This window comes from Marininema mesophilum, from assembly GCF_900106775.1.
In the GTDB taxonomy this organism is placed as follows: Bacteria; Bacillota; Bacilli; order Thermoactinomycetales; family DSM-45169; genus Marininema; species Marininema mesophilum.
In genome coordinates this window covers 230,686-288,356 of record NZ_FNNQ01000002.1, presented here as the reverse complement: position 1 = coordinate 288,356, position 57,671 = coordinate 230,686, and the positions used below count along the sequence as shown (strand labels likewise).

General features: G+C 45.4%; 52 protein-coding genes and 3 pseudogenes (1 of these 55 running past the window's edge). 15 read left to right on the top strand and 40 right to left on the bottom strand.

Annotation, left to right across the window (positions count from 1 at the left end; translation table 11 throughout):
• On the bottom strand, window positions 1–452 hold the 5' portion of the coding sequence (locus tag BLV90_RS03465) for an alpha-helical endospore appendage domain-containing protein (RefSeq protein ID WP_091736189.1). Its footprint begins 76 nt before the window's first position; only the first 452 of its 528 coding nucleotides appear in the window; the start codon lies at window positions 450–452; its stop codon lies off the left edge, out of view.
• A 174-nt stretch (window positions 453–626) separates the two neighbouring features.
• Entirely contained in the window at window positions 627–776 is a 150-nt protein-coding gene (locus tag BLV90_RS16800; protein ID WP_425433854.1) for a TetR family transcriptional regulator C-terminal domain-containing protein, read from the bottom strand.
• A gap of 132 nt (window positions 777–908) precedes the next feature.
• Here BLV90_RS16800 and BLV90_RS03455 point away from each other — a divergent pair, with 132 nt between their 5' ends.
• On the top strand, window positions 909–1,475 hold the full coding sequence (locus BLV90_RS03455; protein ID WP_091736184.1) for an SMI1/KNR4 family protein: 567 nt from the start codon (window positions 909–911) through the stop codon (window positions 1,473–1,475).
• A gap of 44 nt (window positions 1,476–1,519) precedes the next feature.
• On the opposite strand, the pseudogene BLV90_RS03450 reads toward BLV90_RS03455, so the two are convergent.
• Window positions 1,520–1,765, bottom strand: a pseudogene (locus BLV90_RS03450) (ATP-binding domain-containing protein); the annotation flags it as partial.
• Window positions 1,766–2,023: 258 nt separating this feature from the next.
• Window positions 2,024–2,980 (bottom strand): ETX/MTX2 family pore-forming toxin, encoded by a 957-nt coding sequence (locus tag BLV90_RS03445; RefSeq protein WP_091736181.1) that lies wholly within the window; start codon window positions 2,978–2,980, stop codon window positions 2,024–2,026.
• A gap of 516 nt (window positions 2,981–3,496) precedes the next feature.
• Here BLV90_RS03445 and BLV90_RS03440 point away from each other — a divergent pair.
• Window positions 3,497–3,676, top strand: a complete 180-nt coding sequence (locus BLV90_RS03440) for a hypothetical protein (protein WP_143034987.1) — start codon at window positions 3,497–3,499, stop codon at window positions 3,674–3,676.
• 148 nt (window positions 3,677–3,824) lie between these two features.
• Here the strand turns inward: BLV90_RS03440 and BLV90_RS03435 are convergent, their stop codons facing one another.
• The 24 genes from BLV90_RS03435 to BLV90_RS03320 form a co-directional block, all read right to left on the bottom strand.
• Window positions 3,825–5,501 (bottom strand): ribonuclease J, encoded by a 1,677-nt coding sequence (locus BLV90_RS03435; RefSeq protein WP_091736174.1) that lies wholly within the window; start codon window positions 5,499–5,501, stop codon window positions 3,825–3,827.
• A gap of 332 nt (window positions 5,502–5,833) precedes the next feature.
• Window positions 5,834–6,718: a 4-hydroxy-tetrahydrodipicolinate synthase gene (gene dapA, locus BLV90_RS03430; RefSeq protein ID WP_091736171.1), complete on the bottom strand. Its 885-nt coding sequence runs from the start codon at window positions 6,716–6,718 to the stop codon at window positions 5,834–5,836.
• A 58-nt stretch (window positions 6,719–6,776) separates the two neighbouring features.
• Window positions 6,777–8,003 carry an aspartate kinase gene (gene dapG / locus BLV90_RS03425; protein WP_091736168.1) on the bottom strand — a complete coding sequence of 409 codons (1,227 nt, stop codon included), beginning with the start codon at window positions 8,001–8,003 and terminating at the stop codon, window positions 6,777–6,779.
• A gap of 32 nt (window positions 8,004–8,035) precedes the next feature.
• On the bottom strand, window positions 8,036–9,061 hold the full coding sequence (locus tag BLV90_RS03420) for an aspartate-semialdehyde dehydrogenase (protein ID WP_091736165.1): 1,026 nt from the start codon (window positions 9,059–9,061) through the stop codon (window positions 8,036–8,038).
• 103 nt (window positions 9,062–9,164) lie between these two features.
• Window positions 9,165–9,767, bottom strand: a complete 603-nt coding sequence (locus BLV90_RS03415; RefSeq protein WP_091736161.1) for a dipicolinate synthase subunit B — start codon at window positions 9,765–9,767, stop codon at window positions 9,165–9,167.
• Window positions 9,764–10,663, bottom strand: a complete 900-nt coding sequence (gene dpsA / locus BLV90_RS03410; RefSeq protein ID WP_091736159.1) for a dipicolinate synthase subunit DpsA — start codon at window positions 10,661–10,663, stop codon at window positions 9,764–9,766. Before dpsA ends, BLV90_RS03415 begins: the two co-directional genes overlap by 4 nt.
• 118 nt (window positions 10,664–10,781) lie before the next feature.
• A complete protein-coding gene (locus tag BLV90_RS03405) occupies window positions 10,782–11,036 on the bottom strand; it encodes a YlmC/YmxH family sporulation protein (RefSeq protein WP_091736156.1) in 255 nt (84 codons plus the stop codon).
• Between the two features lie 154 nt (window positions 11,037–11,190).
• Entirely contained in the window at window positions 11,191–11,370 is a 180-nt protein-coding gene (locus tag BLV90_RS03400) for an aspartyl-phosphate phosphatase Spo0E family protein (RefSeq protein WP_091736153.1), read from the bottom strand.
• Between the two features lie 19 nt (window positions 11,371–11,389).
• Window positions 11,390–11,842, bottom strand: coding sequence for a dUTP diphosphatase (gene dut, locus BLV90_RS03395; RefSeq protein WP_091736150.1), 453 nt, complete (start codon window positions 11,840–11,842; stop codon window positions 11,390–11,392).
• Window positions 11,826–13,082, bottom strand: coding sequence for a M16 family metallopeptidase (locus tag BLV90_RS03390; RefSeq protein WP_091736146.1), 1,257 nt, complete (start codon window positions 13,080–13,082; stop codon window positions 11,826–11,828). The genes dut and BLV90_RS03390 overlap by 17 nt, the downstream gene beginning before the upstream one ends.
• An 86-nt stretch (window positions 13,083–13,168) precedes the next feature.
• On the bottom strand, window positions 13,169–14,149 hold the full coding sequence (locus tag BLV90_RS03385) for a polysaccharide deacetylase family protein (RefSeq protein WP_091736143.1): 981 nt from the start codon (window positions 14,147–14,149) through the stop codon (window positions 13,169–13,171).
• A 116-nt stretch (window positions 14,150–14,265) separates the two neighbouring features.
• A complete protein-coding gene (pnp, locus tag BLV90_RS03380; protein ID WP_091736140.1) occupies window positions 14,266–16,368 on the bottom strand; it encodes a polyribonucleotide nucleotidyltransferase in 2,103 nt (700 codons plus the stop codon).
• 127 nt (window positions 16,369–16,495) lie between these two features.
• Window positions 16,496–16,765: a 30S ribosomal protein S15 gene (gene rpsO, locus BLV90_RS03375; protein ID WP_091736305.1), complete on the bottom strand. Its 270-nt coding sequence runs from the start codon at window positions 16,763–16,765 to the stop codon at window positions 16,496–16,498.
• Between the two features lie 166 nt (window positions 16,766–16,931).
• Entirely contained in the window at window positions 16,932–17,876 is a 945-nt protein-coding gene (locus BLV90_RS03370; RefSeq protein WP_091736137.1) for a bifunctional riboflavin kinase/FAD synthetase, read from the bottom strand.
• 20 nt (window positions 17,877–17,896) lie between these two features.
• Window positions 17,897–18,802, bottom strand: a complete 906-nt coding sequence (gene truB, locus BLV90_RS03365; protein WP_245726238.1) for a tRNA pseudouridine(55) synthase TruB — start codon at window positions 18,800–18,802, stop codon at window positions 17,897–17,899.
• Window positions 18,802–19,791, bottom strand: a complete 990-nt coding sequence (locus BLV90_RS03360) for a DHH family phosphoesterase (RefSeq protein ID WP_091736131.1) — start codon at window positions 19,789–19,791, stop codon at window positions 18,802–18,804. The genes truB and BLV90_RS03360 overlap by 1 nt, the downstream gene beginning before the upstream one ends.
• Window positions 19,778–20,131 (bottom strand): 30S ribosome-binding factor RbfA, encoded by a 354-nt coding sequence (rbfA, locus tag BLV90_RS03355; RefSeq protein WP_091736128.1) that lies wholly within the window; start codon window positions 20,129–20,131, stop codon window positions 19,778–19,780. The genes BLV90_RS03360 and rbfA overlap by 14 nt, the downstream gene beginning before the upstream one ends.
• A 62-nt stretch (window positions 20,132–20,193) precedes the next feature.
• Window positions 20,194–20,460 (bottom strand): DUF503 domain-containing protein, encoded by a 267-nt coding sequence (locus tag BLV90_RS03350; protein WP_177167875.1) that lies wholly within the window; start codon window positions 20,458–20,460, stop codon window positions 20,194–20,196.
• A gap of 19 nt (window positions 20,461–20,479) precedes the next feature.
• A complete protein-coding gene (gene infB / locus BLV90_RS03345) occupies window positions 20,480–22,837 on the bottom strand; it encodes a translation initiation factor IF-2 (RefSeq protein ID WP_091736303.1) in 2,358 nt (785 codons plus the stop codon).
• A 43-nt stretch (window positions 22,838–22,880) separates the two neighbouring features.
• Window positions 22,881–23,195 (bottom strand): YlxQ family RNA-binding protein, encoded by a 315-nt coding sequence (locus BLV90_RS03340; RefSeq protein WP_091736122.1) that lies wholly within the window; start codon window positions 23,193–23,195, stop codon window positions 22,881–22,883.
• On the bottom strand, window positions 23,188–23,466 hold the full coding sequence (gene rnpM, locus BLV90_RS03335) for an RNase P modulator RnpM (protein WP_281241993.1): 279 nt from the start codon (window positions 23,464–23,466) through the stop codon (window positions 23,188–23,190). The genes BLV90_RS03340 and rnpM overlap by 8 nt, the downstream gene beginning before the upstream one ends.
• A 26-nt stretch (window positions 23,467–23,492) precedes the next feature.
• On the bottom strand, window positions 23,493–24,593 hold the full coding sequence (nusA, locus tag BLV90_RS03330) for a transcription termination factor NusA (RefSeq protein WP_091736119.1): 1,101 nt from the start codon (window positions 24,591–24,593) through the stop codon (window positions 23,493–23,495).
• A gap of 21 nt (window positions 24,594–24,614) precedes the next feature.
• Entirely contained in the window at window positions 24,615–25,085 is a 471-nt protein-coding gene (locus BLV90_RS03325) for a ribosome maturation factor RimP (RefSeq protein WP_091736116.1), read from the bottom strand.
• A 309-nt stretch (window positions 25,086–25,394) separates the two neighbouring features.
• A complete protein-coding gene (locus tag BLV90_RS03320; RefSeq protein WP_091736113.1) occupies window positions 25,395–29,687 on the bottom strand; it encodes a PolC-type DNA polymerase III in 4,293 nt (1,430 codons plus the stop codon).
• Window positions 29,688–29,831: 144 nt separating this feature from the next.
• On the opposite strand from BLV90_RS03320, the pseudogene BLV90_RS16795 reads away from it, so the two are divergent.
• From BLV90_RS16795 to BLV90_RS03295, 5 genes and pseudogenes are all read left to right on the top strand, one after another.
• Window positions 29,832–29,974, top strand: a pseudogene (locus BLV90_RS16795) (HNH endonuclease); the annotation flags it as partial.
• 367 nt (window positions 29,975–30,341) lie between these two features.
• Window positions 30,342–30,746, top strand: a complete 405-nt coding sequence (locus tag BLV90_RS03310; protein ID WP_091736110.1) for a hypothetical protein — start codon at window positions 30,342–30,344, stop codon at window positions 30,744–30,746.
• 284 nt (window positions 30,747–31,030) lie between these two features.
• On the top strand, window positions 31,031–31,441 hold the full coding sequence (locus BLV90_RS03305) for a hypothetical protein (RefSeq protein ID WP_091736107.1): 411 nt from the start codon (window positions 31,031–31,033) through the stop codon (window positions 31,439–31,441).
• A gap of 140 nt (window positions 31,442–31,581) precedes the next feature.
• Complete coding sequence (locus BLV90_RS03300; protein ID WP_091736104.1) at window positions 31,582–31,989, top strand: hypothetical protein; 408 nt, start codon at window positions 31,582–31,584, stop codon at window positions 31,987–31,989.
• A 152-nt stretch (window positions 31,990–32,141) separates the two neighbouring features.
• Window positions 32,142–32,594: pseudogene (locus BLV90_RS03295) on the top strand (Tn3 family transposase); the annotation flags it as partial.
• Window positions 32,595–33,440: 846 nt separating this feature from the next.
• On the opposite strand, the gene BLV90_RS16115 reads toward BLV90_RS03295, so the two are convergent.
• From BLV90_RS16115 to BLV90_RS03275, 4 genes are all read right to left on the bottom strand, one after another.
• Window positions 33,441–33,617 (bottom strand): hypothetical protein, encoded by a 177-nt coding sequence (locus BLV90_RS16115; protein ID WP_177167874.1) that lies wholly within the window; start codon window positions 33,615–33,617, stop codon window positions 33,441–33,443.
• A gap of 43 nt (window positions 33,618–33,660) precedes the next feature.
• On the bottom strand, window positions 33,661–34,575 hold the full coding sequence (locus tag BLV90_RS03285; RefSeq protein ID WP_245726237.1) for a tyrosine-type recombinase/integrase: 915 nt from the start codon (window positions 34,573–34,575) through the stop codon (window positions 33,661–33,663).
• A gap of 112 nt (window positions 34,576–34,687) precedes the next feature.
• A complete protein-coding gene (locus tag BLV90_RS03280) occupies window positions 34,688–35,086 on the bottom strand; it encodes a hypothetical protein (protein ID WP_091736098.1) in 399 nt (132 codons plus the stop codon).
• A 267-nt stretch (window positions 35,087–35,353) separates the two neighbouring features.
• Entirely contained in the window at window positions 35,354–35,677 is a 324-nt protein-coding gene (locus BLV90_RS03275; RefSeq protein ID WP_143034986.1) for a hypothetical protein, read from the bottom strand.
• A gap of 629 nt (window positions 35,678–36,306) precedes the next feature.
• Between BLV90_RS03275 and BLV90_RS03265 the strand changes: the two genes are divergently transcribed.
• From BLV90_RS03265 to hutH, 5 genes are all read left to right on the top strand, one after another.
• On the top strand, window positions 36,307–36,708 hold the full coding sequence (locus BLV90_RS03265; protein WP_091736089.1) for a hypothetical protein: 402 nt from the start codon (window positions 36,307–36,309) through the stop codon (window positions 36,706–36,708).
• A gap of 347 nt (window positions 36,709–37,055) precedes the next feature.
• On the top strand, window positions 37,056–37,460 hold the full coding sequence (locus BLV90_RS03260) for a hypothetical protein (protein WP_091736086.1): 405 nt from the start codon (window positions 37,056–37,058) through the stop codon (window positions 37,458–37,460).
• Between the two features lie 387 nt (window positions 37,461–37,847).
• A complete protein-coding gene (locus BLV90_RS03255; RefSeq protein ID WP_091736083.1) occupies window positions 37,848–38,246 on the top strand; it encodes a hypothetical protein in 399 nt (132 codons plus the stop codon).
• Between the two features lie 612 nt (window positions 38,247–38,858).
• Entirely contained in the window at window positions 38,859–39,254 is a 396-nt protein-coding gene (locus tag BLV90_RS03250) for a hypothetical protein (protein ID WP_091736080.1), read from the top strand.
• Window positions 39,255–39,819: 565 nt separating this feature from the next.
• Window positions 39,820–41,346 (top strand): histidine ammonia-lyase, encoded by a 1,527-nt coding sequence (hutH, locus tag BLV90_RS03245; RefSeq protein ID WP_091736296.1) that lies wholly within the window; start codon window positions 39,820–39,822, stop codon window positions 41,344–41,346.
• Between the two features lie 213 nt (window positions 41,347–41,559).
• Here hutH and dinB read toward each other — a convergent pair whose 3' ends face one another.
• Both dinB and BLV90_RS03235 read right to left on the bottom strand, forming a co-directional pair.
• Entirely contained in the window at window positions 41,560–42,786 is a 1,227-nt protein-coding gene (dinB, locus tag BLV90_RS03240) for a DNA polymerase IV (protein ID WP_091736077.1), read from the bottom strand.
• Window positions 42,776–43,120: a YolD-like family protein gene (locus BLV90_RS03235; RefSeq protein ID WP_091736074.1), complete on the bottom strand. Its 345-nt coding sequence runs from the start codon at window positions 43,118–43,120 to the stop codon at window positions 42,776–42,778. Before BLV90_RS03235 ends, dinB begins: the two co-directional genes overlap by 11 nt.
• Window positions 43,121–43,525: 405 nt before the next feature.
• Here BLV90_RS03235 and recQ point away from each other — a divergent pair, with 405 nt between their 5' ends.
• Window positions 43,526–45,667, top strand: a complete 2,142-nt coding sequence (gene recQ, locus BLV90_RS03225) for a DNA helicase RecQ (RefSeq protein WP_091736067.1) — start codon at window positions 43,526–43,528, stop codon at window positions 45,665–45,667.
• Between the two features lie 195 nt (window positions 45,668–45,862).
• Here recQ and BLV90_RS03220 read toward each other — a convergent pair whose 3' ends face one another.
• Window positions 45,863–46,594 carry a metallophosphoesterase gene (locus BLV90_RS03220; RefSeq protein ID WP_177167873.1) on the bottom strand — a complete coding sequence of 244 codons (732 nt, stop codon included), beginning with the start codon at window positions 46,592–46,594 and terminating at the stop codon, window positions 45,863–45,865.
• A gap of 156 nt (window positions 46,595–46,750) precedes the next feature.
• On the opposite strand from BLV90_RS03220, the gene BLV90_RS03215 reads away from it, so the two are divergent.
• A complete protein-coding gene (locus tag BLV90_RS03215; RefSeq protein WP_091736060.1) occupies window positions 46,751–47,434 on the top strand; it encodes a GDSL-type esterase/lipase family protein in 684 nt (227 codons plus the stop codon).
• Between the two features lie 31 nt (window positions 47,435–47,465).
• Here the strand turns inward: BLV90_RS03215 and BLV90_RS03210 are convergent, their stop codons facing one another.
• Window positions 47,466–50,843, bottom strand: a complete 3,378-nt coding sequence (locus tag BLV90_RS03210) for a vitamin B12-dependent ribonucleotide reductase (protein ID WP_091736057.1) — start codon at window positions 50,841–50,843, stop codon at window positions 47,466–47,468.
• Between the two features lie 207 nt (window positions 50,844–51,050).
• Between BLV90_RS03210 and dat the strand changes: the two genes are divergently transcribed.
• The gene (dat, locus tag BLV90_RS03205) at window positions 51,051–51,887 is read left to right on the top strand and encodes a D-amino-acid transaminase (protein ID WP_091736054.1); all 837 of its coding nucleotides are present in this window, start codon (window positions 51,051–51,053) and stop codon (window positions 51,885–51,887) included.
• 95 nt (window positions 51,888–51,982) lie between these two features.
• On the opposite strand, the gene BLV90_RS03200 is transcribed toward dat, so the two are convergent.
• The 4 genes from BLV90_RS03200 to proB form a co-directional block, all read right to left on the bottom strand.
• Entirely contained in the window at window positions 51,983–53,755 is a 1,773-nt protein-coding gene (locus BLV90_RS03200; protein WP_091736052.1) for a hypothetical protein, read from the bottom strand.
• 406 nt (window positions 53,756–54,161) lie between these two features.
• A complete protein-coding gene (locus BLV90_RS03195; protein ID WP_091736049.1) occupies window positions 54,162–54,962 on the bottom strand; it encodes a serine/threonine-protein kinase in 801 nt (266 codons plus the stop codon).
• A 220-nt stretch (window positions 54,963–55,182) separates the two neighbouring features.
• The gene (locus BLV90_RS03190; RefSeq protein ID WP_091736046.1) at window positions 55,183–56,436 is read right to left on the bottom strand and encodes a glutamate-5-semialdehyde dehydrogenase; all 1,254 of its coding nucleotides are present in this window, start codon (window positions 56,434–56,436) and stop codon (window positions 55,183–55,185) included.
• A gap of 44 nt (window positions 56,437–56,480) precedes the next feature.
• Window positions 56,481–57,617 carry a glutamate 5-kinase gene (proB, locus tag BLV90_RS03185; RefSeq protein WP_177167872.1) on the bottom strand — a complete coding sequence of 379 codons (1,137 nt, stop codon included), beginning with the start codon at window positions 57,615–57,617 and terminating at the stop codon, window positions 56,481–56,483.
• Window positions 57,618–57,671: the final 54 nt, after the last annotated feature.

The window sequence follows — 57,671 nt, the reverse complement described above, 5'->3', positions numbered from 1 at the left end:
TCGTCATAGCTAGTTGTTTTGCGTTTTTTACCCTTTTTATTTTTCTCTTGGGTGTTCGTTTTATTTACTTTAGGATTTCTGTTTTCCGTATTGGAGTTGTTATCCGAATCATCCCAATAATCTACATAGGTTTCGTCAAAAATTTTATCGTCCTCATCTATTTCGTTCCCCTGCTGATAGAAAGCAACTATACTATCTAATTTTTGGAGAGTAACCCACTCTTGTAGAACCAAATTCGTCATAAATTTGTTCAGGTTACTCTCAATATCTGTTAGTGACAAACTTTGATCGCCCTTGTTGTATCGGGAAAGTAATACCTGCATTTTGTCCGCGTTTGCATTAATTAAATGGGATTGAGCTATTTCTTGCAAGGCAATGGATTCAAGGATATCCATGGTGACTTTTGTCCTAGAGGGTCTATGTTGTTGCTGGGGAAACTCAGGAATACTCATATATTAGTACCTCCTTCTTGTTGCAAATAGGTTATTCGATATTTGACGCAAATATTACCGGAGTCCGAGACTGTGCAAGGAAAACCAATATCAACTAAAAGCGTTTTGGCCATACGAAAAATAAGCCGGCTGCATGGTGGTCAGCCGGCTTATTTTTCGTTTTTTAGATAACAGTTATCTTCCCATGCATAACGAATGAAGGTGGTCTGAAATCAGTGATTCACAATAGGATATCGGATACTGCGAAGGCTGCAGGATCATGTGTAGCGCCAAAGCGTCGATAAAGGCGTACAGTCTGTCCGCCTCTGCTTCCGCATCAACCAGTTTCAGCTACACCATCTGGCCGAAAAAAGAAAAAAAGCAAGCAACCTTCATCACCTAGATCGAAAACAGGACTTTTTCCGCCAAGTAGGAGAAGGTTATAAGGTCAGAGATCTCTAGTAGGTGGTGTTTCTTTTGAAAGAGGGAGAGTTAATTTCAAAAACCCTTCAAGCGTTAAAAAGTCGCCTAAACTCTCAAAAACGATTGCAAATCCAACAAGAGGGCGGTTATCTTGAGGAAGTAGCATGTGGCTTTAACGATCCAGCCACAATGGAAGAATTAATAGCTTTTCAACAGAAAACAGGATGGACATTACCCAAGGATTACGAACAGTTTCTGCTCCTTCACAATGGGGCTTTCCTCTTTGATGACCTTGATTTACTTAGCCTCAATAAGATTATTGAATATCACACTGATGACTTGCCAAAGTATGTAATGCCAATTGCATATTATCTAGACAGTCGATTTGTGATTGATACGCAACAGTATACTCAAGGCAATAAGGACTATCTTGTTTGGATGGACTCGGTCTTACCTTTTGAGGACGGTACTTATCTTAATATGAATTTCGAACTATGGTTGGACCGCTTAACCATCGCTCAAGGCGAAAAGTACTGGCAATGGAAAAACGAAAATCCCGACACTTTTTATCACTATCAAAGCCTTAGTGAATCCCAAGAAGCTGAATACGATGAACCTTAATTATTTGCATTTGCGGCCCCATGCTGAGCGTCTTGGTAGAAACCCTAATCCCCCGAGGATTCATCAGCTTTCAATGTCTCCACTGTAATCTCATACGAATTTGCTGGAATATTATTCATAAACCGACTCATTTCTCCTACAGAGAAAAGATGTAGCTCATGCATGGCCCTCGTACATGCAGTGTAAAAGAGCTTCCTTTCAAATTCCCTTCCATATATTTCGTTTGATGCATCGTATATGATCACAGCATCAAACTCGATTCCCTTTGCCAAATAAGCAGGTAGAATTAGATGAATCTAGTGAATAAAAATATCTTTTAATTTGTTCAGATCCAATCAATGTTTATCTCCCGGAAAGAAATATTTTTAAAGATAAGGTTTTCATTCGAGAGAGAATCAATCCTTTATAACCAAAAAGCCGCAATCCCTTCTCTAGGGTTGCTGCTTATAACATCCTTTCCTAATTCAATTAGGCTTGCACCGAATACCTATTCTTTCACACAGAAGAGGCCTTAAGCAAGGCCTCTTCTGTGTGAAAGAAATATTCAGTTACTTTTTAACCTTTTTAACTGGAACTTTATAGCTATAGGGCTTGTATTGATCTTTATCTTCATTTGCTGACCGTGATTGTTTTTCTGACAGTCCATCTGCCGAATCTGGCTTCTCATAACTCACATCAACCTGATATTCGGTACCATATTCTGCTGAATATTCTCCGCTTCCTTTGAAGAGCACTTTCTTCCCTGAATAATCTACTGATAATTCTTGAGGCAATAACCCTTTTTGATCCCAATATCTGAATTGATCAAATGTATCCCATCCTCTTACCGCTGTTGTACCATCCGGATCTTTGTGATTTAGCCAAAGGAGACCATCGGTACCAAGTGTCGCATTCAGGTTTACTTTCCCCTTTGCGTTTACTTGTTTTAAATACACTTTCACAATCGCGGTTGTACGAGGTGGAACCTTGATAGTTTGTCGTGGAGATGTATAAGTTACCGTATCCGTGTTGGTTTTCGTTTCAGCATTGCTGAAGCTATATTCGGTGGACAGTTTGGTTGATGTTCCAAGTCCCATGAATGTCGCGTTAAGGCTTACCTCCGTTCCTACTTTAAACCCCTCGGTAACCGTCGAAGATAGGGTTTCCGTAACTTGTTTTGAAAACTCTTGGCTATTTAAATTCTGAGCATCATCGGAGTTATTTGTCAGTCTAGCTGTTCCAAAATACATGTCGGGTCCCGTACTTACCTCAGGCTCCCCCTCTTTCGTAACAGTTACATTGGTTACATTCAATTTCGTATTATCCCAGTTAACCTTGGCTTCACACTGATCTGATGTGTCTGGATAGGTAGCTTTACACCAACCATCATTGACTACTTTATCAAAATCTACAAACGTCGGTTCTGCTGCAAATGCTTTTGAGTTCAGAGTTCCAGTGAGTCCAACACTAGCAACGAGTAAAAAGGCAATCACGAAAATACACAATCTCCTGCATGATTTTCCCATGACTTTACTCCTCCTTTTATTGAGCACTTACAACTTTCAATTAATTATTATACATTTATTCATTTCAATCAAGCATAAATAGTTAGTATATTTGTAAATATATACAAACATACTTGTATTATATCTGATTAAAAAAAAGCAATCTGTAATATAACAAAGTGTCGATTTTATTGATAAAGACTGTTTTTTATGTGTAAATCCACTAAACCAACCTATAAGAGTTATTCGATTCCATCCACGATATATTTCAATATAATTACATTATTATAATAAGTTTAATTGTATAATTATCAGTAAATATAAAAATGCTTATAAGCTAAAATAATAGGAGAAACAAGAAGACTTAAAGAATATACAAACCTACTGGCACCTGAAGAGCTACGTATGAAAATCACAGTTTAAATTAGAAGTGGCTGTGTCATCAGTAAGGGAAGCCTACAAGAAATCTTAATCGAGCAAATGAAGCAAGCTGTTCAAAAAGAATATTTGGAATCCGCATTGTACTTATCAGGGGTGTTGGGATCTTTCGTTGCAGTCTGTTTTCACGAGAACAAATTCGAGAGGAGAATCGATGGAAAAGAACGATTTACCCCATCGATGGTAGATGAGAAAATGATTACGAGTTTAAATACAGAACGAACTTCCTCTAGTTCCATGTTTGCTCCAATGGCGGCGGAAGAAGCATTTATTGGGTAAGATCATATCAGCTGATTTGAAAGGTGGGGAATAGACTTCAAAAAATGATTCATGTGAAGAAAATGGTCATAGTAGATAAATGGCAACATAACAGAACCGCAATCCCTTGATAATAAAGGGATTGCGGTTCTAATGTCATCACTACCGACTATACTTCCATGATGATCGGCAGGATCATTGGACGGCGTCGCGTTCGGTCATATAAGAACCGAGACAGTGCTTCACGAATACTTGTCTTGAGTGAAGCCCATTCACTTACTTGTTCATTCGCACATTTTTCCATCGTTTGGGTGACAATGCGGTTAGCTTCCTCAAGCAGTTTTTCAGATTCGCGTACGTATACGAAGCCACGAGAGATGATATCTGGACCGGAAAGGATTTTACCGTTATTTTTGCTAAGGGTGACTACAACGACGAGTATTCCATCTTGGGATAAGAGCTTACGATCACGGAGGACAATATTACCTACGTCTCCTATACCGAGTCCGTCGATTAAGACTTTACCAGTTGTGATTTTTGAACCGTAGCGAGCTTTGCCACTGGAGAATTCCACTGTATCACCGTTATCACAGATGAATACATTTTCCGGTCTTACTCCTATGGATTCGGCTAGTTGGCCGTGAGCCCGTAACATCCGGTGCTCACCATGAATCGGGAGAAAATATTTGGGTTGCATGAGATTTAGCATGAGTTTGAGGTCTTCCTGGGAACCGTGTCCAGAAACGTGTACACCATTTGAGGAATTGGCGCTATAAATCACGTTGGCCCCAACACGGTATAACTGATCTACGGTTTTAGCAACAGTCTTCTCATTTCCTGGGATTGGGGTAGCCGCGAGAACCACAGTATCTCCTGGAAGAATCTCGATCTTCCTGTGAGCACCATGGGCCATGCGGGTAAGAGCACTCATCGGCTCACCTTGGCTACCCGTCGAGATGACGGCTACTTTATGTGCTGGGAGTCGGTTAATCTCATCTGGATCGATCAATAGATCGGGAGGAACACGCAAATAGCCAAGTTCCATGGAGATATTTACCGCATTAACCATACTGCGTCCGATTACTGCTAGCTTCCGGTTATGGTCCCGGGCAGCGTCCACCACCTGCTGAATACGGGAAATATTGGATGCAAAGGTAGCTACAATCACCCGCTGTCTCCCAATACGGAAGATCTCTGCAAGTGCTTCCCCGACATTCCGTTCCGAACCTGTAAATCCAGGTCGTTCAGCATTGGTACTATCGGATAGTAGACACAAGACGCCTTTTTTGCCGATTTCCGCCATCTTGTGCATATCTGCCATGTTCGAATTAACCGGGGTCATATCAAACTTAAAGTCCCCTGTATGAACCACCGTTCCTTCTGGTGTTTCTAAAGCAATTCCGACAGAATCAGGTATGCTGTGATTTACTTTGAAGAAACTTGCTCGGATCGACCCCAGTGTCACTTCCGAGCGATTGTTGACGATAATCCGCTTGGTCTGATTGAGCAAATGTGCCTCACGTAGCTTATGCTCAACCAGTCCGAGTGTCAATTTCGTCCCGTAGATTGGAACATTCAGTTCCCGTAAAATGTATGGAAGTCCCCCGATATGATCCTCATGCCCGTGCGTCAGCAGAATACCACGCACTTTTTCCCGATTTTCTAATAAGTACGTGATGTCTGGGATCACCACATCGATCCCCAACATCTCCTCCTCTGGAAACATCAGGCCGGAATCGATGACGATGATATCGTCTCCGTACCGCACCACGTACATATTTTTCCCGATTTCGTCCAACCCACCGAGAGCAAAAACAGATAGTTTGCTTCGTGAGTTGTTTTTCATCAAAAAAAATTCCTCCTGTAAATTATTCAATTGTTGTCCATCACCCATATAACCGCACAAGTCACTTAGGCACATTATACACGATTGCCGAATCCGCTTGCAAGAAATCCCTGAAAAAAGAAAACGGTTCCTGAAAAGACGGACGCATCTACTGTAATATTAGATTTCCCTCAGGAGTGAGGATTAATCATCCCTCGGTAATTTGATGTAGGATGTTCTCCATTTAGGTAACGCGATCCATTCAGGAATGAATAGTTAGAAATGGTCCCTCTACAAAAAAGTTGCTGACATAATATTATCTATGTCAGCAACTTTTTTGATGGTATAAGCGATTATCGCAGGATTTGTAAATCCTCGAGAAGATGATTCATGACCTCTTTTTCCTCTTCAGATAGTGGAATCACTGGCATCCGTACATGTTCATCACAAACCCCTATGCGACTCAGTGCATACTTCAGAGGCGCAGGGCTAGAAGTCATGAACAAAGCCCGAATTAGAGGGAGGTGCTTACGTTGGATCTGGGCTGCTTGAGCGATCTCACCCCGATCAAAGGCTTCAAACATCTCCTTCATTTCTTGACCCACTAAGTGGCTTGCCACGCTAACTGCTCCATTTCCCCCGACCGAGAGATAAGGGAGATTTAATTCATCCACCCCACTATGCACTTCTACATCAATTGGTTTATTGGTGATAACATCCATCACTTGTACTAAGTTGCCGCTAGCCTCTTTGATCGCCGTGATGTTTTCTACATCGGACGCCAAGCGGACCATGGTGTCGGCACTCATATTCACGGATGTACGGCCAGGTACGTTATAAACCATCACTGGCAGGGTAGTTGACTTTGCGATTGTACGAAAGTGTTGATATAACCCTTCTTGGGTCGGTTTGTTGTAATAGGGAGCAACTAACATGATCCCATCCACACCACAAGCGGTTGCTTCTTTAGTTAATTCCATGCTGGCGCGTGTATTGTTACTTCCTGCACCCGCGATCACTTTGACACGTCCCCTCGCCTTCTCCGCGACAAAAGTGTATAATTGCACTTTTTCTTCATGGGTAAGCGTTGGGGATTCCCCAGTTGTTCCAGAGACGACAACCCCTTCTGTCCCAGTTGCCACTAGGTGTTCAAGAACCGCCTCTACACCACTCCAGTCGATGTCACACTCAGCATTCATCGGTGTGATCATCGCTGTCATGATTCTGACAAATTTCACAGTGTCCAACCCCCTAAAAACCGATCTATCTAATGATTGCTGGATTGATTTACTTTTATTAAATATACGCTTTATGGAGATCAAATTTATGATGAAGGGAACGCACGGCATTCACCATATCATCTCCTTTGACCAACACCCAGATCGTCGTATGGGAATCTGCAGACTGGAGAATTTGAATATCCTTTTCCGTGAGCGCTTCGGCGATGCGAGACATGACTCCAGGTACACCCGCAATTCCAGCTCCAACAACAGATACTTTTGCACAACTTCGATGGAGTTCAGGCTCAAATCCTAGAGAACGGAGGATATCACGTGCCTGCTCTGCTACATGGTCATAAACCGTATAAGCAATTCCACTCGGATTGATGCTGATAAAGTCTACACTGATCCCGTTCTCTGCCATCGCTTTAAAAACGGTAAATTGAAGGTCGTACTCGCCTTCTTTTGCAGCCACTTTAATTTGTGTAACATTGGCCATTTGTGTAATGCCTGTAATGACCCGTTCACCCACCTCACCTGCTACTTTATCCTTTTCATGGATATTCGTAACAAGTGTGCCCGTATGATCGCTCATCGTTGAGCGCACACGAATCGGCACATTAGTCTGCATGGCAAGTTCCACAGCTCGAGGATGAATCACCTTCGCACCTTGGAATGCTAAGTTACAGATCTCTGTGTAAGTTACCGTTTCAAGGGGAGAGGCATCTTCAACGATGCGAGGATCGGCAGTCATGATCCCTTCTACATCGGTGAAGATATCCACCACTTCCGCCTCTAGCGCAACACCTAGAGCTGTAGCAGTCGTATCGCTACCCCCTCGGCCTAGCGTGGTAACTTCTCCCTCAGTCGTTCTACCTTGGAATCCAGCTAGAACTACCACGTTTCCTTGTTCCAACTCTTCTCGCACGCGAGCAGGGTTAATGGTAACAATCTGAGCATCTGTATATTTATTATTAGTAATAATACCAGCTTGCCCACCTGTCAATACGGTATTAGAAATTCCTTCTTCGTTTAAAAGACTGGATAGGGTTGAGGCTGAGATAATCTCCCCACAGGAGAGCAATAAATCCTGCTCCCGAGGGGAAAGTGAGTGCCCATTTTGACCAATCCACTCTATAAATGTATCGGTCGCATAAGGATCTCCTTTACGCCCCATCGCTGAAACTACAACGACAAGGGCACACTTCTCTGCCCTCGCCTGCTTAATATGATGGATGACTCTCGTTCGTAATTCAGGAGTAGCTACTGATGTTCCGCCGAATTTATGCACACGTATATTCATGAAGCATTCCCTTCTTCGATGAAAGAATTAAATTAGATCAGGTATTCAGCAATCTGAACTGTGTTAGTAGCGGCCCCTTTTAAGAGGTTATCAGAGACCACCCACATATTCAGTCCACGTGGGTTGATCGTGTCTCTACGCACACGGCCCACAAAGACTTCATCCCGCCCTGTAGCAGTTTGTGGCATAGGGTAAACCTGGGAAGCCACATCGTCTTCTAAGATGATCCCTTCTCCTTCACGGAGTGCCTGGCGAATCTCTTCGATATCAAAATCCTTATTTAACTCGACATATAGAGACTCACTATGCCCACGGAGGACAGGCACACGCACACAGGTAGCGGTCAATCCAATGCGGTTGTCGGAAAAGATTTTTTTAGTCTCGCGTACCATCTTCATCTCTTCTAACGTATACCCATTCTCCTCAGCTACATCACATTGCGGAATAGCATTAAAAGCAATCGGATAATGTTTATCCAATGCGCCAACAGGCATAACCTCTTTATTTGGTTCACGACCATCCAAGATTGCCTGAGATTGCTCTTGTAATTCTGTCATAGCTTTTGCCCCGGACCCTGAAACTGCTTGATAAGTCGAGACAATCACTCGATCAAAGCCAAAACGATCATACAGTGGTTTTAATGCAACAACCATCTGGATCGTCGAGCAGTTGGGATTGGCGATAATACCTTGATGATTTTTGATAGCGTCTTTATTTACCTCTGGGACTACCAAAGGTACATTGGGGTCCATCCGGAAAGCGTTGGTATTATCCACTACCACCGCCCCCCGCTTCACTGCTTCTGGAGCAAAGGTTTTACTCACCCCTCCACCAGCGCTAAAGAGGGCGATGTCCACACCTTCAAAAGCTTCTGGAGTCGCCTCACGGATGACGATATCTTCACCCCGAAACTGAATCGTTTTTCCTGCGGAACGCTTGGATGCAAGCGGTCGTAGTTCTTTCACTGGAAAGTTTCTTGCTTCTAAGTTTCGTAATAGTTGCTCCCCGACAGCTCCACTTGCGCCGAGGATGGCTACAGTCACTTCTCGTGATGGCATGATTAGAAATCCCCCTCATAAAAGATCGCCAAAAGAATGGATGGCCTTTATTCCACAGAAGGCCATTCTTATTCTATGGCGTTCTTGCACAACCTTTTATCTATTATGAGGTTAAATCACGATATTTTTCAACTATCAATGGTTGTAATTGATATCCATCTATTGCTGCGGCTACAGTTTCAGGGATGAATTCCATCCGCGCAACCATCGATTTAGGCTTTCCTTCAGGATTATCTTGGCCAAAAGGAACAAAGAAGACATCCCTCGCCACCAAAAGTTTAGCAAGATTGGCTGCATTTAATCCGAGTGCATCGTTTGTAGAAATTGCGATGACTACAGGACGATGGTTTCGCATCTGTGCCTTGGCTGCCATGAGCACAGGCCCATCCGTTAAAGCATTGGCCAAACGAGCAAGGCTATTGCCCGTACAGGGGGCAATCAGCATACAATCTAGCATTTCCTTCGGGCCAATCGGTTCTGCCTGTGCCACTGAATCGATGATTTCTTCCCCTGTAATTCCTTTGATTTTTGTTAACCAGTCCTCTGCGTCCCCAAATCGACTATCTACTGTCTTTACAGTATGGGAAATAATTGGAATTACGCGAGCTCCCCAATCAATCAACTTTCGCATCTGAATCAGTACCGAATCATGAGTACAATGTGACCCTGTTAATCCAAAGCCGATAGTCCTCCCTGTTAAGCTCATGGGCTCGACCCCTCCTCACCAAACTCCTTTGCCAACAGACGTGTCATCGTCTGCGCCAAAATCTTGCCCGCGGTTTTTGGAGCGACAATTCCAGGGAGACTGGGGGCCAGTAATGCCTTAATCCCTCGCTTTTCTGCATAGGCAAAATCTACTCCCCCTGGCTTGGAAGCCAGATCGATAATCACCGCACTGTATGGCATCTCCTTTAATACTGCTTCGGTGACAACCTTCGCGGGAATCGTGTTAAAGAGGATATCAACGTCCCTCACTTCATCTGTGAGCTCACCCATTAAAAATGGTTTCAGACCCATTTCTACACACCGAGCTACGTGGGACTGTTTACGAACACCCACTTTCACTCGCGCTCCTAAAGCATGCAGACTCCGACAAAGGGTTACTCCCACCCTCCCCAATCCCAAAACCATTGAAGTGGAGTCGTGGATGGTAATGTTCGTATGTTGGATAGCCATCATCAATGCACCCTCCATCGTCGGAATGGAGTTATAGATCGCCACATCGTCCCGTTTTAGCAGTTCAACGAGGCGAATCGATACTTCTTCACAAAGATTTTTAAGATATGATTTCGCAATCCCGGCATAAACAACGGCATGGGAAGGAAGGGCTCGCATATCCGCTTCGGTCAATACAAGCGTCCGCGTCGTAAAAATACTATCTACGTGCCCTTCCTCATCGGTACCGAGAATCGGCAAAATCAACATGTCGACGGTAGCAAAAAGTTCCGGGGAAATCTCCCGGTTACTTGCTCCGCTGAACGGGCTCTGCAAATTTTCAAATCCGATCAAACTCACTTTCGCATCCAGTGAGAGACAACTTTTTATTACTTCCAATTGCCTAGCATCCCCGCCGATAAATGCGACATGCTTCCCTGTCAACATCTCCCTCTGAAGACCCCTTTCCCGGGGAGCTCCCCGCGATGCCTTCCCTCTGGAAGTCGTCGCTTCCATGCATCATATGTTGGGTGCCCGGCAAGGGTTACCATGGGGTTTTTGCGGATTAGCTCTCCCTGACGGAGGAGGGTACATCCGCCTCAACGATTACCATCTCTGGGCCAATTTTCCGTATATGCTTCCACCGAATCATGCGCCCCTCCTGTTGACGACCAAACCACGATGAACCTGCTGGTAGCAAAAGGGCTTCAATTTTCCCTGTCTCTGAATCCAAAACCAAATCCGCATGCCCCATGTTACCAATCCGTTCTCCACCTTGAATATCAATCATCTCTTTTGCTGCTAACTCACTCCAACGCATGATGGACTCCCCCTTGTTATTTGGGATGAGTAACCCGTCCTTGATTGAAATTTATCGTAAAATAAGCTCCTATATGATAAAAAAACGACCCCTTCATTCTCTAAGAAAAAAGGCAGATAAGCTACAAGCACTTATCTGCCTTTCATTCATGGGCTTATGAAGGCCTTCGTTTTTTCTCGGCATAGTACTGATTCAGGATTTCATCAAGTTCACGGCTAATTGGCAGGATTGAGGTGTGGGAAAGACGTTTATATTCTCCCTCGATCTCTCGATACAGGGCGGCTCTCAACAGTTCCATCTCCCGCTCCAGGGTTTCCAATCGCACAGAACTCACCTTGTCCCCTCCGATGCGGTTATTTGCCAGTATGGCCGAATCCACCTTCACCTCGTGAAGTGGTAGATAGCTCTGCTACTTCCATCATTCTGATTTTTGGTAGCTCCTGAAATACCAGCTGAGCGATACGCTCGCCCCGTTTAACAACAAAGGACTCACGGCCTAAGTTGTGCACAATCACTTTCACTTCTCCTCGATAATCCGCATCAATCGTACCTGGGGAATTTAACATAGTTATCCCATGTTTTAACGCAAGACCGCTACGGGGGCGGACCTGAGCTTCCAATTGTTCTGGCATCTCTAGAGAGATTCCTGTAGGAATCAGCGTCCAATCTCCCGGTGCTACAACCATTTCTTCTTTTACCGCTGCAAGTAAATCAAACCCGGCAGATGAAGCAGACATCTGCTTCGGCAGGGGTAAATCCTTGCTACTTGGTAACTTGCGAATCTTCACATCATACAACAAGTGCATTCCTCCTGTATGTAGCCGGAACTTTCCCGGTAGGCGAAAGTAGCGATAATGTTAGTGGCTTGCTAAAGATGGCTCGCGCAGTCGTTAAAATATCTCCTACAGTAAGCTTCTCCACCGCTTCAACTACCTCATCCAACGTCATATGGTGCCCTAACAAAAGTTCGTTCTTACCTAGGCGACTCATCCGGTTATTTGTGCTCTCAAGGCTCATCATCAAACTACCTTTTAACTGCTCTTTTCCTTTTTGTAATTCATTGGCGGTCACTCCATCCTGACGTACACTATCCAGGACGTTGAGGATCAGTTGAATAACATCCTCTGCTTGTTCATGACCAGTTCCTGTATAGATAGTAAACAAACCACTATCCCGATACGCGCTATGATATGAATAAACAGAATAGGCCAGCCCTCGATCCTCACGAATCTCCTGAAAGAGACGTGAGCTCATGTTTCCACCCAGGAGATTATTTAAGAGGATGAGAGAGTAGATTCGTTCGTCATTTAAAGAGATGCCTGGCAGACCCAAACAGATGTGTGTTTGTTCCGTCCCCTTCGCTCGGACAATCGCTTCTCCTGTATACTCAGGAGTATTGCCAGGCTCAATATTCCCCTTACCAGTGAAATGGGAAAAGCGAGTTTCTACCTGGGCTAACCAATTAGCTGGTAAATTGCCTGCTACTGCAATAACCAATTCTTCGGGTCGATAATAGCGATCCCGATAATCCAACACGGTCTCACGATCAAAGGTTTGTAAATTCTCCAGACTCCCTAACACAGGATAACCTAGGGAATGACGAGAAAACGCAGCTTCAGAAAGCCAATCGTGAATGATATCATCGGGGGTATCCTCCACCATCCGAATTTCTTCTTCAATCACTTTTCGTTCTTTAAGGATCTCCTCCATTTGGAAGGTCGACTCAAAAAACATATCCGTTAATACATCAACAGCATGTTCAAAGTGCTCGTCCAATACCTTGGCATAGTAACAGGTCATTTCCTTTGATGTAAAGGCATTAACATGTCCACCCACTTCGTCGAAAGCTTCTGCCAGCTGACGAGCGGTTTTCGTTTTGGTACCTTTGAACATCATGTGCTCTAAAAAATGAGAAATACCGTTTTTGTTTTCGATCTCAAAACGAGAACCCGTCCCGATCCACAATCCAAAAGCAACGGATCGAACATGGGGGATGGATTCTGCAACCACTCGGACACCGTTAGGCAGTGTATATTTTTGTATCACCGGGTGCCTAGATCCTCCTTTTTCCCATTCGCCACGTTCTTTGACGGGGCATATGTAATTTTTTTCCGCGAAGCATCCCCACTATATCAGAAGGCACCTTTGGACTCAACAGGATCTATTCGCTTAGAGGAGAGTACCTCCGCTACCGTTCCCAATTTTATTCCTTTTTGCTTCACCGTCCGTATGATTTGAGGTAATGCAATCGCTGTGCGATCAGTAGGATGCATCAAAATGAGCGTACCATTTCCTACCCCTTTTCGCACACGAGAAATCATCCATGCAGGAGAAGAAGTCTTTCGCCAATCTACGGTATCCACCGTCCACATCACCGTTTTCATCCCCAGATCATGGGCCACATCGACTGTCATCTGGTTAAAATCCCCACCAGGTGGTGCAAAAAAGCGAGAACGGGTACCAAGCCTTCGTATTAAGGACTCCGTCTGCCTGATTTCCTTATCCATTCTTCCGCGATCCAATCGGCTCATCATGGGGTGGGTATAGGCATGATTACCAATTTCATGCCCCTCAGCCAATATAGCTCGTGCCTCTGTTTCATGCTTTTTTAACCAAGAGCCATCTAGGAAAAATGTAACTCGTACGTGCTCTTGTTTTAGAGTGGACAGCATCTTTGACAAATGCTCTGTTCCCCAGGCAACATTGATCATCAAAGCGACCATGGACTTCTTTTCGTTCCCACGATAAATAGGACTGGGGGATAAATCATCCAGTCCGACCTTAGGAGGAATCTCGCGATAAATCCAGGGATTGGGATGTGATAATTTTTGCTTGGAGGCAATCCGATAGGTAGCCTCGCGATCCACAACCCGGCCATTGTATCCTGGGATCGCCTTCCACACCCGATCCACCCGGGCATTAATCGGTTTTTGTGCTCGTGCTTCTGACTCCTTGGCAATACGTTCGTGCAATTCATCAACGGTGAAGGCTGGTTGAGCTTCTCCTTTTTTAACCATATCTACGTACGCAGTCACAGTGGAAGAATGAATTCCTAACCAAATGAGTGGTACGAAGATCAATAACCATCGTTTACGTAATTGTTTTTTCTTCATCAGTGTCTACCTCCTGTCCGACGCTTCTAACTTATGCTAGACAGGAGACTTCTATACGAAACGCTAACTTCATAAAAAAGAGACAGATCGCTCTGACTCTTTTTGCAGACGATGGACTATTCTTTTGAATCAGTCTCTGTCTTCAGTGCTGCTTTGCGGGACAAATTGATCCGCCCTTGATTATCAATCTCAGTCACTTTGACGAGAATGGATTCCCCGAGGTTGACCACGTCTGTCACTTTGTTCACTCGTTCAGAATCCAGCTGTGAGATATGTACTAGACCCTCTTTACCTGGGAACAGTTCCACAAAGGCTCCGTACTTTTCTACACGCTTGACAGTAGCATTATATATTTCGCCCACAATCACTTCACGCACAAGGTCTTCGATCATCTGCTTGGCACGCTCGTTCTTCTCTTGATCTGGAGAAGCGATATAGACCCGTCCATCTTGTTCGATATCGATTTTAACTCCAGTTTCATCGATAATCTTATTAATCATGCGTCCACTCGGGCCAATCACATCACGAATTTTATCTGGATGAATACGCAATGCAACGATTTTAGGTGCATAACGTGAAAGCTCTTGACGCGGTTCTGCAATCGCTGTTTCCATATGCTCCAGTAAGGTAATTCGGGCTTGATGGGCTTGCTTCAAGGCTTCTACTAAGACAGAGCGTCCAATTTCCTCGATCTTAATATCCATCTGTAAGGCCGTTACCCCTTTACGAGTACCCGCTACCTTAAAGTCCATATCTCCTAGATGATCTTCCATACCTTGAATGTCCGTGAGAACGGTTACCCGTTCCCCTTCCTTGACGAGACCCATCGCAATCCCCGCTACAGGAGCTTTAATTGGTACTCCTGCATCCATCATAGCCATTGTCGATGCACAGATGCTCGCTTGGGAGCTAGAACCGTTGGATTCCAATACCTCAGAAACCAATCGGATGGTATATGGAAACTCTTCCTCAGAGGGAACGATGGGTTCTAACGCTCGTTCACCTAGTGCTCCATGACCAATTTCTCGTCGGCCTGGTGCTCGCATAGGGCGGGAATCCCCAACAGAAAAAGGAGGGAAGTTATAGTGATGCATAAAACGCTTCGATGCTTCTAGATCCAGTCCATCGAGGATCTGTACGTCTCCTAAGGCACCCAGTGTACAGATAGAAAGCACCTGCGTTTGACCTCGACGGAATAGACCGGAGCCATGGGTACGTGGTAGGATTCCCGTCTCGCTTTCAAGCGGCCGGATCTCCTCTGGATGACGACCATCCGGCCGCTTTTTCTCGTCGAGAATCATCCGTCGTACTTCTTCTTTTAGTACCGTATCGAGAATCGATGAAATTTCTTGCTGTTGCTCTTCTTCAGGGTAGTCCACAGCGAGTGTTTCAAGAATCTGTTCCTTCACATCATCTATCGCCGCTTGACGAGCTTGTTTCTCCATCACCTGAGCTGCTTCTACCATCGGTGGTACAGCCAGCTCTCGCACCCGACGGTCTAACTCAGGCTCCACCTGGATCAGATCGGGGACTAATTTTTCTTTACCAATTTCGGCAATGATGCGTTCTTGGAACGCAATGTTCTCTTTGATCGCCTCATGGCCAAAGAGAATCGCTTCCAGCATCACTTCTTCGGAGATTTCTTGCGCTCCCGCTTCTACCATGTTAACTCCATGGCGAGTTCCCGCTACGACAAGATGTAAGTCGCTCTTCTCCCCTTGCTCTATCGTGGGATTTAGAATAAATTCCCCATTGATTCGACCAACGATAACTCCTGCAATCGGCCCTGCAAAAGGAATGTCAGATACACCAAGGGCCGCAGAAGCTCCAATCATCGCTGCAACCTCTGAGGAGCAATCCTGATCCACGGACATTACGGTAGTAACTACTTGGACATCATTGCGAAAGCCCTCTGGAAATAGGGGGCGAATCGGTCGGTCAATTAAGCGACTAGCTAACACTGCTTTTTCACTAGGACGCCCTTCTCGCTTTATAAAGCCTCCTGGAATTTTCCCAACCGCATAAAGACGCTCTTCATAATTGACGGTAAGGGGAAAGAAGCCGAGATTTTTTGGCTTTTCCGATGCTACCACAGTCGCCAGCACGGCAGTCTCTCCGTAACGCACAAAAACAGCGCCGTTCGCTTGGTTAGCAAATTTTCCGAACTCCAATGTTAGCACTCGGCCAGCCAGTTCTGTTTCATATCGTACAATATCCATTATGACTCGTATTCCTCCTCTCATGGAGAACATTACCCTTTACTTTTCTGCATTCATCCAGTATATCCTTTTGGCAACTTTTTAGATCCGACTACGAAAAAAGCGGGGGAAGTCCCCGCTGTTTGTGTTACCGACGCAAGCCCAATTTTCCAATCACAGTCCGATACCGCGCAACATCGTTGTTCTTCAGGTAGTTAAGCAAGTTACGACGTTGCCCAACCATCTTTAGAAGACCGCGGCGAGAGTGATGATCTTTCTTATGATTACGAAGATGATCGTTCAATTCGTTGATCCGCGTGGTCAAGATAGCGATCTGAACTTCTGGAGAACCCGTATCGTTTTCATGGGTTTTGAACTCGTTAATAATCTCTTGTTTGCGTTCCAAAGACAAGCTCATTTCTTTCACCTCCTTCAATTCCGAACCCCCTTAGCCCAGGCCAACGCCGAGGTAGTCGATAATCCGCGCTAAGGGTTCTTGGCTTAAGTGAGCGACACCCACTATAGCACATCCAATAGTATAGCATACAAACCTTGTCAGAGTAAATGAGAGCAAAAAGGCAAAATCAACTAAGCTTTTGTTGCAGAAACCTCCGTGCGTCCTGCTCGTCTTTTTTTAGCTGGGCGATCAGCTCATCCACGGACTGGAAGCGTTTTTCCTTCCGAAGACGGTGATAAAAATGAACGGTTAACTCCTGTCCATAAAGATCCTCATCACGGTCAAAGAGATGAACTTCCAACGTACGACGAGGAATCGGGTCGTTGAAAGTCGGACGGTGACCGATATTCATCATCCCCTTCGCCCGCTCTTCATCCCCCCAGTTCACCGTAACGGCGTATACACCCTCAAGTGGTACGGTATAGGGTTCTTCTAATATCAGGTTAGCAGTCGGATAGCCTATCGTACGTCCCCTACGATCTCCTTCCCCCACTCGCCCACGCAGGGAAAACGGACGACCCAAAATCTGTGCCGCTTCCTCTACCTGACCAGCTGCCAATAAGCCCCGTAGACGGGTACTGGACACGGGTGATCCCTCCAAATCAATAGGAGTTGTGATCATTACCTCAAAATACCCTTCTCCAAGTTGTTTAAGATCTTCAGCCTTTCCTTCTGCACCTTGACCAAAGGAAAAGTTGAAGCCACAAGCCATACCCGACACTTCTAAGGGGAGGAGAACCTCTTTCACAAAACTCTCCTTTGAAAGCCTTGCAAAATCCTTATCAAAGCGCACGACATACGTACGATCAACGCCTAATTTGGCAAATTGACGTAATTTCTCTGGTAAAGGAGTTAAGTAGTGGCTCATCGTCCCCTTACCCAACACTTCTCGTGGGTGAGGATGAAATATCATAATTCCAGTCTTTGCACCTGTTGATTCCGCCAGTCGACGAGCACTCTCGATCACTGCTTGATGGCCCCGATGGACCCCGTCGAAGTAACCAATCGCAAGTGCGACTGGCCCTGAAGGCAATTCCTCCCTCAGCGGATATGTGATATGGATGGTCTCCATCGGTGTCATCTCCTATCCCGTCACCACTCCCGAAAAACCTTTTCCGGATCCGCAGTTCGCTCATCCACCTGACGATACAACCCACAGAATCGGCCATCCTCTGTATAGACCCGGATTCGTACAGATTCAGGTAGTAGGGGCTCATCTTCCTCCCACTCTACTGAAAGTCCATTCATCAACTCTCCGTAATCCTCATCAGAAAGGATGATACTTGGAAAATGAGGTAAAGCTTCCCCTGGACCGGTCAGTACACTCTCCCAGGTATTTTGGAAAGCAACCTCTGCCAACTCTTCTAAGGTAAAACAATCCTCTAGGGTAAATGGACCACTGTTCATTCGTACAAGGTGAGACATATGCGCAGGAACCCCTAGACTCTCTCCAATATCCACACAGAGTGTACGCACATAAGTTCCTTTGGAACACCATACATCAAAATCGATCCTTGGCTGCTCCCCTTCAGTAAAATCTATGCGCTCTAAGGAATAGATCATTGCTTTACGAGGAGAACGCTTAACTTCTTTACCCTCACGAGCATATTCATAAAGGCGCCGCCCATCAACTTTGACAGCAGATACCATCGGAGGCATCTGCTCAATCTCTCCTATAAAACGAGAAAAGGCTTCATCGATCTGATCCAGTGTGATGTCTACCTTGGCTACCTCAGCGATCGTTTCCCCAGAAGCATCTTGGGTATCGGTCGCACGTCCCAAGACAAGTGTCCCTTGATACCTTTTGGGTAAATGTTGTACATACTCGGCAATCCGTGTCGCTTGACCCAAACAAATAGGAAGCACCCCGACCACATCAGGGTCCAAGGTACCTGTATGACCGACCCGCTTTTGTCCCGCCAACCGACGAATACGGGCGACCACATCATGGGAGGTCATACCCGCTGCTTTTTTTACTGGAATCACTCCATGTAGCATCAGGCACTGCTCCCTTCTCTTAAACGCTCTGTTACCCGTTCAAGGAGAAGTTTTACTACCTCATCCCGTGAACCCTGTAGTGTACAACCTGCCGCGCGAGCATGTCCACCACCACCAAAGGATTGAGCGAGTACTCCTACATCGACGATCTCTCGTGAACGAAGGGAGACTTTTATCTCACCCCTATCCGTTTCACGAAAAAGGATACCAACATCCACGCTGTTCACATTGCGCGCATAGTTCACAATCCCATCCATGTCCTCTTCACTGGCACCTACTAAAGCAAAGTCTTCGCGGGATAACCACATCCATGCTATTCGTCCACCTTCAGCAAAGGTGAGGGTATCTAAGGACCGTCGCAGGAGATGAAGCTGGCTCTGGGTCACCGTCTCCAGCGTACGATCTGCGATGGTTCCTGCATCAACGCCAATTTCCAACATTCGAGCAGCTAGTTGCATCACTGCAGGTGTTGTATTTGAGTAACGAAAACCACCTGTATCCGTCAACAGGCCGGTATAGAGGGGCTCGGCCAAGGATCGATCCCATTCAAGGTCCAACTCATCCACCAGCTGACATAGGATCTCCGTAGTTGATGCAGCATGATCGATAATCAGATTTACCGTACCAAAACGATCATTGGTGGGATGATGGTCAATATTGAGGATTTGAACATCCTCCGTTACAAGCCCTTCAATCTCACCCATCCTCTCTGCATCCGCCACATCTACTGCCACCACGCGGGAAAAGGGACCCCCCTCCCGTACTTGCTCCGGAGTGAGGATCCTTTCCGCATCTGGTAAGAATATGAACTTTTCAGGTACACCGCTCGCGTTAACGAGTGTGCTAGACTTTCCTAGCCTTTTTAGGATGGCGCTAACTGCACAAGTAGAACCAATGGCATCCCCATCCGGGTGGATATGGGAGATCACTAAAAAATGACTTCCTTCACGGAGAAATTGGACTGCTTCCACCCAGTTATTGTTCATCATCCTTATTCACTTCTTCCAACAGTTTGGAGATTTGGTTCCCGTGTTCGATTGAACTGTCGAACTTAAAAACCAACTCAGGCGTATGACGAAGTTGGATTCGTCGGCCTACTTCAGAGCGAAGAAAGCCCTTCGCTTTTTCCAACCCTTCAAGGGTTTGTTTCTTCTGCTCATCATCGCCATAGACGCTGATAAACACCTTTGCCTGTTGTAAGTCCCCACTCATCTCTACCGCCGTAACGGTAACAAACCCGATGCGCGGATCCTTCATCTCCTGTTGCAACACGTAACTCAATTCTTTTTTTATCTGTTCGCCGACTCGACTCGCACGGATACGCGACATCGACGACACCTCCTGTTCGCCTGATCCACTCCTCATGGGACTTAATCATATCGCCTACGTTCTTATAGGAAGGATATATCGGCGTCAATAATCTCTAATCCATCGATGTTCTCCAACAGGTTGAGGGCGAGCGTCAGCTCTCGTTCTAAGAGCCGTTTATCGCTCGCCACCCCCCCTACTGCCATCATAGCTATTTGCCGGTCGTCCTGGGCGCCTACTTCCGCCGCAGATAAATTAAACCGTTGTCTTATTCGTTCAATACCGCTTTTAACAGCACTCCGTTTTTCTTTCAGAGACCGGGAACCTAACACCCGGCAGCGGCATTCCAAGACGCCGACGACCAGCTGATTAGCGTGCAATTTCTTCCATGATGAAGACTTCGATAACATCTCCCTCATGAATATCATTATAATTCTTGAGGGTAACGCCACATTCATAGCCTTGGGCTACTTCCTTAGCATCGTCCTTAAAGCGTTTCAAGGCATCGATATCCCCTTCATGAATAACTACACCGTCACGAATCAACTGGGCTTTCCCATCACGGACGATCTTGCCTTCAGTTACATAACAGCCAGCAATTGTACCCACTTTGGAAACTTTAAAGATTTGCCGCACTTCTGCACGTCCCATAATCTTCTCTCGGAACTCAGGGTCCAGCATGCCTTTCATTGCGGATTCAATTTCTTCGATCACGTTGTAGATTACGCGGTGAAGACGGATATCCACTTTCTCTTGATCTGCCGTTACCCGTGCGTTAGGTTCTGGACGTACGTTAAACCCAATCACAATCGCGTTAGAAGCAGAAGCAAGGGTCACATCGGATTCTGTGATCGCACCAGCACCCGAGTGTTTGATGTTGATGCGCACACCTGCCACATCAATTTTCTCCAAGGAACTGCGCAAAGCTTCAGCAGAACCTTGTACATCCGCTTTAATGATGACGTTGAGATCTTTCATCTCACCTTCTTGGATCTGTTTGAAGAGATCATCTAAGGTGACCCGGTTAGAAGCGCCCAACTCTGATTGTTGTTTTTTCTGTTCCCGTGCAGCAGCGACTTCACGCGCTTTTTTCTCATCTTCATAGATGATAAAAGGATCCCCTGCCGCTGGAACATCTGCTAGTCCTAAGATCTCTACCGGGGTAGAAGGACCTGCTACTTTTACCCGTTGACCCAGGTCATTGACCATCGCCCGGATTTTACCGAAGTAAGGTCCAGCAACAATGGCATCTCCCACATGGAGGGTACCATTTTGAACCAATAGAGTTGCAACGGTTCCACGACCCTTATCGAGTTCAGCCTCAATAACAACACCACGTGCCCGTTTATCCGGGTTGGCTTTATATTCCTGAACTTCAGATACAAGCAAGATCATTTCTAGGATATCATCGATCCCTTCGCCTGTTACAGCGGATACGGGAACAAAAATTGCATCGCCACCCCACTCCTCAGGTACTAGACCATGTTCGGAGAGTTGTTGCTTTACTTTGTCTGGATTTGCTTCAGGCTTATCCATTTTGTTCACGGCCACGATAATTGGGACCTCTGCCGCTTTTGCATGGTTTATCGCTTCAATCGTTTGAGGCATCACACCATCGTCCGCCGCTACGACAAGAATCGTAATATCGGTTACCTGTGCTCCACGCGCCCGCATAGTTGTAAAGGCAGCGTGACCGGGAGTATCTAGGAAAGTAATCTTCTTCCCTTTATTCTCCACCTGGTAAGCACCGATATGTTGGGTAATTCCACCAGCTTCATCCGCAGTGACCTTCGTCTGACGGATCGTATCGAGCAAAGTGGTTTTCCCATGATCGACGTGTCCCATGATGGTTACGACTGGAGGACGCTCTTTCAAGTCCGCTTGATCGTCTTGTTCTTCAATATTTTCGAATGCAGATTCATCGATTTGTTCCTTGAAGATCACCTTTGCACCAAATTCTTCAGAAACAAGTGTGATCGCATCCACATCGATCTCCTGATTGATCGTAGCCATCGTGCCCATACCAATCAATTTTTTGATCACTTCAGAGGCTTCTCGTCGCAGGAGACGAGCGACATCGCTTACGGTCATTGGACCACTAACTTCTATTTCCGATGGGAGTACAGGTGCTTGCTTTGGTCCTTGTGGGCGACGGTTGTCCTTGCGTCCACCACGACGTCCACCACGACGTCCGCCGCGGTTGCCACCTCCGCTACCAAAGTTGTTGCTACGCCCACCGCCACTACGGTTGTTCGAGCTGCGACGTTCGTCGCTACGATTCTCTCCACCTTGGCTACGATTGCCTTGGCCGCTTCCTTGGCTACGGCTACCTTGACTACGATTGCCTTGGCCGCTTCCCTGGCTACGATTGCCTTGGCCGCTTCCCTGGCTACGACTGCCTTGGCCGCTTCCTTGGCTACGGCTACCTTGGCCGCTTCCCTGACTACGACTGCCTTGGCCGCTTCCCTGGCTACGGCTACCTTGACTACGATTGCCTTGACCATTCCCCTGGCTACGGCTAGCTTGACTACGATTCTGTTCGCCGCCTTGATTGCGGCTCTCCGATTTCTGATGCGTCGTTTTCTGTTCCGTTTTCTCCGCCCCCTGCTTTACATCTTTAAAGAATTTCTCTACTTTACTAACTGCTTCATCATCCATCACACTCATATGGTTGTTTACTTCAACACCCATACGCTTTAGGATGGTAATCACTTCTTTACTACTCATACTCAACTGCTTAGCATATTCATATACGCGAATTTTCGACAAATCAGCCACCCCCGTCAGTTGCTGGTATCCGATTCCTCATCGCACGTGAGAAGCCAGGGTCCGTGACCGCGATCACTACGCGTTCCGACTTACCCACTGCCTTGCCCAACGCCTGACGGGAACCTGCTTGGGACAACGGGACCTGATAGGTAGAGCATTTGTCCGTGATCTTCTTGTGAGTATTTGGCGAAGCATCATCGGACAAGAGGACTAGATGCGCTTTACCTGACCGTACAACATTTAAAACCTGTTCTTCCCCTGAGACTACCTTCCCTGCACGCATTGCTAGTCCTAGAAGCTGATACACTTTATCCATTCAGCTTCCCCGTAGCAATATACTCATGTAACTCCTGATAAAGCTCATCACTTACTTTCATTTTAAGTGCCCGCTCAAGGGCTTTCCGCTTTTTTGCCATCTCGACATATTCAGCTTCAGCCCGGAGATAGGCCCCCCGCCCTGATAGCTTACCGGTGGGGTCGATTCGTATCTCTTCATCCGGAGTACGCACCACTCGGATGAGTTCCTTTTTAGGAAACATCTCCTGGGATGCAACACATTTGCGCATGGGTACTTTGCGTGTTTTCAACGCGGACCACCTCCTTACGGATGGATTTACGCCCGGTCGAGATCAGGACTTTCGTCCTTCTCTTCTTCGACCATCTCTGGCTCAGTAGCCTCACCCGTACCCTCTGACTCATTTTTAATATCAATTTTCCAACCCGTCAACTTGGCAGCCAGGCGAGCGTTTTGCCCTTCTTTCCCAATAGCGAGGGAAAGTTGGTGATCAGGTACAATTACCCGTGCAATTTTTTCATCTTCGTGAATATCGACACTGACGACCTTTGAAGGGCTAAGCGCATTGGAGACAAACTCCACGGGCTCTTCTGACCAACGTACGATATCCACTTTTTCTCCGCGGAGCTCATTAACTACGGTTTGTACCCGCATCCCACGGTGACCAACACAGGCTCCCACAGGATCAACTTGCTCATCCCTTGTCGCAACAGCAATTTTAGACCGGTAGCCTGCTTCCCTAGCCACAGAACGAATCTCCACAATGCCTTCGTAAATTTCGGGTACTTCCAGCTCAAAGAGTCGCTTTAGTAAGCCCGGATGGGTACGAGATACAAACACCTGGGGCCCCTTGGTTGATTTTTCTACCCTGGTAATAAATGTTTTCACACGGTCATTATGTTTAAAACGCTCTCCTGGCATAGTCTCCGCATGGGGGAGAAGAGCTTCCACCCGGCCCAAGTCAATATAATAGTTGCGATTATCCGAACGTTGCACAATCCCAGTAACAATATCCTCTTCTCGATCTGCGAACTCTTCATAAATAATACTGCGCTCCGCTTCCCGGATTCGCTGGGTAACCACCTGTTTCGCCGTCTGTGCCGCAATCCGACCAAAGTCAGCTGGTGTTACTTCGATCTCTACAATATCATCCAGCTCATATGAGGGAAGGATCTCCCGTGCCGCGTCCAATGAAATTTCAAGACGAGGATCCAGAGCTTCTTCCACAACCGTTTTCCGAGCAAATACACGTACCTGCCCTGTCTCTCTATCGATATCGACCCGTACATTTTGCGCCGAGTGGAAGTTACGTTTGTATCCTGAGATCAGAGCCGCCTCAATCGCCTCGATTAAGACTTCTTTACGAATGCCCTTTTCTTTCTCTAGTTGAATGAGGGCTTCGATAAACTCTGCATTCATCGTCACTTCTCCTCCCTTCGATTAAACCACTAAGACCCTTTTGGCTTTGGCTATTTTATTTATTGGAACCTCAACCTGATCCCCATCCATATCAAGAATCGCTTTTCCATTGGGTCCTCCGGAATATTCGAGCAGTTCTCCCTCGAACGTTTTCCGTCCATCCATCGCCTCATAAGTGGTGATTAATACCCGACTTCCGATAGCCTGATTAAAGTGGTCTTCTTTTTTTAACGGCCGCTCTACTCCTGGAGAAGAGACCTCTAAAAAATAGCCACCGGCAATCAGATTTCCATCATCCAGTTCAGCGCTGAGCCGTTCGCTAATCCGACTGCAATCATCGAGGTCCACCTTGCCTTGCGGTCGGTCGATATACACACGAAGGAACCAGTTCTTCCCTTCCTTCGTAAATTCCGTATCATATAGCTCCAACCCTTCTTCCGCCAAGATCGGAACCGCCAATGCTTCTACAGTCTCTACTACTTTACGGCCCACCCCTAATTCCCTCCTTCAACGCCCAACACTTCCCTTAGAACCCGATACAAAGGGAAAGAGTGGGTGACAAACCCACTCTCCTCGGCCGGACTTCATTCTTCTATCAGTATAGCCAAAAAGATAGTGAACTACAACGCCTGCTAAAAATCCGTCCAATAAGCGGTCACACGACAGGTGGTATATGTTAGCTACACCCGCATAACGGATTCTCTCCCAACCATAGTTTAAATGGATGGTGGCTGAAACCGTTCACTCTTGCATCATATCACACACGGAACCGCATCCGCAAAATCAATCTTTTAAAAGACTTTAAAAGAGGGTAAGTTGGTTACTTTCTGGCAAATTTTCTAAACAGCCAAGACGCCGTAATACATCAATCACTGCACTGGTTGCCCGACTCCGTTTTTGCAAATCTTCGATGGAGAGAAATTCACCACTTTTACAAGCCTCTACAATATTACTGGCTGCGTTTACTCCTACCCCCGTCGCAGAGGAGAAAGGTGGGATCAAGCTATCTCCATCAACGAGAAAGCGAGTCGCATCAGACCGGTATAAATCCACTTTCTTAAAAGAAAGTCCGCGGGCCATCATTTCCCGGACAGATTCTAGTACGGTCATAAGCCCTTTCTCCTTGGGACTAGCGGAGATCCCCTTCTCTTCGATCTCTAGGATCGTTTTTTTGACCGCGTCAGCCCCTTTAAGAACCACTTCCACATCAAAATCATCTGCACGGACAGTGAAATAAGTAGCATAGTACTCAATCGGACGATGCACTTTAAACCACGCAATTCGCACCGCCATCATCACATAGGCCACAGCGTGCGCTTTTGGGAACATGTATTTGATCTTTCGACAGGAGTCCACATACCATTGAGGAACATCATGACTCCGCATCAGTTCTCCCTCTTCTTCGGTTAAGCCTTTCCCTTTCCGTACTTTCTCCATCAGCTTAAAAGCAACAGAGGGTTCCATTCCTTTATAGATGAGATAGATCATAATATCGTCTCGGGTAGAGATTACTTCAGAAAGAACAGCGGTTTGTGCGCGAACAAGCTCCTGTGCATTGTTCAGCCAAACGTCTGTACCATGGGATAATCCAGAGATTCGTACTAACTCACTAAAGGTAGTTGGCTTTGTATCTTCTAGCATCTGACGTACGAACCGGGTACCGAATTCGGGAATTCCTAACGTACCAGTTACGGTACCAATCTCCTCAGGCGTAACACCCATGGATTCAGTTCCTGAGAAGAGCTTCATCACCTCAGCATCATCGACTGGAATCGTCTTCGGATCAATTCCTGTCAAGTCCTGTAACATCCGAATCACCGTCGGATCATCGTGCCCCAGAATATCCAATTTAAGCAGTCGACCACTGATCGCATGATAATCAAAGTGAGTCGTTACCGTCTCTGATTTCATATCGTCTGCAGGACGTTGAATCGGTGTAAAATCAAACACATTTTTATTCTGAGGGATCACCATCAAGCCACCTGGGTGCTGACCCGTCGTCCGTTTCACCCCTGAACATCCCTCAACCATCCGGTCAATCTCCGCTCCACGCCATTGATGCCCCTTATGCTCCTCAAATTTCTTCACATATCCAAAGGCAGTCTTTTGCGCAACCGTCGAAATCGTTCCTGCGCGATAGACGTACTCTTTACCAAAAAGCTCTTCTGTGAATTTGTGTGCCCGAGGTTGATACTCACCCGAGAAATTGAGATCGATATCCGGCACCTTGTCCCCTTTGAAGCCAAGGAAAGTTTCAAAAGGAATATCATGACCATCCTTCATCATTTTTGTCTTACAGGTTGGACAATCCTCATCAGGAAGGTCAAACCCCGAAGCAACCGTCCCATCTGCAATAAAGCGGCTATATCGGCACGATCCACACACAAAATGGGGAGGTAGCGGATTTACTTCGGTGATATGACTCATCGTCGCAACGAAAGAGGAGCCTACCGAACCCCGAGAACCTACCAAATAGCCATCATCGAGGGATTTGGTTACCAGTTTATGAGAGATGAGATAGATTACAGCAAAACCATGCTTGATAATACTCCCCAATTCCTTCTCTAATCGCTTCTCCACAATATCTGGCAAGGGTGATCCATATAACCCTTCTGCCGTTTCATAACAGATACGGCGCAATTCATCCTCTGCCCCTTCAATAATTGGCGTATGAAGATCATCCGGGAAGGGCTTCATCTCCTCAATTCGGTCCGCAATGGCACGGGTATTATCCACAACAACTTCCTTCGCCTTCGCCTTCCCGAGGAAAGAAAACTCCTCCAACATCTCCTCTGTCGTCCGGAAATGTGCGGGAGAGAGTGGGCCACTATTTCTAAAGCCACCCGTTTGGTTAAAAGCGAGGATTTCACGATAGGTCGCATCCCATTCATCCAGGTAATGAGCGTTTCCAGTAGCAACCACTGGTTTACCCAGTTTCTCACCCATCTCCACGAGGAGGCGATTCGCTTCGCGCAACCGCTCCGGGCTATCGACAATCTCTTTATCCACCAAGTGTTGATTGACCGCAGGTGGCTGGATTTCTAAGTAGTCGTAAAAACCAGCTACCTGCTCCACTTCTTCCCGTGACTTTTGTAAAGCCGCTTCATACAATTCTCCTTTTTCGCAACCAGAACCGATTATTAGACCCTCACGGTTTTTTGCTAGCAAACTATGAGGAATTCTCGGCGTACGATGAAAATACTCCATATGCGCCTTGGATACTAATCGATATAAGTTCTTTAATCCTGTATAGTTCTCTACCAAAATCGTGGCATGGAAAGGTCGCAAGCGCGAGAGATCCCGATCTCCCGTCAAACCATTCAATTGATCCAAGTGGGTCAATTCTCGTTCGATACAATCAGTAACCATCTTCCACATGAGATAACCGGTTGCCTCGGCATCGAAGATCGCCCGGTGATGTTGGGTTAGCTCGATATTAAACTGTTTACAAAGCGTGTTTAAGCGATGATTTTTTAACCGTGGGTAAAGCAGTCTACCAATCTCAAGGGTATCAATCACTGGATTGGTTACAGGTTCATGATTCAATTTCTTACAAGCCTGTTGTAAAAAGCCCATATCAAAACGGGCATTGTGCGCGACGAGAACACTTCCCTCAATAAACGCTAAGTACCGAGGTAACACCTCTGCAAGCTCAGGTGCATCCTTCACCATGTCATCGGTAATCCCTGTCAGCTCGGTAATCAAGGAGCTCAGCTTCCGATGCGGGTTGATAAAAGCTTCAAAACGATCCACGATTGCCCCATCTCGCATCTTTACCGCTGCCAACTCGATGATCTCATCATGGACAGCAGACAATCCGGTCGTCTCTACGTCAAATACGACATAGGTGTCCGATTTTAATTCCCGATGGGCTTCATTTACCACGACAGGCACACCATCATCCACCACAAAGGCCTCTAAGCCGAAGATCACTTTAATCCCCTGCTTGTTCCCTGCGGCATAGGCATCTGGATACGCCTGTAATACCCCGTGATCGGTGATCGCCACCGCAGGATGCCCCCACTGGGCCGCCCGTTTAATCATCTCGACGGGTTCATATACACCATCCATTGCACTCATCGCCGTATGTAGGTGAAGCTCTACCCGCTTTTCAGGTGCGTTATCCTCTCTGCGATAGGATTCAACCTCTCGCAGATCGTTGGCCATGATGACAAGATCGCGGGCAAAGGTATCAAATTGAACCGAACCGCGTAAGGTCACCCACATGCCATCCTTCACCCGAGAAAGAGTCGCCGCATCTTCTTTATCCCGAGCAAATACTTTCACCGCGATGGAATCACTATAATCCGTCACATTAAAGGTGATTAGGGTACGGCCACTCCGAAGCTCACGTACCTCTGCCTTAAATACCTTCCCACGCACACAAACCCTGCGCTCCTCATCGGTAATCTCCCGGATCAAAATCGGCTCATCTCTAAAATCATACCCGATGGCCACAGGGCCCGCTGATGATGCATCTGCTTCTCCTGGTGGAGGTTCAGCAGCTTCCAAGGAGTTCATCGCCTCCTCGACGAGTTGTCGCTCTGCTTCTTCTCTCTCCTCAAGGAACTTCTCCTTAGCCCCTTCCTCTGGTGTATAAGTAAAGGCCACCTGTACTCGTGTCCCCGACACTTCATGAAAGAGGGAACTAACCACTTGATCCAGCTGTTTGGAAACCGCCATCTTCACCATCATCTCATTCGGAAAGGAGAGCGTCAGACGCTCTCCTTCCATCTTCCATTGCGCACGGGCAAACCACCCCGCAACAGAGGGGGAGATTTTTTCAGCGGTTTGTTGCCGAATCCATTGCCAATACATTTCTGCCAATTGGGCCAAATTGGCTTGATGATACTGCACAACAAATTGGATATCGACTACATCCTGAAAAGCTTCTTTCACTTTCTCCTGCATTCGAAACCAGATATTAGGTGGAACTGGCTCGGCTAACCGCAGATAAAAAGTCCAACTCTTTTTACGCCGGCTCACTTTCACCTTTTCGATCACAGCTCCCGGGAAGTGACGTTGGGCCACTTCCCATGGTATCTCTGCTCGCTCTAAGACCTGAAGCCATCGATCCTGTGTTTCTTCGGCCATCGTCATCCTCCGTTCCAAAAAATCCATGGTAAAAGTGTATCAGAAAGACAGAGGAAGGACTAGACACTAGGAAGGAGATGCAGCATATATAACGCCTGATAGAATGGCGTTATTCGCATTTTTTAAGCGGCTTTAACAAATCCTCAAATGGAAGTGCACCATATAAAACGGCTTAAGGATCTCAAAGGGAAAGAATTATGGGAGCAAAGAATGATCGCCAGAGCAAGGAAACTATGGCGCTCTGCAAGAAATGCCATAAAGACCTTCACCACGGAAAACTAGATTGAGTGGGTGGAGAGCCGGATACCTTGAGAGGGGTATGTCCGGTCGGAGGGGAGGATTTGGAAACCTATACCGGAAACGGGACAAGGCGCTGGGTCCTTACCCTACTGTGAAAACCTCACGGGGGTGATTTCATAATTGATTGTTCATGTTAAGTATTTTCTTTTCTTGCGTCCTTTTTAAAGGATAACAAGTTTTATTACCCTTAAAAAAACCTGGAGAAAAGAAGTGATTGGGAGTTATTAGGCGTATTTCCTGTTAATATAAGTCAATTCGACAAGTTCAGTAAATTGACTATATTCAAAGATTGAAATAAGATGCAGATGCCTGTAAAGTATTGAGAACCAAAATTAAGAAAAGGTGGGATTTTTGATGAATGTAAGAAAAATGGCCATTCTATTTGTGGCTCTGTTTACTTTCATGGTTGTGAGTGCAGTACCAGCCTATGCGGCTACAGACTACGGCAATAATTATTTCAAAACAGAAGACGGAAAATACGATCATACGTTTAAAGCCACTAGTTCCGAGAAAAATGTACAAGTCTATGCATTTGAAATAAAGAAAGTGAAGATAAGCACAGGAGAGAAAAGCGACGGTAGCTCATCTTCTTTGGATGTAAGACTATGCAACTCCTCCAGCGGGAATTGCACTTCTTGGAAAAATTTAAGTATGGCAGTGCAATTTACTGATATGAAACCCGGAACCTATTATGCAGACATCAGAGATAAATACGCCAGTTACTACTACTATGGTTATGTAAATGTTTTTGTCAGATAGAGAAAATTTCCGTCCTACTCTACTATTTTCATCATGATAGTATTATTTCGATAAAAAAACAAGCAAGTGGCCCCATCCCTGCCAGGATTGAGCTGGAATATACTTTGTTCGCCAAATCGTTCTCGGATTAGGGTCACAGCACATAGCCATCAAGTTAAGAAAAAGGGTAGTGACAGGGCTCTTGCTATATAATCAAAAATACTCGAATTAGTTGATTCTTATTAACAACTTTCCTACAATTTAGGTGTAGTGAGAACCAAAATTAAGAAAAGGCGGGATTTTTTATGAATGTAAGGAAAATGGTAATTTCATTTGTGGCTCTGTTTACTTTCATGGTTGTGAGTGCAGTACCAGCCTATGCGGATAACTATTACGACAGTAAATATTTCAAAACAGAAGACGGAAAATACGAACAAACGATTGCAACCACTAGTTCCGATAAAAATGTACAAGTGTATGTATCTGAAATAAAAAAGGTAAAGAAAAGCACAGGAGAGAAAAGCGACGGCAGCCCTTCTTCTTTGGATGTAAGACTATGCAACTCCTCCAGCGGGAGTTGCACTTCTTGGAAAAATTTAAGTGGTGCAGCGATTTTTACTGATATGAAAGCCGGAACCTATTATGTAGACATCAAAGATAAATACGCCAGTTACTACTACTATGGTTATGTAGGTGTTACTGTATTCCCAGATTAAAGGGTATTACTAGGTGGAGACTTCAAGGATGCCCACCTAGCCGATTTCGAATAGATGTATGTTATCTGACCAAGAATCTAAAAATTATGACCATATTTAGGTGTAGTGAGAACCAAAATTAAGAAAAGGTGGGATTTTTGATGAATGTAAGAAAAATGGCCATTCTATTTGTGGCTCTGTTTACTTTCATGGTTGTGAGTGCAGTACCAGCCTATGCGGATAACTTTTACAGCTGGAAAGATTTCAAAACAGAAGACGGAAAATACGAACAAACGATTATAACCACTAGTTCCGATAAAAATACACAAGTGAAAGTAACTAAAATAAAGAAGGTAAAGAAAAGCACAGGAGAGGAAAGCGACGGCAGCCCTTCTTCTTTGGATGTAAGACTATGCAACTCATCCAGCGGTAGTTGCACTTCTTGGAAAAATTTAAGCACTGAACAAGTGGATTTTACTAATATGAAAGCCGGAACCTATTATGTAGACATCAAAGATAAATACGCCAGTTACTACTACTATGGTTATGTATCGGTTTATGTCAGATAGAGACGGCACTCCGTGTGAAAGCCTTCTCCACTGAATACATCACAAGACCCCCATCTAAAGATGGGGGTCTTGTGATGTATGGGTACAACCTGTTGAGATAGAAAAGGGCGACCCTTATTTTTGAACCACTCTAGGTCTCAATAGAGTGGTTCAAAAATAACGAAACAAACTCAAAGTGGGAGTATGACAATATTATCAAAAGCTTATACTTCCTGAATTATATTGACTCCCTACCCTTACGTCGCAATGTGCAAAAGGCATTAAATCGAGGGGAAAGTTATCACAAGTTACGCAAAGCGGTATCCTATGCTAATTTCGGTAAACTACGCTTCAAAAACAAAAATGATCAGCATATATGGGGGGAGTGCAGTCGCTTACTCGCCAATTGCATTATTTATTACAATGCCAGTATTTTATCTAATATGCTCGCTTATAGAGAGAGCAATGGTCAAGATTCAGATGTTATGAAACAAATCTCTCCAGTTGCATGGCAACATATTAATCTCTACGGAAGATACGAGTTTAATAAACAACAAGAGTCTGTTGACATGGATACAATCATTCAAGAATTAGCCCATTCAACAGCTATACCAGAAATAGAGTAATTATTTAAGGAGTCCCCTCTAAAACACTTGAGGAGACTCCTTATTCCACCTTTTCGGGGGGATGGGCAAAAACACCCGTTTTCCATCCGTTTTTCGCACCAGAACCCATAAAGCTTCTTAGTAATTATCGATTTTTCCGAAAGCGTTACATTCCGAACCTAGGCAGGTCAAGTCGAGTCTATAGGTAGAATATAAGCCAGTTATACGAGAAGAAATGGTTTTTGTCCCTGGCCCATAAGCTTTCTTGTATACGGTTGTCGATTTTTTGGTGTCTATTACCCTAACTTCAATCGTGTCATTTGGACTTTCGTTTTTTATGCCAATGTCTACAAAATGTTTGCTACTATTCGCACTTATTGGAGTAACAGTAGTACATCCAGGATCACCTTTCCTAAGGTTACAATCATCGTACGCAGCGAAAACATTTCCAATAGACGAAAAGAAGAAAATAAAAGCCAAACAAAGAGATGCAAGCGATACTATCATTTTTCTTTTCAATGCGGATTCCTCATTTCTTAATTTTTTACCATTAAACAATAAAATTATTATTTAATGGTTACCAATCCTATCCTTGAATAAACTTTCCTTACAAGAGTGACAAACCCAGTTTTTTCACTTTAATTACCTCCTAAAAATTACTTTTAATTACCTACAATAGTACATTTGACATTGATGTACACTATTCCTTCCTTTGTTATTACATTTTTCCTTTCTATTGGTAACGATATGGACAAAACTGAGACCCAGGGGTATTGGGTCTCAGTTTTTCTCATTAATATAACCAATCAGCGTCACGCTCTATTGACTCCATTATCTTTATATCATCTATCTCTGATTCAACCCTAGCTATGAATCATCATAGTCGGAGGTTGAAAAAATAACTTTACCCTCTGGCTCATGAAGTACCCACCCTTCAGATGACCCCATGATAATTCGGGAAATATCTTGACCCGTGGCCAGATGCAATGAAGCCCCTAATTTAAGCCCCCTCACTCTTACTTTCCATACGTTCTTTCCACTCATCCTTCTCCCCCTCCATAACCCTTCCGTTTAATGGCTTTAACGATCACTCTTTCTCCTCCGATATACTCTCTATAGCTCTTCTCCGGTCCTGTTCACTGGGAGTAACGTACCTACGAGTGGTTTCTAAACTCTCATGACCTGCCAATTCAGCTACCAATGTAATTCTTATCCGCTCCAACTGTGGATCTTTTGAACGTGCATCAATCAGATTTTTACAAAACGAGTGCCGGAGAGAATGGGTGGAAAACTCATCTCCTGTAATCCCTAATTGATCAAAGTATCGACGGATCATGTAATGAATGCCTTGTCTTGTCATTTGATCCTTCCCGCGGTTGCTCAGAAAAAGAAAAAGCGATGGTTCATCACCACGTTGCTCTTCCCACTCCTTGAAAGCACGGATTAAATCGGAATTCATTTCTATTCTGCGGGTCTTTCCTCCCTTACCATTCCATATAATCAGGCGTTTTCGTTTCCAATCAAGATCATCCATCTCTAACGCCGCCGCCTCTGAAACGCGAACCCCCGCTTGAAGCATGGTCTGGATAATTGCCAAGTTACGTGTTCTTTTCCATGGATTTTTCTCTTTCTTTACAAGGTGAAGGAGATCGGACTGCTGCTTACGGGGCAGCCATCGAGGAGCCTGATTAAGAGCAGACAAGCGCTTCATCCGAATCGGTTGAGCCTGATTCAACGACGTTTTCTCGGTTTCCATTAGGAATTTCCAATAAGTTTTAATCGCTGCGACCCGCTGATTCACCGTGCTGTCTGCTCGCCGCTGGACCGTTTTCATGTAGGCGATCCAATCGTGAAGGTCCCGGGTTGTCACTTGATCAGGATCAAACGCACGATCGGATTGCTCCTCATACCATGTGGCCAATGCATTAACTGCTGCCCCGTACGCATCTAGAGTTTCTTTCCTCTTCCCATTCGCTCGTAGCCATTCCATAAATTCGATCACTGATGTTCCTCCATTTAAGAAAGGGAGCCCTATTGCCCCCTTTCGGTCACTTAGTTTTTCTGTGGAAAGGATCAAGCATTCCAAGGGATTTTTTGCATGTCACCCATCCCCATTAAACAGCCTCCCTTTCTCTCTCTTTTTCGTTTTCTCTTTTAAATCGGTACCCGATCACTATTCCGATAACCACGGCTAGCAACGCAAAATATGCGAGATCGATCCAGAACGAGAGCGTTCCTAACTGTACAAGTTCCCTCATAAAATCATCCCAGCGGTAGACGATAAAAGCGATATCCACGGTCATTAATAGAAAAACAAAAATTACCTCGATCCTAACAAACAACGACATAAATATGACCGGAAGAGTTACGATAAACGATACTAAGCGTCCAATCCAAACCGGCAGTAAGATGATGTTTCTGTATATAGTAACAACAGTTAATAAGAGTAATACTAACAATCGAGAGATTATATAGACGACTACATTGAATGTCCTTTGAAGAAAAAGAGTCAAGTTTACGACCTCCCCTCACTTTTTTCAACCCGGCCTCTCAACAACCATAAAAGTCCTAGCAGAGGAAACGGTAACAAGACAACTCCTTCGTGTTATGTAAAGGTAATTTCTATCTTCATTCTACGTGTTATGTCAAGAAAAAGCAAGTATTTTCGGAAAATTCCTTTACATAAATCATATTATGTAAAGGAAAAGCAATTTGGTTTTTACCTCTGGTTTGTCAGAGATACCAAGGGACATATACAAGTAAAAGACCGCTGTCTACCTTTAGGGGACAATACCAATAGGACAGTGGTCTTTTACTTGGGCACGATGAAGTACATTATAAATGGCGATCCCTACCGTCTTGATCCAGACAAGGACAGCGTTCCAGTGCGCCCATAAGGCGTCTATAGAAATCCGCATTAGCAAGCGGAGGATCAAAGAGTCCACAAGATCTGTCACCACCCAGCCTACCTTGGAGGGAAACCAAAGGGGGAAAATAGCATGCTGGGAAAGTCCCAAGTCGACTAACCACCAAGTCGCGACTGAGGGGCGAGGTGAGTAGCAATGGACAAGGATGAAAGCTGGATTGCTTGAACGACAGTCCAAGTGGGAATAATGTCGCCCGCAACGGAAGGTGGTAGCAAACGTTGCGTCTTGTAGTGTCAATGGTCACATGGTTCAACCATTGACAGGGCTCTACACAGGACACACCCTCAATCAGAGGATATGGACGAACATCGCATCCGAAACCATTGTGAGCATGTTCTATGGAAGCTAAATGGGGATCGCCTAAGTTGGGCAGCCCTGAGTGGCTATGACTAAAAGTCTGAAAACCCAATATGGCGACGGAGCTCTCGTAGTAGTCCGAGCCAGGGAAAGCCTGGTACATGGCGAAGGGGAGCAGCTCACTCAGCTTAGTACTAAAACAGGAAGGAGCGAGAGGAGAAATCCTGAAGCGGTATTAAGCAGTCTAGCAAAACAGGCAAAGGGGGAGGGTGATTTCATACTTGATTGTTCATGTTAAGTATTTTCTTGCGCCCTTTTTAAAGGATAACAAGTTTCATTACCCTTAAAAAACTTGGATAAAGAAGTAATTGGGAGCTATTAGGCGTATTTCTTTTTAATATAAGTTAATTCGACAAGTTCAGTAAATTGACTATATTCAAAGATTGAAATAATATGCAGATGCCTGTAAAGTAGTGGGAACCAAAATTGAGAAAAGGTGGGATATTTTGATGAATGCAAGAAAAATGGCAATTCTATTTGTGGCTCTGTTTACTTTCATGGTTGTGAGTGCAGTACCAGCCTATGCGACAGACTACGGCAATAATTATTTCAAAACAGAAGACGGAAAATACGATCATACGTTTAAAACCACTAGTTCCGAGAAAAATGTACAAGTGTATGCATTTGAAATAAAGAAAGTGAAGATAAGCACAGGAGGGAAAAGCGACGGTAGCTCATCTTCTTTGGATGTAAGACTATGCAGCTCCTCCAGCGGGAATTGCACTTCTTGGAAAAATTTAAGTATGGCAGCGGAATTTACTGATATGAAAGCCGGAACCTATTATGCAGACATCAGAGATAAATACGACAGTTACTACTACTCTGGTTTAGTAAATGTTTATGTCAGATAGAGACGGCACTCCGTGTGAAAGCCTTCCCCACTGAATACATCACAAGACCCCGAGTAGGATAGGAAATTTCCGTCCTACTCTACTATTTTCATCATGATAGTATTATTTTGATAAAAAAACAAGCAAGTGGCCCCATCCCTGCCAGGATTGAGCTAGGAATATACTTTGTTCGCCAAATCGTTCTCGGATTAGGGTCACAGCACATAGCCATCAAGGTAAGAAAAAGGGTAGTGGCAGGGCTCTTGCTATATAATCAAAAATACTCGAATTAATTGACTTCAATTAACAACTTTCCTACAATTTAGGTGTAGTGAGAACTAAAATTAAGAAAAGGTGGGGGTATTTTGATGAATGTAAGAAAAATGGCAATTCTATTTGTGGCTCTGTTTACTTTCATGGTTGTGAGTGCAGTACCAGCCTATGCGGATAACTTTTACGGATGGAAATATTTCAAAACAGAAGACGGAAAATACGAAGAAACGATTAAAACTACTAATTCCGATAAAAATGTACAAGTGAGAGTATCTGCACTAGAGAAAGTGAAGAAAAGCACAGGAGAGAAAAGCGACGGCAGCCCTTCTTCTTTGGATGCAAGACTATGCAGCTCCTCCAGCGGTAGTTGCACTTCTTGGAAAAATTTAAGTATGGCAGCGGAATTTACTGATATGAAAGCTGGAACCTATTATGTAGACATCAGAGATAAATACGACAGTTACTACTATTCTGGTTATGTATCGGTTGATGTCAAATAGAGATGGCACTCCGTGTAAAAGCCTTCCCCACTGATTACATCACAAGACCCCCATCTTTAGATGGGGGTCTATCTCATATGGGTACAGCCCACGGGTTCACACCAAGTGTGTCTCTCTTTAAGGTCCGAACGAGTTTCATATGGGTGGATCAAAAAGAAATACGTAGGAAGCAATAAAGACCTTATTTCACCTCTAAAATCAGGACGGGGGTACGTGTTTGAGGTTTTAAAATTAAATAACTTTATTGTCAATCTACAAGTGGCCGCAAAAAGGAGTGCCAGGATTTTACCTGGCACTCCTTTTTTAATGAAAAAACAGAATTGATTTTTTGTTCATATTGTATATAATGTATTCGAAGGTAAAATATAGCAAAAAGGTGGTTTTAGCATGATATTCAAAAAAATATCTGCTATGATTGCTGTTGGTGCAGTGGCTGCTTCCCTATTAATGCCATCTGCATCATTTGCAGATGGTTTCAATGCTCAAGGTTGGGATTATGTAGGAAAGAGTACATTTACAACTCAAAGTTCAACAGTTCAATCTAGTGGCGGAAATTTCCAATTTTGCTTTAGCCAAACTTCAACCATCGTTCCTGGAACCTACTGGTTATGGGAAGATGATGGTGATGATCATCAACTTGCAGGCGAGGTCACTATAAGCGCTGGTACGCATCCATGTGCAGTGTTTTATGGTATTGGGGGGTATGTTGATGGTTCAAATAACAAAGCAGAATTTCTCCTAATGAAAAATAACTCTAAAACAGCCACAGTAAAATTCTATGATTGAATAAGTTAGAATATTTTATATTAAATAAGCGAACAAAGACAAAAAAACGTTGGCCAACACTTTTCGAGGTGAAAAGCATGTTGGCCAACGTCGTAACATATATAAAATATGACTCAAAGAATTAGCCATTGTAAACAGTATCGATAGCCTTATTCTTTGAGAGATAAGATATTAATATGCAGGATGAAGTTCGGGCTACAGCATCACAATCATTGTCATTCCAGAAGGTCTCTTGACATTCTAAGTGAATCGTATAGCTTCCTCCGGTATCTGTAACATAACGTTTGATTGTTCCCTCTCTGTCACTGTTCCCCCATTACATGATATACGCGAAAGCCATCGCTTTTGTACACATCAAACCCGACATGGTTATTCTTTGTGGTTACGGTAAGTGTCATATGATTTCCCTTGAATTCCTTTTGGACTGAGCGAATTCGAATAGATGGGACCTTCACCAGCTCCTTGATTTGAGATCATTATAACTGATTATTCAGATTACTGACGCATTAATTATAAATATGAATTAATTTTAAGAAAAAACAGAATTGACTTTTTGTTTATATTGTATATAATGTTTTCGAAGGTAAAATATAACAAAAAGGTGGTTTTATCATGATATTCAAAAAAATATCTGCTATGATTGCTGTTGTAGCTGCTTCTCTATTAATGCCATCTGCATCATTTGCAGATGATTACCAAGCTCAATTTTGGGATTATATAGGAAGTAGTACATTTACAGATCAAAGTTCAGTAGCTAAATCTAGTGGAGGAAGTTTCAAGTTTACCTTTAAGTCAGCTTCAACCGCCGTTAATGGAACTTACTGGTTATGGGAAGAAGATCCGGATGGTTTTCAATATGTAGGCAAGGTCACTGTAAAAGATGGAGGAGGTGGAGAGTTTTATAATGTTGGGGGGTTTGTTGATGGTTCAAATAACAGAGCAGAATTTGTCCTAACTAAAGATAACTCTCAACAAACCACAGTAAACTTCTATAATTTCTCCACCTAAGCCTTATTTGACGAAAAAAGCTGATCTCTAGGAGGATCAGCTTTTTGTCTTATTTTTGCCGTCCGATAAATAGCCGAACAATAAGGGGCGCTACCAGCTGGCCAATTTAGCCGTTATCCCTTGGGGGGATGAACGGCTTTTAATACAACCACTCTGCCGATTCGACTATTTTCGCCTCTTCTCCTCCTACCTCTTCCACCTTAGCGACGAATTCCTCAAAGTCTGAGGTGGAGTAGAAGCGGCAACTCTCGTCTCTGCCAGTTGCTTTCCGATTAAACAGGATCCATCATGCTCTCTTCTAAATTTCTCAAAGTATACTAGGAGGAATTCCACCTAGTCGTAGGGAAAAGAGTAAAGTCATTCTTTATCATCTCATTTTTATTGGTTCATTTCTTGGAACCCACTGGCTTGAAGGGAGTACAATAACATGACGAAGCATTCTCATCCGCCTACGATAACCGATGGGCGTACAAACACATATGAGGCAAAAAGGGGGATCGAGACTACAGACTCGATGCCCCTTTTCTATGAACACTTTTCTCAAATAAAGGAGGAAAGCGCACCGATGACCCAGGCAGATCCCATCATCTTAGATGGCCACTCCCTCACCTTGCAAGCTTTTCGCGAAGTGGTTCTTCACGCTCGCCCTGTGCGTCTTCACCCCGATGCTATCCAGCAGATGAGCCGTTCTCGAGAAATGGTGGAATCGTTGTTAAAAGCCGGTGATACCGTTTATGGAATTACTACTGGCTTTGGTAAATTTAGTGACACCTTAATCGACCACTCCCAAGTACAAGATTTGCAACGCAACCTCATCGTGAGTCACGCCTGCGGGGTGGGAGAACCCCTGTCGGAAGAGGCTGTCCGCGGGATGATGCTCCTTCGCGCCAATGCCCTTGCGAAAGGACATTCTGGTATTCGACCCATCGTTGTTGAACGACTACTCACCTTCCTCAATGAAGGCATTCATCCCATCGTTCCCAGTCAAGGCTCCCTCGGAGCAAGTGGTGACTTAGCTCCCCTTGCTCATATGGCATTGCCATTGATCGGAGAAGGAATGGTTCAATTCCAAGGAGAAAAACAAGAAGCTCAGGTTGTTCTCCAAAAACAGAACCTTACACCGCTTGTGTTAGAAGCTAAAGAAGGACTCGCCTTGATCAATGGTACTCAGCTGATGGCGAGCCTCCTTTCCATCTCTTTGTTAAAAGCAGAGGAGCTCATCAATGCCGCTGACATCATCTCAGCCTTAACTGTAGAAGCATTGAACGGGATTCCCCATGCCTATCATCCTCTTCTCCATGAAGCTCGTGGCCAGGTGGGGCAAATCGCTTGTGCCACTCAACTCAGAAACTTGCTCCAGGGGAGTGAGCGAGTTACCCAACCTGGTGAAAAGCGCGTACAGGATGCTTACAGCCTCCGGTGTATCCCTCAAGTCCATGGGGCAAGCCGGGATACCTTTGTCCATGTTAAACACATTGTGGAACGGGAACTCAACGCCGCAACCGATAATCCCTTACTTTTTGCTGAGGAGAGGGAAGTAATTTCCGGAGGCAATTTCCATGGCCAGCCCCTCGCCTTAGCGGCCGACTTCCTCTCCATCGCTATGGCAGAGCTTGCTAACATCTCTGAACGCCGTACTGAACGGTTGGTCAACCCTCAGCTATCGGGGCTCCCTGCCTTTTTGACCCAACAGGGCGGACTTCACTCCGGGTACATGATCCTCCAGTATACTGCGGCTTCTCTCGTCTCGGAAAATAAAACCCTCTGCCACCCTGCTTCGGTGGACTCCATCCCCTCCTCGGCTAATCAAGAGGATCATGTGAGTATGGGAGCTTTCGGTACGCGCAAATTGCACCAAGTCATCCGTAACGTCACCCATGTCCTCGCCATTGAATCCATCTGCGCTTCCCAAGCCCTCGAATTTGGCACAGGATTGTTAGGAGCAGGTACCCAACCTGCCTATGATCATATCCGCAAGGTCATCCCCCCTCTTGGTGATGACCGTGAAAGCGGAGCCGATATGGTTGCGGCTGTAGTGTTGATCCAAAGCGGCCAGCTTCGCCAAGTCGTTGCCTCCCATTTAAGTGGGTAAAAGCTTCAGCTAGTCGTGCATGATTAACCCAACGCGGGTCGGATTTTAAGGTTAAATAAACGTACACGTAGTGATTTCCTCATATTTCTTTGGTACGGACCCGTAATCCAATGTGCCCATCCTGTCCCTAGAAAAAACGACAACACCCTATACTAAAACCCCCGCTTTTGGTGTGATAAGCATAGCGGGGGTTTTAATATGAACCACCATCACTCATTGAATGTGCCCACCAATTTTTCCCGCCCGATCGGTAAATACACTTGCCTCCGATAGAGATTGCGCCAAAAAGATACTTTGCGTGCCAAACCGATCACGTATCCCATCAATCGCTTCAGCCAGTTGATACTCTTTATCCTTTGCCTTAAATAAATCCAACTGAACCGCATCGTCGGGGACAAGATTACTTAGCGTAATACCGACAAGACGAACCGGTTCTCGATCCCAGTGTTCAGACATCAGTTGAACAGAAGCATGAAAGATATCGCGACCGATATTAGAGGGATCGGGTATGGTGAGGGAGCGATAAACCGAACGAAAATCCGCATCCTTCAATAAGAGGGAAACTGTCCGACCCACACGTTTCGCACGGCGGGCACGGGTGCCTACTTCTTCTGCTAACTCTCTGAGAACAACTTTAATCTCACTCTCCGTAACATAGTCTCTCGAGAGCGTAAACTGATGTCCGATGGATTTACATCCGTCAAGCGTGTGGGGGTCCACCGGACTATAATCGATCCCATTGGCCGATTGATGAAGGACTCTTCCTATTACACCAAATCGTCGTGCAAGCAATTCGGGGTCTGTATCAGCCAAATCACCAATCGTACGAATCGCCATGCGTTGAAAATGTTGCTCCATTCGCCCACCCACACCAAAAAGCTTCTTTATCGGAAGGGGCCATATCCGCTTAGGCACATCGTCAGAGGTGAGTACCGTCAACCCCCATGGTTTTTGAAAACCGGCTGCCATTTTGGCTAACAATTTGTTGGGACCTACCCCAATGGAACAAGGAATTCCTTCTTCTTGCGAAATCCGCTTCTGCATCAGTTTCGCCGTATTCTCTCCATCTCCAAATAATTGTTCACAACCCGTAATTTCAGCAAAGGCTTCATCAATGGAGAAGGGTTCAACCAGAGGCGAAAATTCCTTCATAATCTCTACAATGCGAGTGGATACCTCAATATATGTTTTCATACGAGGCGGTACTAAATGAGCCTCTGGACATAGCCGATGTGCTTCGCCAACAGTCATTGCCGTTTTGACTCCATTTACCTTTGCTTCATAGGATGCGGCTAAGACGATCCCATGACGACGTGCGGGGTCTCCACATACAATAATAGGCTGACCTTTTAAAGCCGGATTTATTGCTTGTTCTACACTTGCATAAAAGGAATTCATATCCGCCAGTAAAATGATTCGTTTCTTTTCTTTAGTCTTCATAGGGCTCCTCCACACCAATAATTGAATGGAATGGTATCCACCGAATATCCCTACCGTTACGCATTTTCACCCTCTGTTCATGAAACGCAATCCGCTCTATAAAACCACAGAAGGTTTCAGCACCATATTTCCCCGCAATAGTAAGCAGGATCGGCCGTTCTTCTTCCATGGCCCATCCGATCCTCCGGCTCATTTGCTCAAGCTCATCCTCATCAATCTTCGGGGGGATAATCTCCTCCTGGTGCCGGCGCTTCTCCCATAAAGCATCTTCGTGTTGAGGTAAAATGATTCGATGCCCCTCCCACAACTTGTTCCCCCGATGGATTCCCTTCACGTCTGATCACCTCAAATACAGTATATAAGAATATATGTTCGTATTATACTTCCAAAATAAGGTGACGTGACAAAAAGAGCAGGTGGGAGGCGTTTTCTTCCCACTGCTCTTTTTAAAAGGGTACCCCACCCATATTTTGGGGCAGATGCATGATAAAATTCCAGTAGACTCCCTCTCCCATCCTCCTTACTCATCCGGTATAATAGGAACGACCGTCATCTTTTTCGACGGTTTTTTCGTTTTTGATCACCTATATTTCCCAACCAACACTATAATGGAATTATATCGAATCAAGCAGTCGATTAGCCGAAAAATGGAAGATGGCCTTGCCTTCACACTTCTGGATAATTGGCACGCCTGATATCAAATCATTCGTTATAACTCTTTGATAGAGGAGGACCTCCATTGAAGCCGCTGGATCTGTTACATAAAGTATATGGATTTACCTCTTTCCGACCTGGTCAGGAAGTCATTGTCGAGAGCATCCTTGCTGGTCACAATACCTTGGCAATCATGCCCACAGGAGGGGGGAAATCTGTCTGTTATCAGATTCCTGCCCTGATGATGGATGGGCTATCCCTCGTTGTCTCTCCATTGATCTCTCTGATGAAGGATCAGGTGGATCATTTAAATCAACTAGGGATTCCTGCTGCCTATATCAATAGCACCTTGTCAGCGAAGGAGATGCAAACCCGATTAGCTGATGCAGCCCGGGGAGTTTATCGCCTTCTTTATGTCGCTCCTGAACGATTGGAATCGGATCGCTTTCGCCAATTATTATATCAAGTGCCCTTATCCTTAATTACAATTGACGAAGCTCACTGTATCTCCCAATGGGGACATGATTTCCGACCTAGCTACCGCTCCCTGGCACAATGGATTAGCACCTTAGTACAGCGTCCCATCATTGCAGCTTTCACTGCCACAGCCACTCAGGAAGTGCGTAACGATATTGCTCAGCTCCTCTCCTTTCAGCCAAAACATATCTTTGTCACCGGAGTCAAGCGGGAAAACCTTGCCTTCTCTGTTTTCCATGGAGAAAACATCCGTGACTTTGCCCTCCAGTATCTTCGTGAACACCCGACAGACCCTGGCATCTTCTACTGTGCCACGCGGAAAGAAGTAGACGGACTTCATCAATTTTTAAGGAGTCGTGGGTTTTCTGTCAGTAAGTATCATGCGGGTCTCACAGAAAATGAACGCCAGCAAGCCCAGGAGGATTTCTCCTTTGATCGGGTGCAAGGAATGGTTGCAACAAACGCCTTCGGGATGGGGATCGATAAGTCCAATGTCCGCTTCGTCATCCATTGTCAGATGCCCCGCAATTTAGAGTCCTATTATCAGGAGGCGGGCCGAGCAGGACGTGATGGAGAGACAAGTGAGTGCATCTTACTGTTTAGCCCTTCCGATGTACAAACCCAGAAGTATCTCATCGAGCAGTCTCATATGGCACCCCAGTTAAAGCAAAATGAACATCAAAAGTTAACGGAGATGGTTCGTTACGCCCATACCCAAGCCTGTTTACAAGAAACCTTTGCTCTCTACTTTGGCGACCAACCAGGAAAGTCATGTAGCAATTGTAGCAACTGCCTAGATGAAGGGGAGCGAACAGATGTCACTGTGGAAGCACAGAAGATTTTCTCCTGTGTGAAGCGGATGCGTGAACGCTTTGGTGTCTCTCTGACAGCTAAGGTATTAAAGGGTTCTGCAAGTAAGCGGGTAAAGGAGCTTGGGTTTAACAAGCTCCCTACCTATGGATTACTAAAGGGATATACGGAAAAGGATATCGTTCATCGGATTCAGGTATTAACCGCAGAAGGCTTTCTCCGCGTAACTGAGGATGAGTACCCTGTATTGGCGCTCACCACCAAAGCCATCGATGTGCTACAAGGTAAGCAATCAGTCCTCCTCCGTGTGAAAAAGAAATCGACAACTACCGCTACACCCGTACATCAAAATCTCTTTGAAACGCTTCGTACTCTGCGTAAAGAGCTCTCGACTACTGAACAAATACCACCTTACATGATCTTTCCAGATAGTACTCTGACTGATCTTGCGCGAATATGTCCTATTGATCGTGAAGGGATGCGAGCAATCCGTGGGGTAGGTGAACGGAAACTAGAAAAGTATGGAGAAGCTTTCCTCACCGCGATCCGTACTTATATCGAAAAAGAAGGAATCACTCCGACTGCCTCTCCTACTCCATCTGGATCGTCCCCTTCAGATGAAAAAGAACCAAACCAGAAAGAGCCAAGCCACCTCATCACCTGGAGAATGTGGCAGAAAGAAGGCCACACTTTAGATGAAGTAGCCGCCACACGAGGGCTCACCGCTACCACTTTGGATAATCACCTCCTTCGCGCTTCCCAGGAAGGACACCCTGTTGATTGGAATCGCCTGATCCCCCAAGATCAGGAACCTATGATCCTAGCAGCCATTGAGCAGGCCGGAGGAACTCAACTACGACCCATTAAAGAACAGTTACCTGAACCGATTTCCTATACAACGATTAAAGCAGTATTAGCCAAACAAGCGGAGAAAAAATAAAAACTCCCTATAGAATAAGGAGTCAGGCCCTATATGGAAAATGAGGGGTTCGGTCAATTAAATTTTGCCCTCCTAAAATCCATTCTAAGCGCTTTTGTGATGAAGGACAGACCGGTTCGTTTCGTACCCCCTAAAAATAAAGAAAGTACCTCTTCGTTAAAAAGGGGTACTTTCTTTTCTTATCGAACTTCCGGATCATACATGAACCGGAACTGGCTTAAAATCTAGATAATCACAGGAGACGAGTTGCAGATGTACACCTTCATAGTCCCCAACAAAAGCATCTCGATGGGAACGACCATGCAAATGACCATACAAACAAGTCTTTACCTCGTACTCCTGCATCACTCGCATAAAATCCGAATTCGACACCTTCGGCGTTGCTGGTGGATAGTGTAACATCACGATTCGTTCTTTTTCCGGGTATTGCTTGGCCGCTGTGGAAAGAGCCATCTCAAGACGACCTACCTGACGATCATAAATCCGACGGTCCGAGCTTTCATCCCATCCTGGTTCGCCTGGTAAATTCCAACCTCGTGTACCAGCGATGACATACCCTTCAGCGATAGTGCAATCGGCATCAATCCACTCCATTCCTTCAGGGAGCATGTGACGCACCTTTTTTTTACTTTGTGCATAGTAACAGTGGTTGCCTGGTGAAAGAATTTTCCGACCAGGAAGTGCATTGATCCAATCAAAATCATAGCGAGCCTGCTCTAAGCGTAAGGCCCAGCTGATATCCCCAGGGATCAATACTGTATCTTCTTCACTAACGGTCTCTAACCAAGCATCTCGCACGCGGTCATAGTGAAAATCCCAACCAAAGACATCCATCGGTTTATCGATATCTTGTTCATGATCAATGCCGGTCAACCCGACTGGTTTATTAAATGAGAGATGAAGATCGCTAATCGCAAACAAGCTCAAATCAAGTCCACTTCCTTTGCACACATGAATCAGCGTTTATCATTATAACATGTTCCACAGCCCTAAAGCCAAGAACCCGTTCACATGGCCCTGTCCACCCTCTCAACGGCTTCATACAATAACTGTACGATCTCATAAACTGGAGGGGATAACCCCGTGACAACGCCCTCTTACCTATATGTAGCACTGGGAGACTCCATCACCGAGGGCTACTCAGCACCCAATCGCCAGGGGTTTGCTACCCAATTGTCACGACGTCTCAATGAACATATCGACTCCTTCTCCTTAGTCAACACCGGAAAAAAAGGACTAACGAGTGGCCGGTTGGCCTCCATCCTTACTTCATCTTCTCCTCATGCCCACGCCGTTTCCCAAAGCTCTCTTCTCACATTAAACATCGGGGGAAATGACCTGATCCACGCTTATGTTAAATATTTTTTATTTGGAAACATGTCCATCTATGCTCGTACCATACACACCTACAAAAATAACCTACACCAGATTTATAAACAGATTCGGCAGCTAAGCCACGCTCCCCTTTATACTCTTAATCAATTTAATCCTTTTCCTCAATCGCGAACCGCCAATACATGGATTCCCTTACTTAATAAAGCAACTGCCGAAGTATCTAGCACATGGAATGTCACTATAGTGGATATAGGTGAACTCTTTCGTAATCGGGAGCCTAAACTGATCCACCAGTATCGGACAGGTCGCCTTACTGATATTCGTTTTGGATCAGGAAGTTATCCCGTTCATCCCAATCGCTTAGGTCATCAAGTAATCACTGATGCTCTGTGGGAAACCATTATAGGACAAAAAAATTCCCGCACCGGATAAACTGGATGCGGGAATTTTTTTAGTTAAAGAGTTAGGAGCAACCCGTTGTTCCTCCACAATCAAGGCAGACATAGCAGGAACCATTCCGCTTGGTCATTCCCCCACAATCGATACAAAGGGGAGCGCCTGATGAGGCTCGGATCGCATCCAGATTGTCCTGGGGAGTCTCGATACTCCCTGTCACTTCCACATATCCCTGCTCCACCTCCGCATGGGCGCGTACAGGGGTTTCAATCGCTTCATCCTTTTGAGTCTCGATGGACTCATTACGCCGCCAACGATTATCATAGCTTCGCAATTCCTCTTGCTTTGGTGGCACCTGAACAAAATCCGTTCGACCAAGATACTCCATCCCAAGCAATCGGAAGACATAATCGATCACACTCGTCGCCATTTTGATATTGGGGTGGCTGACGGTACCCGCAGGTTCAAAACGGGTGAAGGTCATCGAATTAATATATTTCTCCAAGGGGACACCATGTTGTAAACCTAGTGAAACGGCTACAGCAAAGGCATCGAGCATCCCTCTCATTGTTGAACCTGCTTTATGCATATCGATGAAGATCTCACCCAAGCTTCCGTCTTCGTACTCTCCTGTGCGAACAAAAATCTTTTGTCCGGCTACACGTGCCTCTTGGGTAATTCCTTCCCGCTTTCGCGGCAAGCGCCGACGCATACTAGGAACGTGTCCCTTCGCATATACTTCTTTGCTCGAGGCTATCGAAGCACTCGCTACAGCTGCCTTCTCCGTAGATACTAGTGCCGGGGTTTCTTCTTCTTCATCTTCCTTCTCATCACTCTTTGAATTAAGGGGTTGGGAGCTTTTAGAACCATCCCGATACAGAGCGACCGCTTTTAAACCAAGTGTCCACCCTTCATGATAGGCGAGTTGGATATCCTCCAACGATGACTCATGAGGCATATTGATCGTTTTAGAAATCGCTCCTGATAAGAAAGGTTGAGCCGCCGCCATCATTCGTAGATGTCCCATAAAGTGGATAAACCGTTTCCCGATTCGACCACAGGGATTCGCCGTATCAAAAACAGGATAATGTTCTTCCTTGAGATAGGGAGCCCCTTCCGTTGTCATCCGACCACAGATAACATCGTTGGCCTCTAGGATTTGAGCCTGGGTAAAGCCAAGGGCTTTCAGCAGATTAAAGTCCGGAGCTTGGAACTGTTCAGCAGTAAATCCAAGACGGTTCATCGTTTCTTCACCCAATACCCAACTATTAAAGGCAAAGGGAAGTTCAAACACCGTCGCTAACTGGTCTTCAACCTTTTTTAGATCTTCCTCGGTGAAGCCCTTTGCGAACAAGCTATCTCGGTTGATATGGGGGGCACCCTCTAAGCTAAACGTACCTGTGACATAAGTCAGAATTTCCTGGATTTGCGTTTCTGTATAACCCAAGGTGTGTAAAGCTGGGCGAATCGACTGGTTAGCGATTTTAAAATACCCACCCCCGGCCAATTTTTTAAATTTTACGAGGGAGAAGTCCGGTTCTACCCCAGTTGTATCACAGTCCATCAGCAGACCAATCGTTCCCGTAGGTGCTAATAAGGTAGTTTGCGCGTTACGGTAGCCATATTGCTCACCCCAAGCAAGTGCTTGATCCCAACTATTCCGGGCCGCTTCTAAAAGTTCTGGTGGACAATGGGTCGGATGGATTCCCATGGGTTGTACCGTCAAGCCTTCATACTCCTCAGCAGGTACATGATAGGCTGCACGGCGGTGGTTACGAATGACACGCAACATATGCTCCCGATTTAATGGGAAAGCCTTAAAGGGTCCTAGCTCCTTCGCCATTTCCGCAGAAGTCGTATAGGAAACCCCAGTCATAATCGCAGTAACCGCTCCAGTCACAGCAAGCGCTTTTTCTGAATCATAGGGAATTCCCGAGACCATCAAAACGGTACCGATATTGGCATATCCAAGCCCCAGGGTGCGGTATTCATAGGAAAGCTGAGCAATCGCTTGGGAAGGATACTGTGCCATCATGACAGAGATCTCCAATACGATGGTCCACAAGCGGGAAGCATGTTTTAACGCTGGGATATCAAAGGCGGCTTTTTCTACATCAAAAAACTTGATCAAGTTTAATGAGGCTAAATTACAGGCAGTATTGTCCAGGAACATATACTCCGAACAAGGGTTGGAGGCATTGATTCGATTGTGGCGAGCCCCATACTCCCCATCCATCCCTGCTGGACTGGTATGCCACTCGTTGATCGTGCCATCATACTGCAAGCCAGGATCAGCACACTCCCAAGCAGCTTGTCCAATCTGACGCCACAATTCGCGGGCTGGGATCTTCTTCGCTGTCTTTCCATCCATTCGCTGTTTTAGTTCCCAAGCACCATCCTCTTCAAGGGCTTCGAAGAAGGAATGAGGGGCACGAACGGAGTTATTGGAGTTTTGTCCAGAAATAGTCTCATAGGCTTCACCATTAAAGGATGGATCATAACCCGCCGCGATAAGCGCACGAACCTTTTTCTCCTCATTCGACTTCCAATTGATAAACTCTTCCACATCAGGGTGGTCTAAATCTAGGGTAACCATTTTTGCAGCTCGCCGGGTCGTTCCCCCCGATTTGATCGCACCTGCTGCCCGATCGCCAATCTTCAGAAAGGAGAGTAACCCTGAGGAGGTGCCACCACCAGAAAGGGATTCGCCTTTTCCTCGAATGCTCGAAAAGTTTGTACCTGTGCCACTACCGTACTTAAAGAGGCGTGCTTCCCGCACCCATAAATCCATAATCCCGTCTTCATTGACAAGATCATCGTCGACGGATTGGATAAAGCATGCGTGGGGCTGGGGACGAGTATAGGCATCTTTTCCTTGCTTTAGCTCCTCTGTCTCCGGATCCATGTAGTAATGACCTTGAGCTTTACCCGTGATGTCATAGGCATAAGTTAAACCTGTATTAAACCATTGGGGGGAGTTGGGAGCGGCCATTTGGTGCAACAACATATAAACCAATTCATCATAAAAAGCTTGCGCATCTTCTGCTGTATCAAAGTAGCCATTCTGCTCTCCCCACTCTCGCCAGCACCCAGCGAGGCGATGGATCACTTGACGTGCACTCTTCTCAGAACCTAGCACCGGATTCCCCGACTCGTCCAATACGGGTTTCCCTTCGGCATCTACTTGAGGAACTCCCGCCTTACGAAAATACTTAGAAACCATGATATCTGCGGCTACCTGAGACCATGCCTTGGGCACCTCGGCACCAAGCATTTCAAAGACGATAGACCCATCTGGATTCGTAATGCGACAGTCCCTTTCCGTATACTCCACGCTTTGGAAAGGATCTTCTCCCTTGTGAGTAAAGTGACGCTGGATTTTCAACCCTAACTCCCCCTCTTCCAATCTCTCAAAATCGAACAAAATCGCAATATATAGACTCATTCTTATTATACCACTACTATATATAGAAAAAAACCTGAATACCGCTGATTAACATCGCACCAGCTCGTCTCCATCCGACCAACAAGGATTTTCCTTCCATATCGGACGAATTTGAGATTTGCATTCTTGTTATTTTCATCAGGATAGTTGCTAACTTATGCAAGATGATGCAAACTAGTAACAATTCAGCTAACTTAGGAGGTATCCATCATGACCATCCTTTTTAATGATCAATTAACTGAACGCAATGATGTAACCATCGATATTGAAGATCGTGGCTATCAGTTTGGCGACGGAATTTATGAGGTAATTCGTGTTTACAATGGGAAAGCCTTTTACCTTGAAGAACATATTAAGCGCCTTGTACGAAGTGCCAATGAACTCCGTATCGCTCTTCCTTATCACGAAGACCGTCTCACGTCTCTTCTGGAAGAATTGGTTACACGTAATCAACTTATTGAAGGGAATATCTATCTACAAGTTAGCCGTGGGGTTGCCCCTCGCTCTCATCCTTTTCCCGAACATTCTAAGGCGGTCATTATCGGTTATACCTTCGATGCTCCTCGGCCACTCTCTTTACTGGAAAAAGGGGTTGCTACGATCCTGACAGAGGACATTCGCTGGCTTCGTTGTGACATCAAAAGTCTCAATCTACTAGGTGCCGTCCTTGCTAAACAAGAAGCGGTAGAAGCGAGTTGCCAAGAAGCTATTCTCCATCGGAATGGAACCGTAACCGAAGGAAGCTCTACGAATGTAGCCATCATCAAAGAGGGAATCCTCTACACTCATCCAGCAAATAATCTCATCCTACATGGCATTACTCGAAACGTAATCCTTGAACTAGCTAGAGAGCTAGGAATTCCAGTCCGTGAAGAAGCCCCTACAAAAGAGGAGCTCTTCGTAGCAGATGAGGTCTTTATCACGAGCACCACAATGGAAATCGCCCCCGTTATCTCCATCGACGGGAAGACGATTGGCTCAGGCACTCCAGGACCTTTAACCCGACAACTTCAGGAGGCTTTTGAGGCCAAAATCCCTTCCTAATTCCCTAAGGATTTTGAGACCGACATATCATCACACGAAAAACCCCTGTCATCTAGACAGGGGTTTCTACTATATGAAATTAACAATGATAGCAATTACTGATCAAAAAGTGTCAACCCCGATTGACTCAAGATGGTAATCGACCGTAAAGCGATGGGACCATCGGGTTGATGTTGGACTTGTTTTTCCAAGGACCCTTGTTTAACTCCCACTGAAAATTCCTGGGTATTTCCGGCAATGGATACTGAACTTTTTCTATCAGGAACCCATCCACTGCTCATCTTGCCCGAAGCTAACTGTTGGAGATTGTAATCCAATCGAGATAACTCCAACCGTCCACTATGTAGCCAATTGAACTGATAACGGCTTCCATCGGCATTTTCCATCTCCATACGCAGTGGATCACCATTAAAGTCCTCTGCTCGCTTGAAGGAGAAGTTATTTTGTCCTGGTTTCAGGTTTACTCGAGAATCCGAATCAAGATTAAATCGTTTTCCATCGATGACACCCGTCCCCTCCATCAGTGTCCATGGAGAATCTTTCATCCACACATCAGCAACAGACTTTGCGTCTTGAAGCTTAGTGATGGCTGGTTGATTAAAGCTGGTGCCCTGTTGACCTTCAAGAGTTATTTTAAAGATCGAATCCATCGGAACTTTCCCGATAGCTACCCATTGCTTGTTCGTCCCTTTTTCTGTTAAAGAAACACGGAAGGGTTGATTCGGTACATAGTAAATATCGACTATATATTTCTTTTTGGGTTGAATACGGAAGTTGTCCTTTGAATTTGCCATTTTGAATGTTTCACCATTGACATACTGATAAAGTTGCAAACCACCTTTGTCATCTACCCGCAGGCCAAAATCCGACTCGACATTTTCCGACTCCAAGGAAAGAGAGAAAGGGGCATGATCCGCTTGAGTCAATTCTCCACGAACACGGAACGTCCCTTGTACCGATGGAGGCAATGTCTCAGTCCGGGTCTTTTGCCGCTGAAAAATAACATTATCAAAGGTCGCACGACCTTTTGGTTTAGAAAGTTGCGCTTCAGCCTGTTTCTCTTCCCCAGCAATGGCACTGCCCTTATCGCCAAAAACCTCTAGCCCAACCAATAAACCGACGATAGCAACCACTGCAACTGCACTTGGTAACCAGTATCTCCAGCTCTTACTCTTACCCCTACGCGAAGCCGAAATTTTGCGGGGAAGCGTCACTGCTTCAGCAGCTTCCAACACTTCCTTCATTGGTTTCTCCAAGTCCATCGCAGAGAGAACAAGGCTTTTCAATTGTTGTGGTAACGCTTGAATACCCTTCTCTTTCTCTGGGTTCTCCGGTCGTTTTTCCAGCTGAAAACCAGTCAACAAGAAATATAATAGATAGCGCCATTTTTCTTCGCCATTATCCTTGTTGAAAGGATCAAAGCTGATGAATAGAGCGTATGGCCTGTTTTCTTCTAAAATGATGTTACGCGGATCCAATGTTGTGAAGATAGGAGGTGATATCTCAGACAAACGGACTGCTGTACGTAACAACTGCCGATAGACAGTAAGCGCACGGATCGGCTCCATCCCTTTACGTGGTAAAACCATGAAAGAGAGAGGTTCGCCACCTAAGGGTGGATGTACCAATACGATCCGATCCTCTTCCTCAATCACATCGAGAACCGGTGCAATATGTTCACGTTGAAGTCCGGACAAGAGTTCCATAGAGCCAGGCGGTAATGGCTTATCCAAAGGAATCTCCTGTAAAAAGACCTGCGCCCCATCTGGCGATTTAGCTGAAACCAGCTGGCCAGAATAGAATGTTACAGCATCTTCCACCTGGAATCTTTCATAATATCGGCCTTTCTTTATACCCTGGGACTTCATTCCACTTACCTCCTAAAACAACCAGGAATTAAATGGTTATTTGTTAGTTAATCCTATGTTACATTATGACATAAACACCCTTCATTCAACAGAGGAAAACTCAAAAAATCGAAAAAAATCCTAAAAATCCCCCAATTCTCTTAAATTAACCGCTCACCGACAATTCTCTCCCCTTTCACCTCCTCATGATGTGATCCAACCCTCTCCCCATCTCTTTTAAAAAAGAAAAGGAGAGAGATTCGTCTGGGATATACAGTATTTAAATTTCCTTATATTAGATAAAAGCCATGCAACCAGGAGCGAGCAGCATTCTATTTCCATAATTTTTTCTAAAAACCAGATACCTCCATCTGAAGCCGTTTGAATTCCATAGGACTTCTCTCTTAAAGACCATATAATCATGGATTTAATCCACAACAGATTTACCTGAAGGTGTGTTAACTCTCTTAGAATCAAGGATCAGCCAGGATGCTGCAGCTGCAGAAGGCTTACTCTTTGGTTCATCTGCTCGGGAACGGTCCAATCGTTTTTGTGTCAGTTCTTCTAGCACACGATCAACCTCTGCAAGTAACTCTTCTTCTGTATAATCCTTTTCCAGCATATCAAGCGCTAATTGACGAATCAGCCGAGGGACCCGACGAAGGTTTTTTCTTATATCTCGGCTTTGATCCACCACGTTTTGCGGGTATTCCCCCGTTAATAGGTAGTAGAGTAGACTCTTACCTTGGTCATTTTGGGGAAGAGTAGTATGGTTTTTTAAACCACAAAATAGTACAAAGGGTTCATCGTCATATATACAGATGTTACGTGGGTCCAATGAGGTCCACATCGGCATGGGAAAGTGGCTAAGATCCACTTGAACCTGAACCAGTTTACGAAACAAAGTTATCGCCTGCATGGGACTCATCGACTGCTCTTTATTCACCACATATGTAAGCGGTTCACCTGAGAAATCAGGATGCACCAAAACTACAGCATCCTCCACTACGATCACATCGATCACAGACAATAGACCAGGGTGTTTAATACAACATAACTTCCCCTCCGCATCTGGTGGCAAGGAACGAATTAATTTCATCTTCTGGAGAAGCACCTTCGCTCCATCCGATGAATGAGCCTCGATAAACTGACAGTTAAAGGAGGTCAGTACATCTTCTGTTTTAAAACGTTCACAAGAATGAAGAGGACGCTCCGTCTCTTGAGCCATAGAAGTACCCCCAATCTCTTCCCTATGAATACTTTTAGAGGTTTCTCTCTCCAATGCTCAAAACTGACTTTCAGGTCAGTTTTGAGCATTGGAGAATTGCCTTCATCCCATACTCTCTTTTGGAAATTAGATTACCGAAAACAGCAGGCTGGGTCAAGGTATTCTACTATAAAAAAATAGACACCGATTTTCGGTGTCTACCATACGACTATTCTTCTCTTTAGCCTCGAGTTTGCCCTGTTCCATACATTCGGTATTGATAGGATGTCATCTCTTTAAGGCCCATCGGTCCTCGGGCATGTAGTTTTTGAGTGCTGATGCCAATTTCTACACCAAAACCAAACTGCCCCCCATCTGTAAATCGAGTCGAGGCATTGTGATATACTGCTGCCGCATCTACTCCAGTTAGGAAAAGCTGAGCCGTGGCAGAATCATCGGTAACAATCGCTTCCGAATGATGTGTACCATAGCGATTAATATGGGTTAATGCACTCTCCAAAGAATCCACGATCTTCACAGCAAGTACTTTATCAAGAAATTCTGTTTCCCAATCCGATTCTACCGCTGGCTTGACCTGTGGGAAAATCTTTTGGGTTTCTGGGCATCCACGTAGCTCTACTCCTTGTTCCGATAAGAGATGACATAGCTCCACTAGATACCGATTTGCCCACTCCTGGTGTATGAGTATGGTTTCCACGGCATTACAAACCGCTGGACGATCGATTTTAGCATTCATGACAATATTGGTTGCCATTTCTGGTTCTGCAGCTTGATCCACATAAATATGGCAGTTACCTACTCCTGTCTCTATTACAGGAACAGTAGATTCTTTTACCACCCGACTGATCAAGCCTGCTCCACCCCTTGGTATAATCACATCGATCAAACCATTGGCCGTAATCATCTCCTGGACAGCTGATCGCTTTAAATCCTCTACCAATTGAACAGCTTCAGATGGAACTGCGGTTTCTTTAAGGGCTGCTTGGATTACCTTTGTCAGGGCTAAATTGGAATGAATAGCAGAGGCACTTCCTCGTAACAAAATCGCATTCCCTGTTTTCAAGGCAGTCCCTGCGGCATCGCATGTCACATTTGGGCGCGCCTCGTACACCATACCGATCATACCCAGAGGCACACGAACTTTATCGATACGAAGACCGTTGGCAAGGGTACTCGTATCCAATACTTCTCCGATAGGATCCTCTAGGCGAGCTAGATCCCGAAGACCCTCTGCCATCTCATCCAATCGCTTTTCTGTTAACGTAAGTCGATCGAGCAATGCTTGGGATACACCTTCCTCTATGGCTCCTTTACGGTCCTGCTCGTTCGCCTGCAAAATCTCCTCTTTTCTCAGGCTGATCTCTTCAGCTACCTTCATGAGCGCCTTATTCTTCTCTTCTTCTGTTAACGTTGCTAGTTGACGAAGCACCAATCGTCCCTTATGAGCCTTTTGTCTCACATCCGAAGTAATCATCGATCCCTCTCCCTTTCCACAGATGGTTACCCTCATTCAATACGTCAATCGGTCGTTTCCAAAGCATTCTCCATTGATGTAGATACCCAGTCGTTTCGATGAATGACTTCCTCGGGAAAATAGCGAGGTTCCTGCTTAAACACCTCCTCTGATCGCTTTCCTTTCACCTTTGCGAGCCACTCTGCAGGGTAACGAGACATTCCACGACCGATTGGAGTTCCTGTAGGATCGATTACGATAACAATATCACCTACTTGAAAGTCGCCTTCTACCTTAACCACTCCGATGGGAAGAAGGCTCCTTCCTTCCTCTAAAAGGGCCCGAGCCGCTCCTCTATCTACATGCACCTGACCCGCAGGTCCTGAGTGAAGAGCAATCCAGTGCTCTTTACGACTTATACGCCTTGGTGATGCTACAATCGTCGTCCCAGTTTCCTGATGGATGAGCATCTTAAACATCCAATCACTTGCTGGCTGTTCTGTACCAATATGCGCTCGTACACCTGCTTCCGTCGCCATCCGTACAGCCACCAGTTTCGAGCGCATTCCCCCACTGCCAAAAGCGCTTTTACTATCATCGAGTTGTTGAAGCAGCTCCTCGTCCACCTTATCTAACATTGGAATCCGACAAGCTCCAGGATACTTATGTGGATTATCCGTAAATAGGCCATTGGTATTGGTCACAAGAATCATCTCATCCGCTTGCAATAAACCTGCGACCAGAGCCGCTAGGGTATCGTTATCTCCCCAACAGATTTCATCCACTGCCACGGAGTCATTTTCATTGATAATCGGTACCACTTCACGCTTCAAAAGGTAATTCAAGGTATGAAGGGCATTGAGGTATCGACTACGGTTATCAAAATCACTTCGCGTGAGAAGTACCTGGGCGCAGCTTATGCCTTTGGCAAAGAAGTGTTCACGATAGCATTGGATAAGCGCTCCCTGCCCAACAGCTGCCGCTGCCTGTTTCCCTGCTAATGTTCGAGGTCGTTCGGTAAGCCCCAGCTCATGAAAACCCGCTGCAATCCCACCAGAAGAAACGACGACTACGTGGTACCCCTTCTTTTTTAGCTCCACGATGCCAGCTACGTGATGGGCCAATCGTTGTTCATCCAATTGTCCATTCTCATTGGTGAGAGAAGATGTTCCAATCTTCACCACCACGGTTTGACGATCCATGGTTAACTCCTCCTTTCCCATACAAAAAAGTCCCCTTCGTCCAAGGACGAAAGA

What these genes read in the sequence shown, in the direction of transcription:
- BLV90_RS03445 (WP_091736181.1), bottom strand. Translation starts at nt 2,980, where the DNA reads ATGGGAAAATCATGCAGGAGATTGTGTATTTTCGTGATTGCCTTTTTA.
- BLV90_RS03435 (WP_091736174.1), bottom strand. Translation starts at nt 5,501, where the DNA reads ATGAAAAACAACTCACGAAGCAAACTATCTGTTTTTGCTCTCGGTGGG.
- dapG (WP_091736168.1), bottom strand. Translation starts at nt 8,003, where the DNA reads ATGAATATACGTGTGCATAAATTCGGCGGAACATCAGTAGCTACTCCT.
- BLV90_RS03420 (WP_091736165.1), bottom strand. Translation starts at nt 9,061, where the DNA reads ATGCCATCACGAGAAGTGACTGTAGCCATCCTCGGCGCAAGTGGAGCT.
- BLV90_RS03415 (WP_091736161.1), bottom strand. Translation starts at nt 9,767, where the DNA reads ATGAGCTTAACAGGGAGGACTATCGGCTTTGGATTAACAGGGTCACAT.
- dpsA (WP_091736159.1), bottom strand. Translation starts at nt 10,663, where the DNA reads ATGTTGACAGGGAAGCATGTCGCATTTATCGGCGGGGATGCTAGGCAA.
- BLV90_RS03405 (WP_091736156.1), bottom strand. Translation starts at nt 11,036, where the DNA reads ATGCGTTGGAGTGAGTTAGCAGCAAAAGAGATGATTGATATTCAAGGT.
- dut (WP_091736150.1), bottom strand. Translation starts at nt 11,842, where the DNA reads ATGCACTTGTTGTATGATGTGAAGATTCGCAAGTTACCAAGTAGCAAG.
- BLV90_RS03385 (WP_091736143.1), bottom strand. Translation starts at nt 14,149, where the DNA reads ATGAAGAAAAAACAATTACGTAAACGATGGTTATTGATCTTCGTACCA.
- pnp (WP_091736140.1), bottom strand. Translation starts at nt 16,368, where the DNA reads ATGGATATTGTACGATATGAAACAGAACTGGCTGGCCGAGTGCTAACA.
- rpsO (WP_091736305.1), bottom strand. Translation starts at nt 16,765, where the DNA reads ATGAGCTTGTCTTTGGAACGCAAACAAGAGATTATTAACGAGTTCAAA.
- BLV90_RS03370 (WP_091736137.1), bottom strand. Translation starts at nt 17,876, where the DNA reads ATGGAGACCATCCATATCACATATCCGCTGAGGGAGGAATTGCCTTCA.
- truB (WP_245726238.1), bottom strand. Translation starts at nt 18,802, where the DNA reads ATGCTACATGGAGTGATTCCAGTAAAAAAAGCAGCGGGTATGACCTCC.
- BLV90_RS03360 (WP_091736131.1), bottom strand. Translation starts at nt 19,791, where the DNA reads ATGATGAACAATAACTGGGTGGAAGCAGTCCAATTTCTCCGTGAAGGA.
- rbfA (WP_091736128.1), bottom strand. Translation starts at nt 20,131, where the DNA reads ATGTCGCGTATCCGTGCGAGTCGAGTCGGCGAACAGATAAAAAAAGAA.
- infB (WP_091736303.1), bottom strand. Translation starts at nt 22,837, where the DNA reads ATGAGTAGTAAAGAAGTGATTACCATCCTAAAGCGTATGGGTGTTGAA.
- BLV90_RS03340 (WP_091736122.1), bottom strand. Translation starts at nt 23,195, where the DNA reads ATGGATAAAGTGTATCAGCTTCTAGGACTAGCAATGCGTGCAGGGAAG.
- nusA (WP_091736119.1), bottom strand. Translation starts at nt 24,593, where the DNA reads ATGAATGCAGAGTTTATCGAAGCCCTCATTCAACTAGAGAAAGAAAAG.
- BLV90_RS03320 (WP_091736113.1), bottom strand. Translation starts at nt 29,687, where the DNA reads ATGGCCGAAGAAACACAGGATCGATGGCTTCAGGTCTTAGAGCGAGCA.
- BLV90_RS03310 (WP_091736110.1), top strand. Translation starts at nt 30,342, where the DNA reads ATGAATGTAAGAAAAATGGCCATTCTATTTGTGGCTCTGTTTACTTTC.
- BLV90_RS03305 (WP_091736107.1), top strand. Translation starts at nt 31,031, where the DNA reads ATGAATGTAAGGAAAATGGTAATTTCATTTGTGGCTCTGTTTACTTTC.
- BLV90_RS03300 (WP_091736104.1), top strand. Translation starts at nt 31,582, where the DNA reads ATGAATGTAAGAAAAATGGCCATTCTATTTGTGGCTCTGTTTACTTTC.
- BLV90_RS16115 (WP_177167874.1), bottom strand. Translation starts at nt 33,617, where the DNA reads ATGAGTGGAAAGAACGTATGGAAAGTAAGAGTGAGGGGGCTTAAATTA.
- BLV90_RS03265 (WP_091736089.1), top strand. Translation starts at nt 36,307, where the DNA reads ATGAATGCAAGAAAAATGGCAATTCTATTTGTGGCTCTGTTTACTTTC.
- BLV90_RS03260 (WP_091736086.1), top strand. Translation starts at nt 37,056, where the DNA reads ATGAATGTAAGAAAAATGGCAATTCTATTTGTGGCTCTGTTTACTTTC.
- BLV90_RS03255 (WP_091736083.1), top strand. Translation starts at nt 37,848, where the DNA reads ATGATATTCAAAAAAATATCTGCTATGATTGCTGTTGGTGCAGTGGCT.
- BLV90_RS03250 (WP_091736080.1), top strand. Translation starts at nt 38,859, where the DNA reads ATGATATTCAAAAAAATATCTGCTATGATTGCTGTTGTAGCTGCTTCT.
- hutH (WP_091736296.1), top strand. Translation starts at nt 39,820, where the DNA reads ATGACCCAGGCAGATCCCATCATCTTAGATGGCCACTCCCTCACCTTG.
- dinB (WP_091736077.1), bottom strand. Translation starts at nt 42,786, where the DNA reads ATGAAGACTAAAGAAAAGAAACGAATCATTTTACTGGCGGATATGAAT.
- BLV90_RS03210 (WP_091736057.1), bottom strand. Translation starts at nt 50,843, where the DNA reads ATGAGTCTATATATTGCGATTTTGTTCGATTTTGAGAGATTGGAAGAG.
- BLV90_RS03200 (WP_091736052.1), bottom strand. Translation starts at nt 53,755, where the DNA reads ATGAAGTCCCAGGGTATAAAGAAAGGCCGATATTATGAAAGATTCCAG.
- BLV90_RS03195 (WP_091736049.1), bottom strand. Translation starts at nt 54,962, where the DNA reads ATGGCTCAAGAGACGGAGCGTCCTCTTCATTCTTGTGAACGTTTTAAA.
- BLV90_RS03190 (WP_091736046.1), bottom strand. Translation starts at nt 56,436, where the DNA reads ATGATTACTTCGGATGTGAGACAAAAGGCTCATAAGGGACGATTGGTG.
- proB (WP_177167872.1), bottom strand. Translation starts at nt 57,617, where the DNA reads ATGGATCGTCAAACCGTGGTGGTGAAGATTGGAACATCTTCTCTCACC.